Annotated in this window: 48 protein-coding genes, 1 tRNA gene and 2 pseudogenes (2 of these 51 cut by a window edge); 29 read left to right on the top strand and 22 right to left on the bottom strand. The window is 67.6% G+C overall.

The window, feature by feature from the left end:
- Positions 1-121, bottom strand: the 5' end (the start) of a protein-coding gene (locus OG804_RS21525; RefSeq protein WP_328389252.1) for a hypothetical protein. The gene continues 236 nt to the left of window position 1, outside the view; the window shows 121 of its 357 coding nt (coding positions 1-121); its start codon is at positions 119-121; its stop codon lies off the left edge, out of view.
- A gap of 741 nt (positions 122-862) precedes the next feature.
- Between OG804_RS21525 and OG804_RS21520 the strand changes: the two genes are divergently transcribed.
- Positions 863-1,057 (top strand): hypothetical protein, encoded by a 195-nt coding sequence (locus OG804_RS21520; RefSeq protein ID WP_328389250.1) that lies wholly within the window; start codon positions 863-865, stop codon positions 1,055-1,057.
- Between the two features lie 123 nt (positions 1,058-1,180).
- Complete coding sequence (bla, locus tag OG804_RS21515; protein ID WP_328389248.1) at positions 1,181-2,137, top strand: class A beta-lactamase; 957 nt, start codon at positions 1,181-1,183, stop codon at positions 2,135-2,137.
- A 48-nt stretch (positions 2,138-2,185) separates the two neighbouring features.
- On the opposite strand, the gene OG804_RS21510 is transcribed toward bla, so the two are convergent.
- The 3 genes from OG804_RS21510 to OG804_RS21500 form a co-directional block, all read right to left on the bottom strand.
- The gene (locus OG804_RS21510) at positions 2,186-2,455 is read right to left on the bottom strand and encodes a hypothetical protein (RefSeq protein ID WP_328389246.1); all 270 of its coding nucleotides are present in this window, start codon (positions 2,453-2,455) and stop codon (positions 2,186-2,188) included.
- A gap of 119 nt (positions 2,456-2,574) precedes the next feature.
- Positions 2,575-2,648, bottom strand: a tRNA-Gly gene (locus OG804_RS21505).
- 101 nt (positions 2,649-2,749) lie between these two features.
- Positions 2,750-3,121, bottom strand: coding sequence for a VOC family protein (locus tag OG804_RS21500; RefSeq protein ID WP_328389244.1), 372 nt, complete (start codon positions 3,119-3,121; stop codon positions 2,750-2,752).
- Positions 3,122-3,210: 89 nt separating this feature from the next.
- On the opposite strand from OG804_RS21500, the gene dcd reads away from it, so the two are divergent.
- Positions 3,211-3,783 carry a dCTP deaminase gene (gene dcd / locus OG804_RS21495; RefSeq protein WP_328389242.1) on the top strand — a complete coding sequence of 191 codons (573 nt, stop codon included), beginning with the start codon at positions 3,211-3,213 and terminating at the stop codon, positions 3,781-3,783.
- 121 nt (positions 3,784-3,904) lie between these two features.
- Here dcd and OG804_RS21490 read toward each other — a convergent pair whose 3' ends face one another.
- The gene (locus OG804_RS21490; protein ID WP_328389240.1) at positions 3,905-4,351 is read right to left on the bottom strand and encodes a hypothetical protein; all 447 of its coding nucleotides are present in this window, start codon (positions 4,349-4,351) and stop codon (positions 3,905-3,907) included.
- 291 nt (positions 4,352-4,642) lie between these two features.
- Between OG804_RS21490 and OG804_RS21485 the strand changes: the two genes are divergently transcribed.
- The 3 genes and pseudogenes from OG804_RS21485 to OG804_RS21475 all read left to right on the top strand — a co-directional run.
- Entirely contained in the window at positions 4,643-5,965 is a 1,323-nt protein-coding gene (locus tag OG804_RS21485) for a helix-turn-helix domain-containing protein (RefSeq protein WP_442941593.1), read from the top strand.
- Positions 5,966-6,131: 166 nt separating this feature from the next.
- Positions 6,132-7,385: a pyridoxal phosphate-dependent aminotransferase gene (locus tag OG804_RS21480; RefSeq protein ID WP_442941592.1), complete on the top strand. Its 1,254-nt coding sequence runs from the start codon at positions 6,132-6,134 to the stop codon at positions 7,383-7,385.
- Between the two features lie 322 nt (positions 7,386-7,707).
- Positions 7,708-8,976 (top strand): annotated as a pseudogene (locus OG804_RS21475) (YibE/F family protein); the annotation flags it as partial.
- Between the two features lie 444 nt (positions 8,977-9,420).
- Here the strand turns inward: OG804_RS21475 and OG804_RS21470 are convergent.
- Positions 9,421-11,055 (bottom strand): Hsp70 family protein, encoded by a 1,635-nt coding sequence (locus OG804_RS21470; RefSeq protein ID WP_328389234.1) that lies wholly within the window; start codon positions 11,053-11,055, stop codon positions 9,421-9,423.
- Positions 11,056-11,217: 162 nt separating this feature from the next.
- Positions 11,218-12,540, bottom strand: coding sequence for a UDP-glucose dehydrogenase family protein (locus OG804_RS21465; RefSeq protein WP_328389232.1), 1,323 nt, complete (start codon positions 12,538-12,540; stop codon positions 11,218-11,220).
- Positions 12,541-12,907: 367 nt separating this feature from the next.
- Between OG804_RS21465 and OG804_RS21460 the strand changes: the two genes are divergently transcribed.
- The 3 genes from OG804_RS21460 to OG804_RS21450 all read left to right on the top strand — a co-directional run bounded on the left by OG804_RS21460 (position 12,908) and on the right by OG804_RS21450 (position 16,530).
- On the top strand, positions 12,908-13,438 hold the full coding sequence (locus tag OG804_RS21460; RefSeq protein WP_328389230.1) for a YdcF family protein: 531 nt from the start codon (positions 12,908-12,910) through the stop codon (positions 13,436-13,438).
- Positions 13,439-14,152: 714 nt separating this feature from the next.
- Positions 14,153-15,385 carry an acyl-CoA dehydrogenase family protein gene (locus OG804_RS21455; RefSeq protein ID WP_328389228.1) on the top strand — a complete coding sequence of 411 codons (1,233 nt, stop codon included), beginning with the start codon at positions 14,153-14,155 and terminating at the stop codon, positions 15,383-15,385.
- Positions 15,385-16,530 (top strand): acyl-CoA dehydrogenase family protein, encoded by a 1,146-nt coding sequence (locus tag OG804_RS21450; RefSeq protein ID WP_328389226.1) that lies wholly within the window; start codon positions 15,385-15,387, stop codon positions 16,528-16,530. Before OG804_RS21455 ends, OG804_RS21450 begins: the two co-directional genes overlap by 1 nt.
- A gap of 101 nt (positions 16,531-16,631) precedes the next feature.
- On the opposite strand, the gene OG804_RS21445 is transcribed toward OG804_RS21450, so the two are convergent.
- Both OG804_RS21445 and OG804_RS21440 read right to left on the bottom strand, forming a co-directional pair.
- Entirely contained in the window at positions 16,632-17,285 is a 654-nt protein-coding gene (locus tag OG804_RS21445) for a Uma2 family endonuclease (RefSeq protein WP_328389224.1), read from the bottom strand.
- A gap of 53 nt (positions 17,286-17,338) precedes the next feature.
- Positions 17,339-18,115 carry a phytanoyl-CoA dioxygenase family protein gene (locus OG804_RS21440; RefSeq protein WP_328389222.1) on the bottom strand — a complete coding sequence of 259 codons (777 nt, stop codon included), beginning with the start codon at positions 18,113-18,115 and terminating at the stop codon, positions 17,339-17,341.
- Between the two features lie 101 nt (positions 18,116-18,216).
- On the opposite strand from OG804_RS21440, the gene OG804_RS21435 reads away from it, so the two are divergent.
- A complete protein-coding gene (locus OG804_RS21435; RefSeq protein ID WP_328389220.1) occupies positions 18,217-18,648 on the top strand; it encodes a PPOX class F420-dependent oxidoreductase in 432 nt (143 codons plus the stop codon).
- A 16-nt stretch (positions 18,649-18,664) separates the two neighbouring features.
- Here the strand turns inward: OG804_RS21435 and OG804_RS21430 are convergent, their stop codons facing one another.
- The gene (locus OG804_RS21430; protein ID WP_328389218.1) at positions 18,665-20,269 is read right to left on the bottom strand and encodes an FAD-dependent monooxygenase; all 1,605 of its coding nucleotides are present in this window, start codon (positions 20,267-20,269) and stop codon (positions 18,665-18,667) included.
- A 121-nt stretch (positions 20,270-20,390) separates the two neighbouring features.
- Here OG804_RS21430 and OG804_RS21425 point away from each other — a divergent pair, with 121 nt between their 5' ends.
- Positions 20,391-21,005: a TetR/AcrR family transcriptional regulator gene (locus tag OG804_RS21425; RefSeq protein ID WP_328389216.1), complete on the top strand. Its 615-nt coding sequence runs from the start codon at positions 20,391-20,393 to the stop codon at positions 21,003-21,005.
- A 140-nt stretch (positions 21,006-21,145) separates the two neighbouring features.
- On the opposite strand, the gene OG804_RS21420 is transcribed toward OG804_RS21425, so the two are convergent.
- A complete protein-coding gene (locus tag OG804_RS21420) occupies positions 21,146-24,430 on the bottom strand; it encodes a heterodisulfide reductase-related iron-sulfur binding cluster (RefSeq protein ID WP_328389214.1) in 3,285 nt (1,094 codons plus the stop codon).
- Positions 24,431-24,900: 470 nt separating this feature from the next.
- Here OG804_RS21420 and OG804_RS21415 point away from each other — a divergent pair, with 470 nt between their 5' ends.
- Complete coding sequence (locus OG804_RS21415; protein ID WP_328389212.1) at positions 24,901-25,686, top strand: hypothetical protein; 786 nt, start codon at positions 24,901-24,903, stop codon at positions 25,684-25,686.
- A 424-nt stretch (positions 25,687-26,110) separates the two neighbouring features.
- On the opposite strand, the gene OG804_RS21410 is transcribed toward OG804_RS21415, so the two are convergent.
- The 3 genes from OG804_RS21410 to OG804_RS21400 form a co-directional block, all read right to left on the bottom strand.
- Positions 26,111-27,424, bottom strand: a complete 1,314-nt coding sequence (locus OG804_RS21410) for a S1 family peptidase (protein WP_442941591.1) — start codon at positions 27,422-27,424, stop codon at positions 26,111-26,113.
- Between the two features lie 18 nt (positions 27,425-27,442).
- The gene (locus OG804_RS21405) at positions 27,443-28,798 is read right to left on the bottom strand and encodes a S1 family peptidase (RefSeq protein ID WP_328389210.1); all 1,356 of its coding nucleotides are present in this window, start codon (positions 28,796-28,798) and stop codon (positions 27,443-27,445) included.
- 146 nt (positions 28,799-28,944) lie between these two features.
- The gene (locus OG804_RS21400) at positions 28,945-30,273 is read right to left on the bottom strand and encodes a hypothetical protein (protein ID WP_328389208.1); all 1,329 of its coding nucleotides are present in this window, start codon (positions 30,271-30,273) and stop codon (positions 28,945-28,947) included.
- 493 nt (positions 30,274-30,766) lie between these two features.
- On the opposite strand from OG804_RS21400, the gene dnaK reads away from it, so the two are divergent.
- From dnaK to OG804_RS21380, 4 genes are read left to right on the top strand one after another with little or no spacing between them, the layout of a single operon-like run.
- The gene (gene dnaK, locus OG804_RS21395; protein ID WP_328389206.1) at positions 30,767-32,617 is read left to right on the top strand and encodes a molecular chaperone DnaK; all 1,851 of its coding nucleotides are present in this window, start codon (positions 30,767-30,769) and stop codon (positions 32,615-32,617) included.
- Positions 32,614-33,336, top strand: a complete 723-nt coding sequence (grpE, locus tag OG804_RS21390; RefSeq protein ID WP_328389202.1) for a nucleotide exchange factor GrpE — start codon at positions 32,614-32,616, stop codon at positions 33,334-33,336. The genes dnaK and grpE overlap by 4 nt, the downstream gene beginning before the upstream one ends.
- A gap of 27 nt (positions 33,337-33,363) precedes the next feature.
- On the top strand, positions 33,364-34,536 hold the full coding sequence (dnaJ, locus tag OG804_RS21385; RefSeq protein WP_328389200.1) for a molecular chaperone DnaJ: 1,173 nt from the start codon (positions 33,364-33,366) through the stop codon (positions 34,534-34,536).
- Positions 34,536-34,961: a heat shock protein transcriptional repressor HspR gene (locus OG804_RS21380; protein ID WP_328389198.1), complete on the top strand. Its 426-nt coding sequence runs from the start codon at positions 34,536-34,538 to the stop codon at positions 34,959-34,961. The genes dnaJ and OG804_RS21380 overlap by 1 nt, the downstream gene beginning before the upstream one ends.
- 684 nt (positions 34,962-35,645) lie before the next feature.
- Here the strand turns inward: OG804_RS21380 and OG804_RS21375 are convergent.
- Complete coding sequence (locus OG804_RS21375; protein ID WP_328389196.1) at positions 35,646-36,428, bottom strand: FAD-binding oxidoreductase; 783 nt, start codon at positions 36,426-36,428, stop codon at positions 35,646-35,648.
- Between the two features lie 67 nt (positions 36,429-36,495).
- Positions 36,496-37,653: a globin domain-containing protein gene (locus OG804_RS21370; RefSeq protein WP_328389194.1), complete on the bottom strand. Its 1,158-nt coding sequence runs from the start codon at positions 37,651-37,653 to the stop codon at positions 36,496-36,498.
- A gap of 334 nt (positions 37,654-37,987) precedes the next feature.
- Between OG804_RS21370 and clpB the strand changes: the two genes are divergently transcribed.
- The 7 genes from clpB to OG804_RS21335 all read left to right on the top strand — a co-directional run bounded on the left by clpB (position 37,988) and on the right by OG804_RS21335 (position 45,516).
- Positions 37,988-40,585, top strand: a complete 2,598-nt coding sequence (clpB, locus tag OG804_RS21365; RefSeq protein ID WP_328389192.1) for an ATP-dependent chaperone ClpB — start codon at positions 37,988-37,990, stop codon at positions 40,583-40,585.
- Positions 40,586-40,758: 173 nt separating this feature from the next.
- On the top strand, positions 40,759-41,526 hold the full coding sequence (locus tag OG804_RS21360) for a DUF5666 domain-containing protein (protein WP_328389190.1): 768 nt from the start codon (positions 40,759-40,761) through the stop codon (positions 41,524-41,526).
- 64 nt (positions 41,527-41,590) lie between these two features.
- Positions 41,591-42,613 carry a hypothetical protein gene (locus tag OG804_RS21355; RefSeq protein ID WP_328389188.1) on the top strand — a complete coding sequence of 341 codons (1,023 nt, stop codon included), beginning with the start codon at positions 41,591-41,593 and terminating at the stop codon, positions 42,611-42,613.
- 131 nt (positions 42,614-42,744) lie between these two features.
- A complete protein-coding gene (gene pyrE, locus OG804_RS21350) occupies positions 42,745-43,293 on the top strand; it encodes an orotate phosphoribosyltransferase (protein ID WP_328389186.1) in 549 nt (182 codons plus the stop codon).
- Positions 43,294-43,377: 84 nt separating this feature from the next.
- Positions 43,378-44,436, top strand: coding sequence for a beta-ketoacyl-ACP synthase 3 (locus OG804_RS21345; protein ID WP_328398583.1), 1,059 nt, complete (start codon positions 43,378-43,380; stop codon positions 44,434-44,436).
- A gap of 1 nt (position 44,437) precedes the next feature.
- Positions 44,438-45,199, top strand: coding sequence for a lysoplasmalogenase (locus OG804_RS21340; RefSeq protein WP_328389184.1), 762 nt, complete (start codon positions 44,438-44,440; stop codon positions 45,197-45,199).
- A complete protein-coding gene (locus tag OG804_RS21335; protein WP_328389182.1) occupies positions 45,196-45,516 on the top strand; it encodes a DUF4190 domain-containing protein in 321 nt (106 codons plus the stop codon). Before OG804_RS21340 ends, OG804_RS21335 begins: the two co-directional genes overlap by 4 nt.
- Positions 45,517-45,569: 53 nt before the next feature.
- On the opposite strand, the gene OG804_RS21330 is transcribed toward OG804_RS21335, so the two are convergent.
- Positions 45,570-46,262, bottom strand: coding sequence for a TrmH family RNA methyltransferase (locus tag OG804_RS21330; protein ID WP_328398581.1), 693 nt, complete (start codon positions 46,260-46,262; stop codon positions 45,570-45,572).
- A gap of 397 nt (positions 46,263-46,659) precedes the next feature.
- Here OG804_RS21330 and OG804_RS21325 point away from each other — a divergent pair, with 397 nt between their 5' ends.
- Positions 46,660-47,850 carry a glycoside hydrolase family 76 protein gene (locus OG804_RS21325; protein WP_328389180.1) on the top strand — a complete coding sequence of 397 codons (1,191 nt, stop codon included), beginning with the start codon at positions 46,660-46,662 and terminating at the stop codon, positions 47,848-47,850.
- A gap of 99 nt (positions 47,851-47,949) precedes the next feature.
- Here OG804_RS21325 and OG804_RS21320 read toward each other — a convergent pair.
- Positions 47,950-48,588: pseudogene (locus OG804_RS21320) on the bottom strand (DedA family protein); the annotation flags it as partial.
- 30 nt (positions 48,589-48,618) lie between these two features.
- Positions 48,619-49,362, bottom strand: a complete 744-nt coding sequence (locus OG804_RS21315) for a DedA family protein (RefSeq protein WP_442941896.1) — start codon at positions 49,360-49,362, stop codon at positions 48,619-48,621.
- A gap of 210 nt (positions 49,363-49,572) precedes the next feature.
- Here OG804_RS21315 and fbaA point away from each other — a divergent pair, with 210 nt between their 5' ends.
- Together fbaA and OG804_RS21305 are read left to right on the top strand one after the other, a co-directional pair.
- Positions 49,573-50,607: a class II fructose-bisphosphate aldolase gene (gene fbaA, locus OG804_RS21310; RefSeq protein WP_328389178.1), complete on the top strand. Its 1,035-nt coding sequence runs from the start codon at positions 49,573-49,575 to the stop codon at positions 50,605-50,607.
- Between the two features lie 24 nt (positions 50,608-50,631).
- The gene (locus OG804_RS21305; protein ID WP_328389176.1) at positions 50,632-51,747 is read left to right on the top strand and encodes a BTAD domain-containing putative transcriptional regulator; all 1,116 of its coding nucleotides are present in this window, start codon (positions 50,632-50,634) and stop codon (positions 51,745-51,747) included.
- Positions 51,748-51,759: 12 nt separating this feature from the next.
- Here OG804_RS21305 and OG804_RS21300 read toward each other — a convergent pair whose 3' ends face one another.
- The gene (locus tag OG804_RS21300) at positions 51,760-53,049 is read right to left on the bottom strand and encodes an adenylosuccinate synthase (protein ID WP_328389174.1); all 1,290 of its coding nucleotides are present in this window, start codon (positions 53,047-53,049) and stop codon (positions 51,760-51,762) included.
- A 202-nt stretch (positions 53,050-53,251) separates the two neighbouring features.
- Here OG804_RS21300 and OG804_RS21295 point away from each other — a divergent pair, with 202 nt between their 5' ends.
- Both OG804_RS21295 and OG804_RS21290 read left to right on the top strand, forming a co-directional pair.
- Complete coding sequence (locus OG804_RS21295; protein WP_328389172.1) at positions 53,252-53,911, top strand: hypothetical protein; 660 nt, start codon at positions 53,252-53,254, stop codon at positions 53,909-53,911.
- Entirely contained in the window at positions 53,908-54,681 is a 774-nt protein-coding gene (locus OG804_RS21290; protein ID WP_328389170.1) for a site-2 protease family protein, read from the top strand. The genes OG804_RS21295 and OG804_RS21290 overlap by 4 nt, the downstream gene beginning before the upstream one ends.
- A gap of 344 nt (positions 54,682-55,025) precedes the next feature.
- Here the strand turns inward: OG804_RS21290 and OG804_RS21285 are convergent, their stop codons facing one another.
- Both OG804_RS21285 and OG804_RS21280 read right to left on the bottom strand, forming a co-directional pair.
- Positions 55,026-56,153 (bottom strand): FUSC family protein, encoded by a 1,128-nt coding sequence (locus tag OG804_RS21285; protein WP_328389168.1) that lies wholly within the window; start codon positions 56,151-56,153, stop codon positions 55,026-55,028.
- Positions 56,154-56,188: 35 nt separating this feature from the next.
- The gene (locus OG804_RS21280; protein WP_328389166.1) at positions 56,189-56,632 is read right to left on the bottom strand and encodes a DUF3151 domain-containing protein; all 444 of its coding nucleotides are present in this window, start codon (positions 56,630-56,632) and stop codon (positions 56,189-56,191) included.
- Between the two features lie 85 nt (positions 56,633-56,717).
- Here OG804_RS21280 and OG804_RS21275 point away from each other — a divergent pair, with 85 nt between their 5' ends.
- A protein-coding gene (locus OG804_RS21275) for an Rv0361 family membrane protein (protein WP_328389164.1) crosses the window boundary here: on the top strand, positions 56,718-57,671 show its beginning. 1,269 nt of this gene lie beyond the right edge of the window; only the first 954 of its 2,223 coding nucleotides appear in the window; it begins with the start codon at positions 56,718-56,720; the stop codon falls past the right edge of the window.

Raw genomic sequence — 57,671 nt, 5'->3', positions numbered from 1 at the left:
CGTCGGCCGGCACGCCGGGCAATGCGGCTGCCTCGGCGTCGGCCGACCACGCACCACCGGCGACAGTGAGCGCGAGCCCGGAAACAGCGGCGACGGCGGCGGCGGACAGGTATTTGAGCATGGGGTATCTCCTCGATCGTTGCGACGGAATCGCTGACTGTGATCCGCTCTGTGCCGGTCGGTCAGATCGGTGTTGTCGAGCGCGCCGGGCGGCGGACAGGGCCTACCGGTTTCCGGTCGGCCGGATCCGATATCCAGTCGACTGACGCCGGGATATTCGCGTTCCCGCAATCTGTGCGCATACTGCCCGATCTTCGTTCGAATCCGTCAAGCGGTCACGTTATCCCGAATAACCGGATTTCAGGTCCGCTAATCGCAGAATATGACGGCCGGGCGTAGTCCGTGAATCGAGAGCACGGCGTCGGTGAGTGAAAATCACCGCCCGGGTGAAGGATGTAGCGGCTGATAAACGGGCAGCTCAGTGCCGTCGGACAGGCGAGTTCCGGCAACCGGACCCCAACATCGATCGGTGATCTCGGATGCGATTTCCACACCCGCACTGCGCAATTGAGCCAGTGTCTGTTCTATGTCGTCACACATCGGATAGCGGCCGTGGCCCGGCTGCTCCGCCGGTGCACGGCCAATTCGGCCGGCGGCATCGCAAAGACCGCCATCCGCCCCCGGCATCGATCCATTCCAGCTCGAGCATGTCCCGGAAGAATGCCCGTACCTTTTCCGCTTCGGGGGTGAAAACGATCGCGTGCAGACCGCTCGACATGAGCGAACGGTAACCTGGGAAACCCCCGTGGACCGGCTGCGGCGCCGGCGCGGCGGGGACACGGCTTCGGGAGGAGGGGCGCAGTTGAGTGTGCAACCGTCGGTGGTGATCAACTGGGTCGTGGTCGTCTGTCTCACCATCTGCGCGGCGGAGGTGCTACGGACCAGCCAGAATGTATTCGTGCTGACCCTCTTGGCGGTCGCCCTGGTCGTCAACGGCGGGGGGTTGATCTCACGCGTTCAGCAGGCGCGGAAACCATCGACGCGACGTCGCGAGTGAACCCGCCCCGTATCGTCGTTCGCAGCGCCTATCGGCGGTGAACTGCGGCGATATCGAACCCGACTCGTCAGCGGCGGGATTTCCTATTGGCCTCGCCCGCAGCGGCGGTGATGTGCTGCGGCAGTGATCCTCTCCAGACTCGCTCAACTCGTCCCATTCGATCGTCGCCGGCTCGCTGCCGCCGCGCTGGCGATGTCCGCACTCTCGGTTGCCACGGCATGTGATTCCGATTCGGGCACCACGGTCGCGACTTCTCCGGCGGGCGCCACCACCCAGGTCGGCACGGCCCAGCCGTTCGCCGATCTGGAGACAGAACACGGCGCGCGCCTGGGTGTCTTCGCGTTCGACACCGCCAGCGGTCGAAGCGTCGCCTACCGCGACGGCGAGCGCTTCCCGATGGCTTCCACCTTCAAGGGCCTGGCCTGCGGTGCCCTACTGCGCGACCATCCCCTGTCGTCCGGGTTCTTCGACCAGGTGATCCACTACCCGCGCACCGACGTCGTCGAGAACTCGCCGGTGACCGAGAAGAATGTCGATGCCGGTATGACGGTCGCGGCCCTGTGCGATGCCGCCATCACCGTGTCCGACAACACCGCCGGCAACCAAATCCTGAAACTCCTCGACGGCCCCGCGGGCTTCACCGCGTTCCTGCGCACCCTCGGTGACGACACCTCGCGACTGGACCGCTGGGAAACCGAGCTGAACACCGCGATCCCCGGTGACGAGCGCGACACCACCACGCCCGCGGCGCTGGTCGCCGACTATCGCAAGCTCGTCGTCGAGGGCACTCTCGCCGAACCCGAACGCGCGCAATTGACCTCATGGCTCGTGGCCAGCAAGACCGGCGGCAACCGCATTCGGGCCGGCCTGCCCGCCGACTGGACCGTCGGCAACAAGACCGGAAGCCCTGCCTACGGTTCTGCCCTCGACGTCGCCGTCGCCTGGCCGCAGGGACGGGCTCCGCTCGTCATCGCCGTACTCACCACCAAATCCGAGCAGGACGCCGAACCGGATAACGCGCTCGTGGCGGCCGCCGCCCACCTCGCCGTCGAAGCGCTCGAAATCCCCGCGGCCGGCTGATACGCGACACATCGCCGGAGACGGCGGATCGAATGACAGCGGTCGCTGTTATTCGACGTCGAAGTACGCTTCGCAGGGGCGGGCCAACTCCGGGTGCGTCTTCCAGTAGTAACCGGGTAGCGCCCAGTGCCATGCGTGGTCGTGGAAAACGAGATCGCGGTACGGAGTGCCCGGTGGCTCGTATTTGTAGAAGTCCAGCGCGGCGGCCGCTGCCTCTGCCGGTGTTTTCCCGAGGTATCGCTCCTGCACCCAGGCGAAGCGCCGCCGCTCCAGCTGCAGCGTTTCGACGTATTCGTCCTCGGACCGAACGCCTTCCATCGGATCACGGTAGACGACGACGTAACCGTGCCGGGGGCGAACACGATACCGATGGGACCTGGTGTCCGAGGAATGCGGAGCGAGGCGGGCGAACATGGCAGGGACTGCCGGTGTGATGGTGGAGCCGGTGACGGGAATCGAACCCGCGCCATCTGCTTGGGAAGCAGAAGTTCTGCCATTGAACTACACCGGCGACGCGCCCGTAGACGCGAAGGGCAGCTTAGCAGAGGCCGGGCTCGAGCCCGAAATCTTTTCGTCCGTTCCGGCCGGCCCCTGCACTCGCTGATCGCCGGGTCAGCGCTCGGACCAGACGCCCAGCCGGTTGCCGCTCGGGTCGGTGAAATGGAAGCGGCGGCCGCCGGGGAAGTCGAAGGGGCCTTCTGTCACGGTGCCGCCGGCCGCGCCGACGCCGCGGAGGGTGGTGTCGAGGTCCGCGGAGTACAGCAGGACCAGGGGGCCGCCGACGCGGACTTCGGCCGTCGCCGCCAATCCGCCCGCTTCACCCTCGGAACCGTCGAAGCGGCGGATTCCGGCGTAGGCGGGGCCGTAGTCGTTGAACTTCCAGCCGAAGGCCGACCGGTAGAAGCGTTTGGCGGCGTCCAGGTCGGTGACGCCGAGCTCGATGTAATCGATGCCGTGATGGATGTGCGCGCTCGTCTCGGACATGGGGGGAGTATGCCCGGGTGGGGCGACAGGAAACGGGAGCTGCCGGACCGGGGACTTCGGGTCGCGGCAGCGGTCGCTACGCTCGTGGCGTGCTGCTATCCGATCGTGATATCCGGGCGGAGTTCGCCGCCGGGCGGCTCGGGCTCGAACCGTTCGAGGACAACCTGGTCCAGCCGTCCAGTATCGACGTGCGGCTGGACGGGATGTTCCGCGTCTTCAACAACACCCGCTACACCCATATCGACCCCGCGCAGCGCCAGGACGAGCTGACGAGCCTGGTCGAACCGGCGCAGGGTGAACCTTTCGTGCTGCATCCGGGTGAATTCGTGCTCGGGTCCACGCTGGAGGTGTGCAGCCTGCCCGACGATCTGGCGGGGCGCCTGGAGGGCAAATCGAGTCTGGGCCGGCTGGGGTTGCTCACGCATTCGACGGCCGGTTTCATCGATCCGGGGTTCAGCGGCCACATCACCCTGGAACTGTCGAATGTGGCGAATCTGCCCATCACCCTGTGGCCCGGGATGAAGATCGGGCAGCTGTGTCTGTTCCGGCTGACCAGTCCGGCGGAGAATCCGTACGGCAGCGCGGGCGCCGGGTCGAAGTATCAGGGGCAGCGCGGTCCGACGCCCTCGCGGGCATATCTGAATTTCCCCGCGCCGAGCTAGCGCGGCGGCACTGCACCGGTCAGGTCGGTGATCGCCGGTCGGCGGCCGGGAAGTGCATGCCGATGCGGGTGGGCTACGTCCGGCGTGCCCGGCGGGATACCGGACGTAGTCCCATCCCCGGTCATTCCCGGTCGTCGCCGACCAGGAGCGCGGCGTTGATCACGGAGGACAGCGGCGGCAGCAGCCCGTCGCGTTCCGGCGGTACGACCCAATTGCATCCCTCGCGGTTCCAGCGTCCCATGCCGGTGGGCAGCATCACGGCGCTGCCGATACCGGGTATATCGATATCGATCCGCTGCAGCATCTCGACCACCTCCGGGTCCGTGCGGCGGTCCGGGTAGGTGAGAAAGCTCCAGCGAATCTGCCTGGCCAGCATGGGAACCCGGATCTCGTGTGAGTCCAGGAGATCCCGCACCGCCCTGGCCCGCTGGGTGGGTAGATGGATGACACTGGCCCTGCTCGTGATCGGCAGCATCACGAATCCGCCGCGTTCGGTGGCCGGTAACCCGAATTCGTGGCGATAATAAGCGGCCCAGTCGTCGACCGTTCTGAGCTTTTCCACGTTCACGGTGAATCCCCTTGCCTCCTGCTGCCGAGCCTCCCTGGCGTACCGAGCCACGGCTGGTGCCGGCCTCGCCGGCCTGTCTTTCCAGGATCGCGCCCGGATCGGCGCGTCGGAAACGCCTACACGCCCACATTCCACTGCCCTTGCGCTGCCATTGGCCGTGGTGGCGGATTTACCTGTGGTTGCAGTCACATTCGGCTCGTACCCTGGAAAAGGAAATCGTTCGGAAAGGGTGACAACGTGGTCGGCCAGTGGTCTGGAAGGGAGGCCCGGGCGCTTCGCGAGGCCAAGCGGATGAGTATCCGGGAGTTCGCGGCACATCTGGGTGTGCACGAACGACTGGTATCCAAATGGGAGGCCGGGGGCGACCGGGTTCATCCGCGTCCTGTCAATCAGGCTGCCCTCGACACCTGTCTGGCCAGATCCGACGATGTCGAACGGTCCCGGTTCGCGGCATTGACCGCCCCCGAGCCCGTTTCCGGCCCGCTCGGGGACGCCGGCCGGTTCACGGCGCCCAGCGGCTATTCCAATGACGCCGAACTCCTGGCCCTCATCGATACCGGTGCGGCCCGTGGGACGGGGCTCGCGGCGATTTCGGAGAAGGATCTCATCATGGCGGCAGCGCACGAGGCGAGTGATCACGCCGGTCGGGCCGAAGGTACGAATATCGGTCCGAGCACATTGGATCAGCTCGACGCCGATGTCACCCGGATCGCCAACGACTACGTGCACACGCCGCCGATGCCGATGATGGTGGAGATGCTGCGGGTGCGGCGTCGGGTGTACCGGCTGCTCGAAGGTCATCAGCGGCCGTCGGACACCAGCCATCTATATCTGCTGGCGGGGTCGTTGTCGGGGCTGCTCGCCAACGCGAGCACCGATCTGGGGTATCTCGACGCCGCCGGGGAGCAGATCCGCGCCTCCTGGGCATATGCGGAAATAAGCGGGCACAACGGGTTACGGGCGTGGGCCCGGGGTATGCACGCCCTGATCGAATACTGGTCCGAACGTCCGCACCGCGCGCTGCAACTGGCACAGAACGGGCAGCATTACGCGGATACGCCCACGGCCGCGGTGCGCCTGCACAATATCGAGGCCAGGATCTGGTCGAAGATCGGTAGCGCCGCCGATACCGAGCGGTGTATCCGGGCCGCCGCCGAGGCGAGCGACGGCGCGGGCCTGGACAGTCTGCACGACGAGGTGGGCGGAGTGTTCGGGTTCTCCGATGCCAAGGCCAGCTATTACGCGGGCGCGACCTATATTCACCTCGGTCTGGCCGAACCGGCGCTGGCGGCCACCGAACGAACGATCGAGCTGTACCGCACCGGCCCGGCGCGCCAGCGCTCCTATGGGGCCGAGGCCCTGGCCCGCGTCGACTCGGCCGCCGCGCACCTGATCAACGGCAGCCTCGACGGGGCCGAGGCGGCCCTGCTGCCGGTGCTCGCGCTCGACGAGGACAAGCGCATCGCGCAGCTGGAGGAACGGCTCACCAATTTGCGCCGCCGGATCTGTGCCCCCGCCTTCCGCGGGGTCAGCGAGGCGCGGGCGCTGGACGAGCGGATCGAGGAGTTCTGCGGATCGACCGCGACCCGCGGCCTGCCGCCGGGTAGCGGGTAGCCCGTCCGTTACGGGGAGGGTAGGGACAGGTCGCCGGTGGCGCCACGCGATGGTTCCCGGGTATCACGGCGACCGCCCTACCTGGCTGTCCCGTGCCGCCGGTCAGCGGTAACGGTCCTGCACCGGGCCGGGGCGGGGCGGATATCCGCTTGCACCTGGTGGCACCATGGACCGGGTGAGTACTGGCCATTCGCACCCCGCGCCCCGGATTCTGGAGCAGTCCAAGAAGCTGCAGAATGTCGTCTACGAGATCCGTGGACCGGTACACGCACACGCGGCCCGGCTCGAGTCCGAGGGGCACCGGATCCTGAAACTCAATATCGGCAATCCCGCGCCGTTCGGGTTCGAGGCGCCCGATGTGATCATGCGGGACATGATCGCCGCCCTGCCGAACGCGCAGGGCTATTCCGAGTCCAAGGGCATACTGCCCGCGCGGCGGGCGATCGTCACCCGGTACGAGCTGGTGCCGGGGTTCCCGGAACTGGACGTCGAACACGTCTATCTCGGCAACGGCGTCTCCGAGTTGATCACCATCACCATGCAGGCGCTGCTGGACAACGGGGACGAGGTGCTGATCCCGGCCCCCGACTATCCGCTGTGGACGGCGATGACCAGCCTGGCCGGCGGAACCCCGGTGCACTATCTGTGCGACGAGACCGTCGGCTGGCAGCCCGATATCGCCGATATCGAATCGAAGATCACCGATCGCACCAAGGCGCTGCTGGTGATCAACCCCAACAATCCGACCGGTGCCGTGTACTCGGCGGAGGTCCTCCAGCAACTGGTGGACCTGGCGCGCAAGCATCAGTTGCTGCTGCTGGCGGACGAGATCTACGACAAGATCCTCTACGACGACGCCAAGCACATCTCCCTTGCGACGTTGGCGCCCGATCTGCTGTGCCTGACCTTCAACGGCCTGTCCAAGGCGTACCGGGTGGCCGGCTACCGGTCCGGGTGGCTGGCGATCACGGGGCCGAAGGAGCACGCGGCCGGGTTCCTGGAGGGAATCGATCTCCTCGCGTCGTCGCGGTTGTGCCCGAATGTGCCTGCGCAGCATGCCATTCAGGTGGCGCTCGGCGGCTATCAGAGCATCGAGGACCTGATCCTGCCCGGCGGACGTCTGCTGGAGCAGCGCGATATCGCCTGGGAGCGTTTGAACGCGATTCCCGGCGTGTCGTGTGTGAAACCCAAAGGCGCACTGTATGCGTTCCCTAGGCTGGACCCCGAAGTACACCAGATCCACGACGACGAGAAACTGGTTCAGGATCTGCTCCTCCAGGAGAAGATCCTGATGGTGCAGGGCACCGGTTTCAACTGGCCCGATCATGATCATCTGCGCATCGTGACCCTGCCCTGGGCCCGCGATCTGGCTGTTGCCATAGAGCGTTTCGGCAATTTCCTCGCGAGCTATCGCCAGTAGCGGGGCGGGTAACTATGGGCTGAAACAGACCCTCTATCCGGATTAATCCCAATTTTCTGAACCTACTGGCACAAAAGAGGATCGTGTGTGTACAGTGGTCCTCGGCACTTCAAGTGCCCGACCAGGTTGTCTACCCCCCCTGGGCAACCTGGTCCTCGGGTAAGGCCGCCTACCCCCCTGGGCGCCTGCCTGCGGGCGGCGGAGACATCCCCCTGCTCTCCGCCGCCCCTTCCCGATATTCTCGGAAAAACCAGCGAAATCGCAGCGTAGGGCCCATCTGTCGGTGAAGTGGCCAGTTGGTGAATCCTCTAGGCTCACCTGGGTGAGCGACCACCATCACCATCACGACCACTCCAGGCCGATCGCCATCAGTGCGCCCGCGGCACGCGTCGTAGTCGGGTTGCTGGTCGTCATCGGAATAGTCGTCGTCATCGCCACGATCGCCCTCTGGCCCGACCGGCAACAGGTCGAGATCCCGGTGCCCATGCAGAACGCGGACGGTTCCGCAGTGGTCACCGAAGCCGGAAAGGTGATCCGCCAGGACATCGGAGCCTGCGGAAGTGCCTCCATCGGCCGAGTCTTCGACGGCGACCCCCAACCGCCCACGATGCAGGCCTACGACTGCCAGCGCAGCCTCATCGCCATCGAATCCGGCCCGCACGAGGGCAAACACACCCTGCTCGAAATCGCGCCGGGCCCTGGGCAACCCGATCTCGCCGCGGGTGACGACCTGCGGATCGTGCGGCAGGAGGCGCCGGACGGCACCCCGCTGTACTCCTTCGACGACTACTCGCGCGGACTGCCGCTGAGTCTGATCGTGCTCGCCTTCGTAGTGGTGATCATCGTGGTCGCCCGGTGGCGCGGTGTGCGCGCGCTGCTCGGCCTGGTGTTCGCGTTCGCGGTACTGGTGATGTTCCTGCTGCCGGCGCTACTGGACGGAAAACCGGCGATACCGGTGGCATTGGTCGCCGGAGCACTGATTCTGTACTCGGTGCTCTATCTGGCGCACGGGGTGAACCTGCGCACCAGTTCCGCGCTGCTGGGCACGCTCACCTCGATGGTCATCGCGGCTGTCCTGTCCTGGATGACCATCGAGGCGACCACCCTCACCGGACTGTCCGAAGAACAGAACACCAATGTCGCGACCTATATCGAGCACGTGAGCATCACCGGCCTGCTGCTGGCCGGGTTCATCATCGGTTCGCTCGGCGTCCTCAACGATGTGACCATCACCCAGGCCTCGGCGGCGTTCGAACTGGCCGAACTCGACAAGAAGGCCACGCGGAGAGAGATCTTCGCCGCGGCCATGCGCGTCGGACGCGACCATATCGCCAGTACCGTGTACACCCTCGTGCTCGCCTACGCCGGCGGCGCGCTGCCGCTGTTGCTGCTGTTCAGCGTGGCCGGACGGCCCATCCACGATGTGCTGGTGGGGGACGCGGTCGCGATCGAGATCGCGCGGTCGGCGGTCGGCGGTATCTGCCTGGCGCTGTCGGTGCCGCTGACCACCGGGATCGCGGTCCTGCTGGCCCGGCCTTTCGGCAACACGAACTCAGGTGGCGCGCCCGCTCGTACCCGCCGCGCCGGAGCGGGGCGGCGCGCGGATACGGGTACGCATCGCAAGGTCGCGCGCTCGGAGACGGGCGGCGGTGAATCCACGCGACAGAAACGTTCCGGGCGCGACTATCAGCCGTGGCCGACGACCGGTGAACAGCCACGGATTCCGCGGTCGGGCCCCGGTGACCAGCGCGGGGGCCCGCGCACGGGTGAGTCGCCGGAGCCGCCCGGTGGCCGGGGCAGGCCGCCGCGGCCCGCCTCGCGCTATCCGGGGGCACCGGATCCCGGGGCACCGCAACCCGGCCCGCAGCGACCGGATACCCAGCGGCCGTGGTCCGGCGAGCAACGACAGGCCCGCCGGCCGCCGCCGCGTCCGGGCCCGGCCCGGCAGGGTTACGGCGAAGGCTGACAGCGGCCGCGGTCTCCATCGGCCCACCCGGTCTCCGGCGGCGGCCCGATCGGCACTTCCGACCTCCGATCAGCGCCGGGGCGGCGGGAAGGGGAGCGGCGGGATGGTCGGTACGACGATCGGCGGCAGGCCCGGTACCTGGAAAGTGTTCGGGCCGCTGGTGGTTGTCGGCGCCTCGGTCTCCTGGGGCGCCGCAACCGGCGGGGGTTCGGCCAATGACTCGTGCTCCGGCTGAGTGGTGATCGAGGCGCCCGCTATCCCGGGACGAGCAGTCGGGGCTGTCGCCGGACTGCTCTGCGGCTGCGTCGTGCCCTCGACTGTGGTCGACTCCTGGCGGAACATGTGCTGCCCGTAGCCGAGTCCGATCCCGATGGCGGCCACCACAACCAGTGCGCTCACCGCGACTGCCGCGGCACCGAGTTCCCGGTGCGGGCGGTGCGGTGGTTCACCGAAAGAGCGCCGGGGCAGCAGCTTCTGCGGAATCCGTAGCGCGATCGTCGGCGGATCCTCTTCTTCCGAGAGCTGCGGTACCGCCGAACCCGCCGGCCGCGGACCGGCGGAGCTCGCGGCCGGTGCCGCGCTACCCGCGTACGTGTCGGCACCGGGCCGTGCCGTGACGAGACCGGGCTGCGGCATCGGCGCGGGCGGAAGACCGGCGGCGGTACCGGCCGGCGGGCCGAAGATCCCCGTTTGCGGGACCGGTATGTCCGGACGCGAGACGGTCGGAGCCGCTGCCGCGACCACAGTGGGCGAAACCTCGGTGTCCGGTGTGCTGGTGGGAGTTCCGAACTGGGCCGGCGACTGCGGAGATTCGGTCACGATGGCCGGGGCCGGTGGCGCCGGAGATGTCACCGACGGCCGCCGCGCCAGCAGCGCGGCGCCGCGAGCTGTCGCCGCCTCGGGTTCCGGGGGAACCAGAACCGGCATCTCCAGAACTTCGCGCAGCGTCCGGCTGACCAGCGGGATGCGTACGCCGCCGCCCACCGCGAGCAGCGCCTGCACCTCCCGGCTCGAACGGCCGATGACCTGATGGGTCGCCCGCACCGAGGATTCGACGGCCCGGCCGATCAGCGCGGTGAAATTCTCCTGGGTGAGCAGCACCGGCCCGTAGTCGCTGGGCAGGGCGACAGCGGAGGTGGACGACAGCCGCTCCTTGGCCGAGCGGCACAGCGCGTCCAGCCGAGCCAGACCGGCCGGATCGGGCGGGTGGGCGATCCGGCCGGAGTTGATCTGCTGTTCCCGGATGAGCGAATCGAAGTATTCGCCGCTGATATCACCAGTGCGTTCGGTGTGCAGAATGTTCCCGGTGGCGACGTCCAGGATCGTGATCGACAGGCCGGACGCGCCCAGATCGTAGACGCCGAGTGTGGTGACCCCCTGCAGGGCGCCGGAGGCCACGGCGAATTCGAGCGTCGCGTCCAGATCGGGGACCACCTCGTAGGCGCGCAGTCCCTGTTCGGCCAGCGCGGTGTGCAGTGCCCCGGCCTGCTGTTCGTCCCGGCAGGCCAGGACCGTCCGGACGATATCGGGATCGGAGTTCAGGGCCGCGGCGACCGAGAGCGCGGCGCGCTCGGCGCTCGGCGTCTCCGGCGGGACCACAAAGGTCCGCAATTCGAACGAATCCGGACCGGGCGCCCCACCCGCCGGTGGGCGCGCCAAGCGGATCGCGCCGGCCCCCACCGACACTCCCAGTGCTGAACTCATCGGCAGCCCATCCGTACTTCCCGCTTCACGATATGCGAGCGTCGCCCGGTCGATGGTGACGGCTCTCATCCCCCGAACCAGCTGACTCTTTCGACAGTACCGCCCGGTCCCGTTGTTGTGGGCGGTGAACACCGCTGTTGTGGGCCGACCGGCCCCACGACTCTACGGGGTGCCCAGCCCCGCGTACACCCATCCCGCCGAGCGCCAGGCGGCCCGATCGAGACAGTTGCGGCCGTCGATGACGGATCGGGTCCGCACCACACCGTCCAGATCCTGCGGTCGCAGCCGCACGAACTCGTTCCATTCAGTGAGCACCAGCACCACATCGGCACGTTCGCAAGCCTCCACCACCGAGGTCGCGTAGTTCAAAGTGGGGAAAACCCGTCGCGAGTTCTCCAGCGCTTTCGGGTCGTAGACGGTGACCACCGCGCCGTGCAACTGGATCATGCCCGCCACGTTCAGCGCGGGTGAATCACGGACGTCGTCGGATTCGGGTTTGAAGGCCGCGCCGAGCACCGCGACATTCGCGCCCAACAGCGAACCGCCGCAGGCCCGGGCCGTCATATCCACCAATTTCGTGCGTCGGCGCATATTGATGTTGTCGACTTCCCGGAGAAACGCCAGCGCGTGGTCGGCTCCGAGCTCACCGGCCCGCGCCATGAAGGCCCGGATGTCCTTGGGCAGGCAGCCCCCGCCGAAACCCAGTCCGGCGTTGAGGAAGCGGCGGCCGATCCGGGCGTCATAGCCCAGCGCATCGGCCAATACGGTGACGTCCGCGCCCGTAGCCTCGCAGACCTCCGAAACCGCGTTGATGAACGAGATCTTGGTCGCCAGGAACGCGTTGGCCGACACCTTGACCAGTTCGGCGGTCGCGAGATCGGTGAGCAGGAACGGGACCTCGGCGGCGAGCAGCTCGGCGTAGAGCTCCTCGACGACCTCGCGCACCCACGACGACCGCTCCCGCTGTCCGTCCACGCCGAGTACCAGCCGGTCCGGTCGCAGGGTATCGGTGACCGCGAAGCCCTCCCGCAGGAATTCGGGGTTCCACGCCACCTCGATATCCACCGGGCTCAGCGCGCGGGCGCGGCGCCCGAGGTCGGCGGCGGTGCCCACCGGAACGGTGGATTTGCCGATGATCACCGACGGCCGGGCGACGAGCGGGGCCAGCGTGTCCACCACGGCGTGCACATATTTGAGATCCGCGGCGTACTCACCCTTCTTCTGGGGTGTGCCGACGCCGAGGAAGTGGACGTCGGCGTGGTCGGCGGCCTCCGCGTAGGAAGTGGTGAACCGGAGCCGGCCGGAGTCGAGATTGCGGCGCAGCACCGCCTCGAGGCCCGGTTCATAGAAAGGAGTGACACCGTCGGAGAGTTTCGCGACCTTGCCCGGGTCGATATCGACTCCGATCACATCGTGTCCGAGCTCGGCCATACACGCTGCGTGCGTGGCCCCCAGGTACCCGGTTCCGAAGACTGTGCATCGCATGATCGATAGGTAATCCTCGCCGGTGCACGCATCAGAAAACCGAGGCGAGGTACCGGGCAACAGCAGATGTATATCGGACGACACCGCTCGCCGACCTGCGCGGATCCGGTTCGCACCCGGGCGTACCTCCGCATTCGCTCCGGCCGTGCGCTGTGTGCGTACCTCCGCGTTCGCTCCGGCCGTGCGCTGTGTGCGTACCTCCGCGTTCGCTCCGGCCGTGCGCTGTGTGCGTACCTCCGCGTTCGCTGCGGCGGTGCGCTGTGTGTGTACCTTCGCGTTCGCTGCGGCGGTGCGCTCGCCGCGTACCTCCCCGACTCTTCGGCCGTGCGCGGTCTGTGGATGAACCGCGACCATTAGTATCGCGGCAGTGCGCCGCAGACTCGTCCTCGCCGCGGGGGTGGCCTCTGTCGTCGCGCTGATCCTCGCGCTGTGGCCCGTTTACGTACGTCCGCAACGGGAAGAACCCGCTCCGGCCGATGCGATCCTGGTGCTCGGCGGAGCCCATGACGGTCGCGAAGAGCTGGGGTTGCGGCTGGCCGGGGCGGGATACGCCCCCCGGGTGCTGATCTCGAATCCCTATGAGGACAGTCCGCTGGTCAACCGGATCTGTCACGGTGGGTACAGCTTCGAGGTGGTGTGCTTCGACCCGTCTCCCCGGACCACCCGAGGCGAAGGACGCTATCTGGCCGACCAGGCGCGAGCACACGGGTGGGAGCGGGTCATCGTCATCACCTTCACCCCGCACATCTCTCGCGCGCGGTTCGTCATCGGGAAGTGCTGGGACGGGGAGATGCTGTTCACCGACACCCGGCCGCGGCTGTCGGTGGCGCGCTGGGCCTACGACTACGTCTACCAATCCGTCGGGTACGCGAAAGCGATTTTCGAGGACTGTGTTTGATTGCCCCGCCTGCGGCGGGGCGGGTCGGGGCCCTCGTCAACCCCGGTTCTTCACTCCCGCCGGTCGGTCGCTGCGCTCCCTCCCTCTGGTCGCTCCAGAACCGGGGCGGGCCCCGACTGTGTTTGATTGCCCCGCCTGCGGCGGCGCGGGTCGGGGCCCTCGTCAACCCCGGTTCTTCACTCCTACGCTCACTCCTACGCTCACTCCTACGCTCACTCCTACGCTCACTCCTACGCTCACTCCTACGCTCAGTCGCTGCGCTCCTTCACTCCGTCGCTCCAGAACCGGGGCGGGCCCCGACCATGAATGCCGTCCATTCGGAGTAGACGGAAGGTATGCGCAGGATGTGCGCTTGGTTGGCCTGGGTGGACCCGCAACGCCTCGAGTGCTCGATGGTCGCTGTCCATGGGCCGCCGAGGGCACGCGACCGCGCCGCTGCGCTCCTTCGCGCTGTCGCTCCAGAACTGTCTTGGATTGCGTCGCCTGCGGCGCGGCGGGTCGGGGCCCGACTGTGTTGCTTTGCGCCGCCTGCGCCGGGCCCTCGTGACCCGGGCTGTGGTTGCTGACATTCCGGGGAGTGGAACAGGTGAGTGGGTCAGTTATGATGGCATGTGCCTTCAGTTTGACTGGACAGCGGTGACCTGGATACATTCGCATCAGCGCCGGTAATCGCCGGAGCTGCTGCGACGACGCATGAAGCCTTCGGGAGCGTGTATGGATTACGACTGGTCGGAGGCCGACAGGGCCTTCCGAGACGAGGTACGAGCGTTCCTGGCCGAGAAGCTGACGCCCGAGGTGAGCACCGCGGGCCGGCTGATGACCAGTGTCTACTCCGATCACGAAGCCAGCCTGGAATGGCAGCGCGTCCTGCACGAGCGGGGCTGGGCGGCGCCGCACTGGCCCGTCGAGTACGGCGGCTGCGACTGGTCGCTCACCCAGCACTACATCTTCAGCCGGGAACTCACCCTCGCCGGTGCCCCCGCGCTATCGCCGATGGGTATCCGGATGGTCGCACCGGCGCTGGTCGCCTTCGGCACCGACGAGCAGAAGAACTATTTCCTGCCCAGGATCCTGACCGGCGAGGTCTTCTTCTGCCAGGGGTATTCCGAGCCCGAAGCGGGTTCCGATCTGGCCGCGCTCACTATGTCCGCGGTCTCCGACGGCGATGATTTCGTCTGCTCCGGCAGCAAGATCTGGACCACCCACGCCACCGAGGCCAACTGGATCTTCATGCTGGTCCGCACTTCCCGGGAGGGCCGGAAGCAGCAGGGGATCACCTTCCTGCTGATGGATATGACCGCGCCCGGTATCGAGATCCGGCCGCTGGTCATGAGCTCGGGCGAACAGATCCAGAACCAGATCTTCTTCGACAATGTGCGAGTCCCCAAGAGCAATGTGCTCGGGCAGATCGACGACGGCTGGACGGTCGCGAAATACCTGCTGGTCCACGAACGCGGCGGCGGTGCGATGGCCCCGGCGCTGCAGGCCATGGCGCAGAACATCGCCACCGCCGCGGCCGATCAGCCCGGCCGGGACGGCAACCCGCTCAGCGCGGACCCGCATTTCGCGGCGCAGCTGGCCGACGCGCGGATCCGTACCGAGGTGCTGGAAGTGCTGGAGTTCCGGACCCTGGCCGCCATGGCCCAGGGCAAGGATCTGGGCACCTCCTCGTCCATGCTGAAGATCCTGTCCACCGAGCTCAGCCAGCAGCTAACCGAGCTGGCGCTCACCGCGGCCGGGCCGCGCGGCCGGATCTATCAGCCGCACGCCACCGCGCCCGGCGGCCCGATCGCCGAATACACCCCGCCGGCCGACGGCTACCTCAGCGGCGCCGACTGGCAGGCCGTCGCGCCGCTGCGCTATTTCAACGACCGCGCCGGGTCGATCTACGCGGGCAGTAACGAAATCCAGCGAAATATCCTCGCCAAGGCAGCATTGGGGCTCTGATGGACTTCACCTTCACCGACGAACAGCAGATGCTGCGCGATGCGGTCTCCGGTTTTCTCGCCGCCCGATACGACCTGGCCAAGAGCCGGACCGCGGTCAAATCCGGGCCCGGCTGGCAGCCCGAGATCTGGCGCGGGCTGGCCGAACTGGATGTGCTGGGTGTGACCCTGCCGGAGGAGTTCGGTGGTTCGGGCGGCGGCCCGATCGAGGGCATGATCATCGCCGAGGAACTGGGCCGTGCCCTGGTCGTGGAACCCTATGTCGACACCGTGGTGATCGGCGGCGGCCTGCTGCGCCGTTCGGGCGGCGAGCGGGCCGCGGAATTGTTGAAGGGGATCGCGGCCGGTAGCGTCCGGCTGGCCTTCGCCGCGCTCGAACCGCAGTCCGGCGAAGTGCGCCACGATGTTTCCACGACCGCCCGCCGCGACGGCGACGACTGGGTGCTCGACGGCACCAAGATCGTGGTGACCGGCGTGCCCGTCGCGACCCATCTGATCGTCTCCGCCCGCACCTCCGGTGAGCGCCGCGATCAGGACGGGATCTCGCTGTTCCTGTTGGAATTCGATCCGGCCGCTCCGCCCGCCGGAGTCGAGGTGCACCAATACCGCACCATCGACGACCGCGTCGCCGCCGACCTCACTTTCGCCGATATCCGGATTCCGGCGAGCGCGCTGCTGGGCGCCGAGGGGCAGGCGTGGCCCGCCATCGACGCCACCATCGACGAGGCGATCGCCGCGGTCACCTCCGAAGCTGTCGGCCTCATGCGCAAAGTCCTCGACGACACCGTCGAATACACCGAGCAACGGCAGCAGTTCGGCGTTCCGATCAGCAGCTTCCAGGCGTTGCAACACCGGATGGTCGATATGTTGATCGAACTCGAGCAGAGCATCGCCGCCGCGTACCTGGCTGCCTACGCCGTCGAAGCCGAGCCCGCCGAGCGGGCCCGCGCGGTATCGGCCGCCAAGGTGACGATCGGCCGGGCCACCCGGTTCATCGGCCAGAATTCGGTCCAGCTGCACGGTGCGATGGGAATGACCGAGGAATTGGCCATCGGCCACTATTTCAAGCGCCTCACCGCCATAGAATACGAATTCGGTTCCAGCTCCGATCATCTCGCGCGCTATATCGCGTCGACGAAATCCTGATCGGATCCGTCTCCCACTCACACCGTGCCGAGTGGGTGTGGATCATTCCACCGAGCCGCGCGGTGACCCTCGAGAGGGGATCGCTGCGCGGTCCGGTTGGTTCAGTACTCCAGCTCCGTCCATGGAATATGGATCGGGAAGGGAAAACCGATTCCGATGCCGTCCTCGTCTGCCGAGGTCCACTCCCCGGCGAGAATATAATTCGCGGTGCGCAACGGATGCACGCCCTCCGGTAGCCGCCCGTGCCCTGTTTCCAGTGCATACGCCCGTATAGTTGCGATCGCGCTCTTCGCTTGCGCCAGGGTCACCTCCCAGTACCAAGGAATTCCAGCGCTGGCGTAGCGGCCCTTCTTCGCTTCCATATCCGTTTGCGTGTTCGACGGTGAGAGCACTTCACCGACGAGGAGGGCGCCGGTGGCGCGAATATCCTGGAACGGGGTTTCGAGGCAGCGGAAGACCAGGAAGTCCGGTGTCAGGAAATTCGATTTGCCGCTGGTCCCGAGGAAGACATTGGTCTCCGCTTCGACGCGCCAGCAATGTTCCGGCCGCTCCGACATAGTTTTGCGGGCACACCGTTCGAAGGCATTGGTCATACGACGGGTGAACGCTTGATGCTCGCTGGGACCCCGGCGTAGCCACACCACGCGACCGTCCCACAGCTCGATCTGCTCAGCGATCTCTTCGGGTAGCTGTTCGAGTTCCTCCCATGTCATGTACTCCGGGAGCTCGGGCCGTTCGGTGTGCGGCAGGGACATGCCACCATCGTATGTCTGGTCAGGCCTGTAACCACTCGGTCGGAAGCACGCGATCACTCGATCGCGGAACGGATCGCCGTCTCGATCGCCGAGAACGGACCAGGCCCGCTGATACGTAGTGGCTGTGCCGGGTGCAGCGGCGGCTGGGCGAGGAATCTGGGGTGGACGCCACGATTGGGCTGACCCGCGTGGACCAGGAACGGGTGGCAGAGGTAGACGTCGCCCGCCTTGCCGGTGGCGCAGGCAGTGGGGAAGTCGGCGGTGGCCGTTTCGACCCGTGCGGCGAGTTCGCGGGCGTCGAGACCGGCATCGCCTTCCGGTTCGAGCAACCGGGCCACCGCTTTGTGCGAACCCACGCGGAGCCGGGTCGGGGCGTCCGACTCGCCGGTGTCGGAGAAAAGGAAGAGCATGAGCAGAGCTCGACCCTGCGAGTGGACATTCACTCGCCAGCTCAGATAGTCGGTCGGCGCCGATTCCGGGCCCGGGAAACTCGCGTCGACGTGCCAGCCGTCGAGTGTGGCGGTCTCCCGGCCCGGGAAGCGGATCACGAAACTGCCGAGGCTGCGCCGCGGCGCCCAGCGCCCGGACCCCACGAGGGCGTCGTAGGCCGCGTGCAGGCGCGGGGTCGCCGCGGCGGATACGAAGGGTTCGTCCAGGTAATCGGGCCGGAAAGCGGCCGGCGTGGGCCAGCTGTCCGGGTCGTCGGGCGAGGCGTCCAGATCGCGCCAGACGAGCGCGCGGCACTCGTCGGCGAGTGCACGCGGGAACGCCTCCGCGATGTGGATGTATCCGTTATCGATGAACGAGGCCACTTCTACGTCGTCGAGCACGGGACCATTGCACCGGTGCCCGGGTTCTCACGCCAGCGAATTTTCCGGGACCGGACGCGTGCGCCCGGAATACCCTCCCGCCCTGCCGACTTGGACCGGTTATGACGAGTACGCAGTTCGATCCGCGCACCCTGCTCAGTGAGAGCCGCCTCGGCGTCCTGGCCACCATCAAATCGGACGGCCTACCGCAGCTGTCACCGGTGACCCCCTACTACGACCGGGCCGCCGAGATCATCTATGTCTCGATGACCGAAGGTCGCGCCAAGACCGTGAACCTGCGGCGTGACCCGCGGGCGGCGCTGGAGGTCACCCGGCCCGACGGTTGGGCCTGGGCGACCGCGGAGGGCTCGGTCACCCTCACCGGTCCGGGCGCCGATCCGCACGGCCCCGAAGTGGAGGCGCTGGTGGACTATTACCGCGCGGCCGCCGGAGAACATCCGGACTGGGACGAATACCGGGCCGTGATGGTGTCCGACCGCCGGGTGCTGATGAAGCTGGCGGTCGAACGCGTATACGGCGCGGCATTGCGCTGATCGGTCACCGCCCGGTTCAGCCGACGGGCGCGGCCGCTGCCGTGGCGGCCCCGGTCGGTACCGCGAGGGTGGCGAGCGCGGTGGTCAGGGCGCCGGCGGGGTCCGCCGGGGTGGTGACGGTCCGCCATGCGATGTATCCATCCGGCCGTATCAGGGTGGCCCCACCGGCCTCCACGCCGTAGGCGGTCCGGAAGGTCCCGGCTTCCACTGGTTTCATCTCGGTTCCGACATGAACGAAGGTGACGGAGGCGCCGAGCTGTTCGACGGTGTGCGCCGCGGCGGCGGACCAGAGCTCATCCTCCGAGAGCAGCACCCAGTCGCGCCCGAACAGATCCAACGTCGAGAATTGTTCGTCGCCGGCCACGACCCATAGATGTGGGGCCCGGGTGCCGGGCTGGCCGGCCCATTCGCGGGGTCGCCGGGCAGGTGGTAGCTGATCGTCCGCGCCCAGCACCGCGGCCGACCGATAGAGCTGGCCGAGTTCGACGGCGGTGTCGTCGAGGATCGGTGCCGCCGACTCGGGGGTCCGCAGGTACGCCTTGTAGTCGGCGCGGGCGAAGAGCTGGTCGTGTCGCAGGTCGGCGATCGGCCGACGTTCGGCATCGTAGGTGTCCAGCAGGCGTGGCTCCGCTTTCCCGGCGAGTACCGCCGCCAGTTTCCAGGCCAGGTTGTGCGCGTCGTCTATACCGGTATTGGCGCCGAAACCGCCCCGATTGGGAGGTAATTGGTGGGCGGCGTCGCCGGCCAGGAACACTCGCCCGTCCGAAAAACGGTCGGCGATCAGGGCCGCCAGCTCCCAGCGGCCGGTGGTGATCAACTCGATCGGGATATCGGTGCGGCCGATCGCCCGCCGCACCACCCGGATCTGCTCGTCGGCGTCGCGTTCGACATCGTCGCCGAGCATGAGCACCCACCGGCCGTCGGAGTAGGTGGTGAGAAATGCCCGGAGGTCGGGCTGTTCGATCTCGAACTGGACGACGCCGTCGCGCAGGTATTCGTCCAGCGGCGCCCGGAACAGGATGCTGCGCTGCACCGACAACGCTCCCGCCCCGTGGCGGCCGATGCCCATCGCCTCCCGCAGCGGGCTGGTCGCGCCGTCCGCCGCCACCACGTACTGGGCGCGCAGCCGGTATTCGTGGCCGTCCGCGCGGCGGCGCAGCGTGGCTGTCACGCCGTGGTCGTCACTGTCCAGGCCGAGCAGTTCGGTACCCGGTCGCAGTTGTGCGCCCAGGTCGCGAGCACGCTCACGCAGGATGGGTTCGAGTCGATCCTGGGTGATGGCGACCGCGTGCACCGGCGATTCCTCGGCGCCGTACGCGCCGTGGTTGCCGGGTGTCCACGGATACTCCTCGAGCCGTGCGCCGGTCAGGCTCTCCACCCGGGCCCGCCGCGGCGGCTTCATACCCTGCGACGATGCCGGTACCTCGATCCCGGTCTGCCGGAAGTGCTCGACCGTCCGGGTGGTGAAGCCGATGGCCCGCGGATGCAGTGAGCTGCCGTCGTGCTTGTCGACGACCACCACCGGCACCCCCTGCCAGGCCAGGAAAACCGCGGCGGACAGGCCGACCAGGCTGCCGCCGACGATCAGGACGGATGTTGTCTCGTTGCCGTTCGAATTCATATCGATCACCCCTTGGTGAAGCTCGGTCGATTCGCTGACCCGTCCAGGAAAACGCAATCCACTAAAAATAGCAACTGACTTAAGATATTTAGTGAGTTAAGTCATCTGGTATGGTCGAGGCATGACCGTTGAGCCACCCGGACGCAGGCAACGCAAGAACGCGCAGACTCGCCGGGCCCTGGCCGACGCCGCGCAGCGGCTGTTCCTGGACAAGGGCTACGACCGGGTCAGCGTCAAGGAGATCGCCGAGGAGGTCGATATCTCCGTGCCGACGGTGTTCAAACACGTCCCCGACGGCAAAGAGGCCCTCATGTTCGACGACGGCGTCGAGCGCCGGGAAAGCCTGCTGGCGGCGGTTCGGGAACGCCGTGCCGGGCAGTCGGTGCTGGCCGCGCTGCGTGAATTCATGTCCGGCCGCGGGCCTTTTCTCGCCGATCCCACCCCGGAGATGCGCAGGCGCACCGAACTGATCGTGAAAACCCCGGCGCTGCGCGACTACTCACGCAAACTGTGGATCCGCTGCGAAGCGCCGCTGGCCGAAGCCCTCGCCGCCGAACTCGGCCGCGAGCCCCACGACCTCACCGCCCGCGCGGTCGCGCGCTATGTCTTGGAGATCCCGCAGTTCGTCAGCGAGGAGCCCGACCCTCGCGCGGCCCTGGACGCCATCTTCGACCTGCTCGAATTCGGGCTGCACGGACAAACGGGCCAAGAGTCGAGAGCCGCGCTCCGAGACTGATCCGGCGCCTGGTCGTCTGGGAAACCGCGACGCCGATCTCGCCCGCGCAACCGGTGTGTCAGCGGCGACGGTTGCGATGACCGAACGCAGCAGGGCCCGGCGAATTTCCGCCGGGCCCTGCTGTTCCTTCGATGTGCTGGTCAGCCTTTGCGCCCGGGCGCCTTGGCGCCGGACTTGAAGCCCAGTGCTCCCGGTTTGGCCTGCGGGGGCGTCGCATCGGCTCCGTTCCCCGAGGTGCCGTTACCGTCGGCTTCGGGAGCCTCGGCGGTGGCTTGGGGAGCCGGTTCGGCCGTGACCTCGGAGGCCGGTTCGGCCGGGGCCGGCGTGGCTTCCGGTTCCGGTGCCGGAGCCGCGGACGTCGCGCCCGCAGCCTTGACTCCCGGACGTTTGAACCCGGACTTCATCGCCAGACCCTTGGCGGGTTTCGACGGCTTGCTCTCGGCCGGTGCGGCGGCGGTGCCTGTCTGCTCAGCTTCGGCCGGAGCCGATTCGGCCGGAGCCGATTCGGCCGGAGCCGTGGATTCGGCCGGAGTCGGGCCGGACGCCGGTGCGGGAGCCGCGGTCTTCGCGCCCGGAGCCTTGGCTCCCGGACGTTTGAACCCGGACTTCATCGCCAGACCCTTGGCCGCGACCGTGGGCTTGGTTTCGGTCGGGGCCGAGCTCGCGGTGGATTCCGCCACGGCTTCGCCGGCCGGTTCGGCCTGCGCGACAGGTTCGGCGGGTGCCTCGGCGTCGGGTGCTTTGGCGCCCGGTGCTTTCGCCGCGCCCTTCATAGCGAGACCCTTGCCGCCGGGTGCTTTCGCCGCGCCTTTCATGCCCAGACCCTTCACGGGCGGAGCGGCGGGAGCCTCGGTCTCTTCGGCGGCCGGGGCCGATTCGGCCTTTGCTCCGGGCGCCTTGGCCGCGCCTTTCATGGCCAGGCCTTTGCCGCCGGGCGCCTTGGCAGCGCCCTTCATCCCGAGGCCCTTCGCGGCCGGGGCCGCGGCTTCGTCCTCGGTATCGCCTGCAGCGGCCGGAGCTTTCGCGCCCGGTGCTTTGGCGGCGCCCTTCATCCCGAGACCCTTGCCGGGAGCCTTCGCCGGCCCCTTCATGGCCAGGCCGCCGCCCTTCGGCGCCGCCTTCTCGGCCGCGGGCGCCGCTTCGGCGACCGGTTCGGGTTCGGGCTCGGGTTCGGGCTCCGGCTCGGCCTTGGGTTCCTGGATGACCGTGAGGTTCGCGGTCAGCGTCGCCGGTTCCACCCGCTCGATCGAGTCCAGCATCAGCTGCGCGACATCCACGACCTCGACGCCCTCGCCCTGCCCGGACTCCTGGCGCGCGGTGACGCCGTCGGTGAGCATGACCCGGCAGAACGGGCAGCCGGTGGCTATCTTGGCCGGAGAGGTGCTCAGCGCCTCGTCCACCCGGTCGATATTGATCCGCTTGCCCAGCTGCTCTTCCATCCACATCCGGGCGCCGCCGGCGCCACAGCACATGGACCGCTCACCGTGCCGGGGCATTTCCACCAGAGTCGACCCGGAGGCCGCCATCAGTTCGCGCGGCGCGTTGTAGACCTTGTTGTGCCGGCCCAGGTAGCAGGGGTCGTGGTAGGTGACGTTCTGCGCGACCGGGGCGACCGGAACGAGCTGTTTGCCGCGCACCAGCCGGTTCAGCAGCTGAGTGTGGTGTACGACCTCGTATGTCCCGCCGACCTGCGGGTACTCGTTGTTGAGTGCGTTGAAGCAGTGCGCGCAGGTGACGACGATCTTCTTCTTGTTCTGCTCGACGCCCTCGAACACCGAGTTCAGCAGTTCGATGTTCTGCACGGCGAGCTGCTGGAAAAGGAACTCGTTGCCCGCGCGGCGGGCCGAATCGCCGGTGCAGGTCTCCTCCTGGCCCAGCACCATGAACTTCACGCCCGCGGTCGCCAGGAGTTCGGCGACAGCTTTGGTGGTCTTCTTGGCGCGATCCTCGTAGGCGCCGGCGCAACCCACCCAGAACAGGTATTCGTATCCGTCGAAGCTGTCGGCGTCCTGGCCGAAGACGGGGATATCGAAGTCGACCTCGTTGATCCAGTTGAGCCGGTCCTTGGCGTTCTGGCCCCAGGGGTTGCCCTTGTTCTCCAGATTCTTGAACAGACCCGCGAGCTCCGACGGGAAATCCGATTCGATCAGCACCTGGTAGCGGCGCATATCGATGATGTGGTCGACGTGTTCGATATCCACCGGGCACTGTTCGACGCATGCGCCGCAGGTGGTGCACGACCACAGCACTTCGGGATCGATGATGCCGCGGACCTCGGCCTCGCCGACCAGCGGCCGGGTGGCTTCGTCACGGGCGGCCGCGGGTATTGCGGCGAGCTTCTTCTCGTCCGCGTTGCCCTCGGCGTCCACGAGGCCGATCTCGTCGCCGCCCATATCGGTGCGACCACCGGCCAGCAGATACGGGGCTTTGGCATAACCGTGGTCGCGCAGCGACATGATCAGCAGTTTCGGCGACAGCGGCTTACCGGTGTTCCATGCCGGGCATTGCGACTGGCAGCGTCCGCATTCGGTGCAGGTGGTGAAGTCGAGCCAGCCCTTCCAGGAGAAGTCCTCGATCCGGCCGGCGCCCAGGGTGTCGGTATCGGGGTCGACGTTCTCCATATCCAGGGCGCGGCCCTTGGACATCATCGGCTTGGCGGCGCCGAGCGCGACCCCGCCGTCGTCCTCGCGTTTGAAGTAGATGTTGAAGAAGGCCGAGAACCGGTGCCAGGCCACGCCCCAGTTGAGGTTGCGGCCGACCAGGTACAGGAACAGGCTGCCCGACATCAATTTGACGAAGGCGAAGCCGGAGACCAGAACCGGGCTCGCGGGCAGCAGTTTCGCGACCTGCATGGTGAAGAAATCGGTCGTCATGTTCGCGTGCCCGTAGGTCGCGATCTTTCCGGCCTTGACGAAGACCATGCCGAGGCCTTCGACGAGCACGATGCTCTCGATGACGTAGGCGGGCGCGAACGCGGATCCGCTGAAGCGGGACAGGCGATCCGGTACCCGCGGGTGGTTGAGCTGCCGGATCACGATGAGCGTGACGATGCCGATCACGGTGCCGATGCCCAGGATCTCGTCCCACAGGTGGTACACCGCGAGATCGCCGATGATCGGCCAGTGGAACTCCGGATCGAAGGTCTGGCCGTATGCCTCGAAGAACAGGATGAAGCCGCCCAGGAAGCCGACCATCACCAGCCAGTGCGCCCAGCCGACGGTGCGGAATTTGTTCATCCGGGTGTGTGCGATGAACTCGACCAGCATCTGCTTGAGGCGTGGGAAGAACGGCTGCCAGCGCTCGGGTGCGGGCTGGCCGACCATGATGGCGCGCACGATATTGCGGACGCCGCCGAAGAACGACGCCCAACACAGCAGGCTGAGCGCCGCTCCCAAAGTGCCCAGCGTCACTGTCAGGGCATTCATGTCGCGACCTTTCTTTCGAGGCAACACGAGGTACGGGGAACTGAGCAGTACCCGTCCGGCTCGTATCGTAACCGCCAGTAAGTTACCCACCAGTAACTAGTGGTGTCCACTGTACGATCTGCGGCAGCCCGGTGGCGCATCTGCCTGGGCTTTTCCGTGTGGATCGCGGCGTGATCAACATCACGTTATTGAGTTGGCTGTCCATAACCCATAAGGGCTGATTAACACCGTAAAGGGCCCCCTGCGCGCGGTGGTGATAAGGCCATACTTACCCGGCCGGTTTCTTACGCCTGGGAAACGAATCTCGCCTTTTGCCAGTGCATTCGACTACGCTCAGCCCGATCTATCAGGTTGCGTGACATCTCATAACGCTCGGGGAGGATTTCCGGGTCAGCTCTACAACGACCCCTCGCATTGAGATGTGACGCCGGACATTCGATTGGAAATGGATGACACTCCCGAGATCCGCCGTGGTCGCAGCACTGGTCAGTGGCTCACTCGCCATGGGCTTCGGCACGGCTCATGCGGAACCGGTGGCGGCGCCGCAGGAAACCGTCAACTATGCCGTTCAGCTGTTGGAAAAGACAGTGGTCGCGACGATCAACGGCGGAACCTTCTCCATCGTCGAGAAGGAAATCTCCGAGCAGGAGCCGAACGCTCCGCACGAAGAGCCGGTCGCGGGGGAGGCGGCTGGAGACCCCATCGCGGACGACGGTAAGAAAGACGTCCAGAAGGTCGTCGAGATCAAGGACAAGGCCGGCAACCCGGTTATCACCTGGCCGCTCGCGTTCAGCATCGCCGGCACCGAGATTCCGGTGAAGTCCGAGGTCAAAAAGGACGGCGCTGTTCTGGAGATCACTCCGGAGAAGCCCGCCGGCCTGGACACGAGCCAGCCCGTTGCGGTGAAGGCGATTGCCTCACCGGCGGAGAACCAGCAGGCCCAGGGCGAGTTCGCGAGCAATTTCGGTATCGCCACTGCGATCGGTGGTTTTGTCGGCACCGCCATCGGTGCCGCCATCGGCTGTGTGGCGACGCTCGTCGCGGGTTGCATTCCCGGTTTGGTGACGGGCGCCGGCGTAGGCGGGATCCTCGGCACCATCGCTGTCGGTGGTCCGACACTGGTCGCCGCAGGTATCGAGCTGATCAATACGATCCAGGCGCCGGCCGGCAGCACCAAATGGGCGAACGGTGGGGAGGGCCCTGCGCCGGCTTCGGCCGAAGCCCCGGTGGAAGCTCCAGTCGAGGCGCCGAAGTAAGCCTCCATCGGCTCTCGTACAACAACAAAGGCCCCGCCTCCTCGGCGGGTTCACGCGATCGTCGCAACACTCTTGATTCGAGAGGTTGCGGCGATCGTGTCGTTTTCGGAGGATGCGGCTCGGTTCGGTGAGCAGCTGGCCCGGTTGGTCGATTCCGGGGTGTCGGTGCGGGAAGCGGCTGTGGCGTTGGGGATCGCACGAGGGCGGGAAGGAGCAGACGCCCCCGTATCGGCGATAGTGCCGACTATGCGCCGCCGGGGTCGGTCGGCCGACGTGGCAGCGGGAAGTTCGGGACAGGCGAAAGGGCCGGCAGCGTAATGCTGCCGGCCCTTTCGTTGCTCGATGCTCGGTGCGAGTCGCGCACGAGGCGCGGCGCCGATGTCACGCCCGCCGCGCCCGCTCGGAGCGGCGGCGGGACGGACCACTAGCTCGTGCGGATGCGGAGTCCCGGATTGTCGGAGAGCACCACGCTCACCGGCTGCGCGAACAGCTGCGGGGCATTACCCGTGAGCACGCCCAGCAAGTTGGGGATCTCGCAGATCGGGTAGTCGGCCACCGAGGAGGCGCTGGAAATGCCCAGGGCCTGGCGTCCGGTCACGATCGGCCCGCCGCTGTCGCCGGGGAGGGCGCAGATATTGGCGGAGAAGCTCTGGGTGAGCTGACGGTCACCGACCTGGACGGTCTGGTCCACGGCGTTGACCACGCCGCAGCTGAACCCGGTCCGGGAACCGGATTTGCAGACGGGGGCGCCGACAACCGGGGTGGCCACACCGTCGACGGCGACCGGTGCGGCGCCGGGCACAGTGACGATGTTGTTCTGGAAGCGGCTCGCGGCGCCGTCCTCGATACCGAGGATCGAGTAGTCCTGGGCGCCGAGCACCGACTTCTGGAAGGTGGCGAGCTTCGGGCCCACCTTGTTGCCGCCGAGCGATTCGTGCACGGTGGCGGCGCCGACGTTGTTCAGGTCGGGGTTGCAGTGTCCGGCGGTGATGTTCACGGTATTTCCGGCCGGGCCGATCCCGTTGAAGCCGAACGAGCAGCGCAGCGAGCTGTCACCGGCGATCGAGGCGAATCCGGCGCCGCCGCCGACCGGGGTGCCGCCGTCCTCGGCGATCGCGGTCGCCTGGGGGAGTGTCTCGGCGGCGATCGGCGGGGCCATGACGATGACCCGGGCCGGATCGATGAAGTTCGGCATCGGCAGTCCGGCTTTGTCGACCCGCACCGCGATGCTGTTGTTGACCGTATCGATCACGACACCGCGCACCAGCGCGGACACCGCGTCGGGCTGGCCGTCGAGCCAGCGTTCGAACGCGCTCTTCTCGCCCCGCAGCGTCGATTCGCTCTTGGCGACGTTGCGGACCACGAATCCGGTCGATTCGGCCGCGCTGCGGGCTTCGTCGGCACCGGGGCCGGGGGCCAGCGCCACCACACCGTGTCCCTGTTCGTCGAGCCAGGCGCCGCCGAACACCTGCGGGAACTGGCGCTGGGCGGTGGTGGCGAAGGCCGCCACCTGCTGCGCGGTATCGGCGCGCGCCAAGTACTGCTCGGGAGAGATGTGCAGATCCCGATTCAACGCCGCCACCAGGTCGGCCGGGAGGCCGATTCCTGGATCGGGGGCGGCCGAGGAGACCGCGGTCGGGCCGAGCAGCAGCACGGCCGCCGAGGCGGCGACCGCGGCGCGCTGCAGTCGAGTTCTGGTCGGCGCCGACCTTCGTTTACCTATGCGTGGCATGAGCATGCAGAGACTATATCGGGCTCAGCCTGCGATCGGCCTGGTTCGTACGCTGATACCGCTGCCCACGCCGCCACCGGCCGCCGCGTCGGCGTGCGACAGGATGCCGCGGATCGGAATACCCAGCGTAGCGGTGCCGCCGTACTGGGCGAGGGCGATATTGGCCTTTTCGCAATCCGGTGCGTCGGCGGCGTTGGAGCCGCTGGTGATACCGAGCGCCAGGGTGCCGGTGACGATCGCGCCGCCGCTGTCACCGCCCAGGGTGCAGGCGGAGCTGGCGAAGCCGCGGACGACCTTCGCGTCGCCCTCGGTGGTGAACAGCTGGGTCTCGACCCGGTCGGCGACCACGAAGCCACAGGTGAAGGTGGACGATTGTCCGGACTTGCAGACCGGTGCGCCGACCACCGGGTCCGCGGTGCCGGTGATGCTCAGGGTGGTGCCGTTGGCACCGCGCACCGAGGGCTGATCCATCCCCGCGCCGACCGCCCGCTCGTTCAGCTGGATGACCGAATAGTCCAGGGTGCTGGGTCCGCCGAGTTCGGAGTGCACGAAAGTGCCGAGCTGCGGGCTGGCCGGGATGTTGCGGATATTCGGGCCGTACACGGCCGCGCGTTCGTCACCCTTGTCGAGATTGGGATTGCAGTGTCCGGCACTGATATTCAGTGCGTTTCCCGCGGAATCGACGCTGTTGAAGCCGAACGAGCAGACGTCCACGCTGCGCAGTTCGGAATCGTCGAGTGGACCGGGCGCGCTGATATAGGTATCGCCGCCCATCGGCCGGTGCTCGACCGGGCCGCCGCCCTCCGGGGAAAGGATGACTTTGATATTGGCGATGAGGGTCGGCAGGTTGAGCACATGCGCCAGTGGCGTATTCGCGACGTTCACGACCAGCTGGCTGTTGAGGAAATCGATGGCGATCGAATTGATCAGCTGCGAGATATCGCGAGGCTGGGCGGCCACCCATTGATTCAGCTGCGTCAGCGAGGTTTCCAGCGCGGCCGCCGAGAAGGGCGAAAGGCGGGTCGTGTATCCGTCGGCGCTGGCGACCTTGGCCGCATCCGGCGAGGTCACGGCGACGGTGGGTTTACCCTCCGGGGTCATCCAGGCGCCGGCGAAGACATCGGGACGCTCGGTGCGGAATTCCGAGGCATAGTTCTGCAGCTGCTGGGCCCGGGCGGCGCGATCCAGATATTCGGTCGGGGTCATATTCAGATCGCGGGACAGTGCTTGGACCAGTTCCGCCGGAAGGTCCCCCGCTCCGAGCTGTTCCGGCGCGGGCGCGGCCGTCGCCGGTGTCGCGCCGAACAGTGGAGTCAGGAGAACGGTCGAGCCGATGATGGCAGCTTTGACCGCGGCGCGACGCGCCACCGACTTGCGCATGGAGTCCCTTCGTCGGCACTGTGTGCCAGATAATTCCGTGGGCCACGGGTTGAATCCGTTGGCGCACAAGTTTGCTCGAGCTTCGACCGGGCTGCCGGGGTGGCCGGGATAACACCGGTCAGCGCAACACTCTAGGGCACAAAACGCTATCTGGCTTCTTCTTGACCGCCTTCCTTGGATCCGGTGTCGGGAAGTTCTACATCCGGGTCTTCGGTGCGGAACGGCACCGGGAACGGAAAGAACCTGGGACGGGTGCGGGTGGTCGTGGTTTCGGTCTCGGTGGGCTCGGTCAGCGTCGGACCGGAGGGCCAGGTGGTGGGACTCGACGGGTCGGTGGTGGGCGCCGGGGCCGTTTCGGTGACGGTCGTCGGAGCCGGCGTGGTCACCGGTGGTTCCACGGGATACGACGGCTCCGGCTCGTAGGTCGGCGTGGAGGTATAGGCCGCCTCGGGCTCCGGCGCGATGGGCTGCGGCAGTATCGGTGGTGGCTCGGGGGCGGGCGGCGCGGGCGTTTCGGTCACCGAGGTCGCGGGCTGGGTGTTCGGTTCCGCGGCGCCGGGCCGCAGGATCGCGGTGACCCCCAGTGCGCCGATGACCACGCCGCCGAGGGCGGCGGCCGCGACCAGCGCGGCGGTGCGGCGGGCGCCGCCGGAGTCGGATGCGGATTCGGGCGGGGCGGCCTTTGCCTCGGGTTTCTCGGGTTTCTCGGGTTTCGACGGATCCACGGCCGCCATCGCCGCGACGGATCCGGTGGCGATGCGCGGACCCGGCGTGGGGCCCAGCCCGGCGGCGAGCACCGCGAGACTCGGTCCCCCGTAGGTGGTTTCGGGATCCATGGCGGGCACCACCGCGGAGTACGCCTTGGCCGGGGTGTCGCCGTCGCGCAATTTGGGCATGACAAGGGTGTCCAGCGCGGAGTTCTGCGCGGTGGAGGGGTCCGGCGGGGTGGCGCCGGCGGGAGTCTCCAGGACGGCGGCCAGCGCGGCCCGGCCCGCGTTTTCGGCGAAGTACCTGCCGGTTTCCACCGGGGTGAGGCCGCGGGGCCGCGCCGGGAGCTCGTCCTCGCCGATCAGGGCCACTGATTTCAGGCCCAGGTAGTCGAGCGCGCCGCGCAGCGCCAGTACTTGGGCGGCGGGCCATTCGGCCGGATGGGTGGCGAGGAATTCGGCGGGGCCGTTGAGGTATTCAGCGGTCAGGTTGATCAGGCAGAACATGGCGGTGGCGAGTAGATCCTCACCGCGATAGGCCTCGCCGTCGTCGACAGCGACGCCCGCCGGGTCGCCGACAGCCGCGACGAAACCGGTGATCGTATGGGTGTGCCCGGGCGGAGGCACGGCGCCGCCGAGTGCCGCGTCGCCGTCGTCGGACATGTGCAGCACCGGCTCACGGAGGATGAAGTGCGGATCCCCGTCGTCGTCGACGACCGCCGCGGTGCACGCGTGCTCGGCGATGTGCAGGCCCACCCCAGTGGCCATTCTCGGATCCTCGCTTCGACTTCCTCATCCAAAAACCACGGTACGGGTTCGGCCGCGCACCATCGTCGCGCAACGCGGGGCGCCGAGGTCACCGTGGGCGGAGAACTGACAATAGCGCCGATGAGCCGTCTTTGCGGATCCGGGACCAACCGCTTCGGAGGTGCCGGGAGCGGCACGGCTGGGTCACGATGTCGCACCGATCGGGTTTGCCGTGGTGGGTGCGGGGAAGAATGGTGCGGGCGCCGGCGTACGGGGCGGGAATAGATCGCCGGCGGCCCGGGTTGAGCCGATCGACAATGTTGAGTGATATCGGCTCAAGTTTGACTTGACGGCCTCTCTGAAGCCGGGCAGGATTGAGCCGACCACGCTCAGTATTGCTGGGACCGTGCTCTATGTTCTGCCCGGGGCTGGTCCATGCTGTGGGCTCGCGGGCCCGTGGCGCCATGGGCTGAAGCCCGGACAGACACAAGCAGTCGAAATGAGGAGGAAACTAATGGCTCGTGCGGTCGGAATCGACCTCGGGACCACGAACTCGGTCGTCGCCGTTCTCGAAGGTGGTGAGCCGGTCGTCGTCGCCAACTCGGAGGGTTCGCGCACTACGCCCTCGGTCGTCGCGTTCGCCAAGAACGGAGAGGTGCTGGTCGGGCAGCCGGCCAAGAACCAGGCCGTGACCAACGTAGACCGCACGATCCGCTCGGTGAAGCGTCATATCGGCACCGACTGGACCGTGGAGATCGACGGCAAGAAATACACCTCGCAGGAGATCAGCGCGCGCACGCTGATGAAGCTGAAGCGTGACGCCGAGGCCTACCTGGGCGAGGAGATCACCGACGCGGTGATCACCGTCCCCGCCTACTTCGAGGACGCTCAGCGCCAGGCCACCAAGGAGGCCGGGCAGATCGCCGGCCTGAACGTGCTGCGCATCGTCAACGAGCCCACCGCCGCGGCTCTGGCCTACGGCCTGGACAAGGGCGACAAGGAACAGACCATCCTGGTCTTCGACCTCGGTGGCGGTACCTTCGACGTCTCGCTGCTGGAAATCGGCGAGGGCGTCGTCGAGGTCCGCGCAACCTCCGGTGACAACCACCTCGGTGGTGACGACTGGGACGAGCGGGTCGTGAAATGGCTGGTCGACAAGTTCAAGGCCAGCTCGGGCATCGACCTGACCAAGGACAAGATGGCGATGCAGCGGCTGCGTGAGGCCGCCGAGAAGGCGAAGATCGAGCTGAGCTCCTCGCAGAGCACCTCGATCAACCTGCCCTACATCACCGTCGACTCGGAGAAGAACCCGCTGTTCCTCGACGAGCAGCTGACCCGCGCCGAGTTCCAGAAGATCACCTCGGACCTGCTCGACCGGACCCGCGCGCCGTTCCAGTCCGTGGTCAAGGACGCCGGCATCAAGGTCGCAGATATCGACCATGTCGTGCTGGTCGGTGGTTCCACCCGGATGCCCGCAGTGTCCGAACTGGTCAAGGAACTGACCGGTGGCCAGGAGCCCAACAAGGGCGTGAACCCGGACGAGGTCGTCGCCGTCGGCGCCGCGCTGCAGGCCGGTGTGCTCAAGGGTGAGGTCAAGGACGTCCTGCTGCTCGACGTGACCCCGCTGTCGCTGGGTATCGAGACCAAGGGCGGCGTGATGACCAACCTCATCGAGCGCAACACCACCATCCCGACCAAGCGTTCGGAAACCTTCACCACGGCTAACGACAACCAGCCGTCGGTGCAGATCCAGGTCTTCCAGGGTGAGCGCGAGATCGCCGCGCACAACAAACTGCTCGGCTCCTTCGAGCTGACCGGTATCCCGCCGGCTCCGCGCGGTGTGCCGCAGATCGAGGTCACCTTCGATATCGACGCCAACGGCATCGTGCACGTGACCGCGAAGGACAAGGGCACCGGTAAAGAGAACACGATCAAGATCCAGGACGGTTCCGGCCTGTCCAAGGAAGAGATCGACCGGATGGTCAAGGACGCCGAGGCGCACGCGTCCGAGGACAAGGCGCGCCGTGAGGAAGCCGAGACCCGCAACCAGGCCGAATCGCTGGTACACCAGACCGAGAAGTTCATCGCCGACAACGAGGACAAGGTTCCGGCGGATGTGAAGTCCAAGGTCGAGTCCGCGATCGCCGAGGCCAAGACTGCGCTCGAGGGCACCGACACCGCCGCGGTGAAGGCCGCGGTGGAAAAGCTGGCCACCGAATCGCAGGCGTTGGGTCAGGCGATCTACGAGGCCCAGGCGGCCGACGGCGCGGCCGCCGGCAACGGGTCCGCCAACGCTGATGCCGGTGACGACCAAGTGGTCGACGCCGAGGTCGTGGACGAGCCGGTCGACACGGAGAAGAAGTGACGAACGCGGGAAACGCAGGAAACACAGGAGATTCACCGGAGCCGGTCAGCTTCGTCGACAAACGCAAGATCGATCCGGAGACCGGTGAGGTCCGGGAACAGGCCGGGGCGGCCAATGGCGCCGCCCCGGCCGGGGCCGAGGAGGGCGTCGCCCCCCAGGCGCCGCAGTCCGGACTGGAAGGCGACGCCGCCGAAGCGGCGCCCGCCGCCCCGGCGGATCCGTCGAACGAACTGGCCGAGCGCACTGCCGATCTGCAACGGCTGACAGCGGAGTACACCAATTACCGGCGCCGGGTCGAACGTGATCGCAAGACCGCGACCGACTCCGCCAAGGCCGCGGTGGTCACCGAGCTCCTCGGCGTGCTCGACGACCTGGACCGCGCCAAGGCACACGGCGATCTGGAATCGGGACCGCTGCGCTCGGTGGCCGACAAGTTGATCGAGGCATTGCGCAAGCAGGGGCTCGAGGAGTTCGGGTCCGAGGGCGAACCGTTCGACCCGAACCTGCACGAGGCAGTTCAGCACGAAGGTTCCGGACACGATCCGGTGATCGGCGTGGTGATGCGCAAGGGGTACCGCTTCGGCGAGCGGGTGCTGCGGCACGCGCTGGTCGGAGTCACCGACGGCGTGGACGATCTCGGGGCGGCCCCGGGTTCCGCGGCCGCGGCGGGACCCGACCGAGCGGAGGCATCGGATGCTGATGCCGGCTCGGGCAAATAGCGACAGCGAGAGAGGAGGAGCCGCCCGGTGAGTCAGCGGGAGTGGATCGAGAAGGACTTCTACAAGGAGCTGGGCGTCTCCTCCAACGCCTCCACGGACGAGATCAAGAAGGCGTATCGCAAACTCGCCCGTGACCTGCATCCGGATGCCAACCCCGGGGACGCCGAGGCCGAAGAGCGGTTCAAGGCGGTCAGCGAGGCGCACACCGTGCTGTCGGACCAGGCCAAGCGCGCCGAGTACGACGAGACCCGCCGCCTGTTCTCGGGCGGCGGGTACGGCCGGGGCGGTGGCGGTTTCACTCCGGGCGCCGGCGGTGGCGGGTTCTCGCAGAGTTTCGATCTGGGCGATATCTTCGGCCAGGCCGGGACCACCGCCGACGGCGGGATCGGCGATATTCTGGGCGGCCTGTTCAACCGGGGCGGTGGCGGTACGCGCACCAGCCGGCCCCGGCGGGGCGCCGACGTGGAGGCCGAGACGACCCTCGGGTTCCGCGAGGCGGCCAAGGGCGTCACCGTGCCGCTGTATCTGACCAGCCCGTCACCGTGCACCACCTGCCACGGCAGCGGCGCCAAACCGGGTACCAGCCCGCGGGTGTGCCCGATCTGCAACGGCAGCGGGGTCGTGAGCCGGAACCAGGGCGCGTTCGGATTCAGCGAACCGTGCGACGACTGCCGCGGCACCGGGTCGATCATCGACGACCCGTGCGTGGACTGTCACGGCAGCGGAATCCAGAATCGCACCCGCACCATCAACGTCCGGATCCCACCGGGTATCGCCGACGGGCAACGCATCCGGCTCGCCGGTCAGGGTGAGGCGGGCCTGCGCGGGGCGCCCTCGGGAGATCTGTTCGTCACCGTGCACGTCAGCCAGGACAAGGTCTTCGGCCGGGCAGGCGATGACCTGACCCTGGCACTGCCGGTCAGTTACAGTGAACTGGTGCTCGGCACGACCGTATCGGTGCCCACACTCGAGGGCCGGGTCGGCGTGAAAGTGCCGCCGGGCACCGCGGACGGGCGCATCCTGCGGGTGCGCGGCCGCGGTGTTCCCAAACGTACTGGTGGAGCCGGTGATCTGCTGGTCACCGTGAAGGTCGCCGTGCCGCCGAAGCTGGACGACGATGCCATCGTGGCGCTGCGCGCGCTGCAGGAGGCGGAGAAGGCCAGCGGGTTCGATCCGAGAGCGGGATGGGCAGGTGCGTGATGTCCGCTGATCCGAAACGGGCACCCGAGGGTGGTTCGGCGCGTCGCCCATCGGGCACCGAATACTTCGTGATCTCGGTGGCCGCCCAGCTGGCCGGTATGCACGCGCAGACCCTGCGCACCTACGACCGGCTGGGTCTGGTTACGCCGCAGCGCACCTCGGGTGGCGGTCGGCGCTATTCGGAGCGGGATGTCGAGCTGCTGCGCGAGGTGCAGCGGCTGTCCCAGGACGAAGGCGTCAATCTGGCCGGGATCAAACGGATCATCGAACTCACCAATCAGGTGAACGAACTCCAGCAGCGGTTGGTGGAACTGACCGCGCAACTGGCGCAGGAGCGGTCCCGGCCGGATTACCGGCCGGAACTGCTTCCACCGCAGCACAACACCGCGCTGGTGGTGTGGCAACCGCGTAATCGGCGGCGTTGAGGCCGTGTGTTTTGGCGCCGCCTGCGGCGTCGCGGGTTGCGGCCCCTGAGGCCCGCTGTTCGGCGCCCGAACCGCATGCGCCGCAGGCGCGAGTCCCGAGCGCTGAACGACCGCCTCCGGGGCCGACATTCATGGTCGGGGCCCGCCCCGGTTCCGCAAGCGGCAGAGCGACTGAGCGCAGCCGCCGAGCGCAGAAGTGAAGGACCGGGGCTGACAGGGCCCGGCCAGCGGCACGGCAGGCGGCGCAATCCAACACAGTCGCAATTGACAGGCCCGGACACCGCGGCGCCGCGGGCGGCGCAATTCAACACAGTTGGGGCGCCCGGTCTTGGAGCGGTGGGGTGAAGAGGTGCCGTGGCTGAGTGCGGGGTGAGGGCTGGGGATCGCGAGGACTTCCCTCGTACCGTGATCTTTTCTGTCGGATGGTCACCCCTTGGTGGTCGGGGCCCGCCCGGTTTTGGAGCGACGAAGCGAGGGAGCGCAGTGGCTGAGTGTCGGGGTGATCGCGAGGACGTCCCTCGTGCTGTGATCTTTTCTGTCGGATGGTCACCCCTTGGTGGTCGGGGCCCGCCCCGGTTCTGGAGCGACAGAGCGAAGGAGCGCAGCGACTGAGCGGCGGAGTGAAGAACCGGGGTTGACAAGGGCTACGACCCGCCCCGCCGAAGGCGGGGCAATAAACACAGCTCAGGCGCCTTCGAACTGGATCCGCTCCGCCGGGGTGCCCGCGTCGAGGAGGCGCTCCACGGTGGAGCGTGTCATGGCGGGGGAACCGCAGACCAGGACCTGGTGCCGATCGAATGAGCCGTAGGAGCCGACGACTTCGGCGAGGGTGCCCTGGAGCAGGTCGTCCTCGTCGAAACCTATGTCCACCCGGTGGCTTTCGTACCATCGGTCCGGCCAGGACGGGTCGTCCACACGTTCTACCACCGGCACCACAGTGAGCCACGGCAGGTCGGCTGCGAGCAGGACCAGCATATCGGCGGCGTAGAGCTCGCGCGGCGAGGAGCCGCCGAAGAAGAGGTAGGTGGTGGGCGGATCTTGTTCCCTGGCCAGTTCCAGGATCTGGGCGCGCAGCGGGGCCAGGCCGGTGCCGCCCGCGATCATCACTACTTCGTCACCGTCGGGGTCGACGGTGAACATGCCCTCGGGCACCGATAGTTTCCATTGGTCGCCGATCACGGTATCGGCCACGATCCCGCCGCTGCACCAACCGCCCGGCACCGTTCTCACATGGAATTCCAGCTTTCCGTCCAGCGACGGCGGGAGGGCGGGGGAGAACCGGCGCCGCATCCCCGGGAACTGTGGGACCTCGACCTGGAGGGACTGTCCCGCGGTGAACGGCACGTATTCGCCGATCAGCCGGACGACTGCCATATCGTGGCGTAACCGGTGGTGCTCGGCGACGTTGGCCAGCCAGTGCGAACGCTGGGACGAATGGCCGGGAGACACGCTGGGGTCGTTGGTCATACCTTCTCTCACCTGACATGCCGGGCCGGGTCGTTGTCCCCGGTACTCGATACGGTGCCGATACCGATCAGACCGGGTCGGTACTGATGATCTCCTCGGGGGTGCCGACCGCGAGCAGCGCGCGCCGGGTGTCGGCGATCATCTTCGCCGAACCGGCGATCTGGATCTGCCGATCCTCCCACGCGCCGAAACTGGCGACGACCGCGCCGAGGTTGCCGACCAGGCGCCGGTGCATTCCGTAGGGCGCGTCTTCGGTGGGGTGCGGGTACCACCAGGGGTTCGTCTTGTGTTCGCAGACCGGGACGATGGTGAGCCACGGATTGCTCTGCGAGAGTTGCCACATGTTCTCGACGTCGTAGAGATCGCAGGGGTACACCCCGCCGATGAAGAAGTGCACCCGGGGATTGATACCGCGCCGGCCCATTTCGATCAATTGCGCGCGCAGTGGCGCGACGCCGGTGCCCGACCCGATCATGAGCACATCGCGGCCGGTGTCCTGATCCACCTGCAGGCCGCCGAGCGGTCCGCCGATGAGCCAGCGGTCGCCGACTTTGGTCTCGCCGACGACGGACGGGCTCACCCAGCCGCCGCGCACCTTGCGGACGTGGAATTCGATCTCGCCGTAGGGATTCGACGGGATCGCGGGGGAGAGGTAGCGCCACATGCGGGGCCGCTGCGGCACCGATACCGGGACGTACTGGCCGGCCAGATAGGGGATCGGGTCGTCGGACTGCAGCCGGACGATCGCGAGGTCGTCGAGGACGTGCCGGTGCCCGACGACGGTGGCTTCCCAGTAGGGCGGCGAATCATCGGAATTGGCGCCGATGGCCATGGCGGCGGAGATGAGCAGGCAGACATCGCGCCAGCCTTCGGCCAACTCGCGGGTCCAGTAGGGGCCGTTGTAGGTCTGGAAGGCGGCGTAGAGCGCCGGGCCGGCCTGGTCGTAGTGCTCGGCTTCGACCCCGTATTTGCGGTGATCACGCGCCAGTTGTTCGAGGAACTTCTGGGCGCGATCCCAGTCCTCGAGGTGATCGAGCATGTACTGGATCGCAGTGGCCACCCGTTTCGCCTGCATATCCATGGCGGGCGGGAAAAGTTCCCGCAGCCGCGGATTCTCCGCGAACAGGTGACCGTAAAACGCGCTGACCAACCGCTCGGGTCCACTCGGTGCGTCGATCACCGACTGGAAATTGGCGCGGACCAGCGCTGCCGAACGCGCATCCACGGCGTGGAGCTTCCTTTCCCTGATATCCGACCCGGAGGGACATAACCGTTACCGGCGGTCCTTCACCCGACCAGTATCCCCGAAAAAAGAGATGATGGTGGGTGTGAAATACGGTTACCGGGTTTGGTTGATCTTGTTCGCGGGTATCGACGCGTCGTTGTGAGCCGTGACCCAGCACTTTTCTGGCAACCGGGCGGCGGAAACTCGTCGGCGAAAATTTCAAAGTTGAGCGGAACAGACTCAACCTTTCGGACGTTGAATCGGACAGAACGGCACGAGCCACCGGGACAGGTGCGGCTGCCGGATGAGATATCGACTAGCAGGAAGGTGCTTCGTGGACTCGTTCAATCCCACCACCAAGACTCAGGCCGCGCTCACTGCCGCACTGCAGGCCGCGTCGGCCGCCGGTAACCCGGAGATCCGGCCGGCCCACTTGCTGGTTGCCCTGTTGGACCAGACCGACGGGATCGCCGCCCCCCTGCTCAAGGCAGTGGGCACCGATCCGGCGACGGTGCGACGGGAGGCCCAGGACATCGTCGACCGGCTCCCGCGGGCCACCGGCGCCACCACTACTCCGCAATTGGGCCGGGAAGCGCTCGCCGCGATCACCGCGGCCCAGCACCTGGCCACCGAACTCGGCGACGAATTCGTCTCCACCGAGCATGTGATGGTGGGCCTGGCCTCCGGGGACACCGATGTGACCATGCTGCTGGAGAAATACGGCGCCACCGCCGCGGCGCTGCGGGAGGCCTTCACCGCCGTGCGCGGCACCGCCCGGGTCAGCAGTCCGGACCCGGAGGGCAGCTACCAGGCGCTGGAGAAGTACTCCACCGACCTCACCGACGCCGCCCGCGCCGGGAAACTGGACCCGGTGATCGGGCGCGATACCGAGATCCGCCGGGTGGTGCAGGTGCTGTCGCGGCGCACCAAGAACAATCCGGTGCTGATCGGCGAGCCGGGCGTCGGCAAGACCGCGATCGTCGAGGGCCTGGCCCAGCGCATCATCGCCGGCGACGTACCCGAATCGCTGCGCGGGAAATCCGTCGTCTCGCTCGACCTGGGCGCCATGGTCGCGGGCGCGAAATACCGCGGCGAATTCGAGGAGCGGCTCAAGGCGGTGCTCGAGGAGATCAAGTCCAGCGCCGGGCAGATCATCACCTTCATCGACGAACTCCACACCATCGTCGGCGCGGGCGCTACCGGTGAATCCGCCATGGATGCCGGGAACATGATCAAACCGATGCTGGCGCGCGGTGAACTGCGGCTGGTGGGCGCGACCACGCTCGACGAGTACCGGAAGCACATCGAGAAGGACGCGGCGCTGGAACGCCGGTTCCAGCAGGTGATCGTGGGCGAACCCTCGGTGGAGGACACCGTGGGCATTCTGCGCGGGATCAAAGAGCGCTACGAGGTGCACCACGGAGTGCGGATCACCGACTCCGCGCTGGTGTCCGCGGCCGCGCTCTCGGACCGCTACATCACCTCCCGCTTCCTGCCGGACAAGGCGATCGATCTGGTCGACGAGGCGGCGTCGCGACTGCGGATGGAGATCGATTCGCGGCCGGTGGAGATCGACGAGGTCGAACGCGCGGTGCGCCGGCTCGAGATCGAAGAGGTCGCGCTCGAGAAGGAGACCGACGCGGCGTCCGCGCAGCGGCTGGAGAAGCTGCGCGCCGAACTGGCCGACGACCGCGAGAAACTCAATCAGCTCACCACCCGCTGGCAGAACGAGAAGACCGCGATCGACCAGGTCCGTGTGCTCAAAGAGCAGCTCGAGGCGTTGCGCGGCGAATCCGATCGCGCCGAACGCGACGGTGACCTGGGCAAGGCCGCCGAACTGCGATACGGCCGGATCCCGACCCTGGAGAAGGAGCTCGCCGAAGCCGAGCGGATCTCCGGTGCGGCGGCCGACGGGGAGGTCATGCTCAAGGAGGAGGTCGGCCCGGACGATATCGCCGAGGTCATCTCGGCCTGGACGGGTATCCCGGTGGGTCGGCTGCTCGAGGGCGAGACGGAGAAACTGCTGCGGATGGAGGCCGAACTCGGCCGCCGGGTGGTCGGGCAGACCGACGCGGTGCGGGCTGTATCCGATGCGGTGCGCCGGGCCCGGGCCGGTGTCGCCGACCCGAACCGGCCGACCGGATCGTTCCTGTTCGTCGGTCCCACCGGCGTCGGCAAGACCGAGCTGGCCAAGGCGCTGGCCGATTTCCTGTTCGACGACGAACGGGCGATGGTCCGCATCGATATGAGCGAGTACAGCGAGAAGCACGCGGTCGCCCGCCTGGTCGGCGCTCCGCCGGGGTACGTCGGCTACGACCAGGGTGGACAGCTCACCGAGGCGGTGCGGCGGCGACCCTACACCGTGGTGTTGTTCGACGAGATCGAGAAGGCGCATCCCGATGTGTTCGACATCCTGCTCGCCGTACTGGACGAGGGCCGGCTCACCGACGGCCAGGGCCGGACGGTGGATTTCCGCAATACCATCCTGATCCTGACCTCCAATCTGGGCGCCGGGGCCGACGCGGAGTTCGTGATGAACGCCGTGCGCGCCGCGTTCAAACCGGAGTTCTTGAACCGGCTCGACGATGTGGTGATGTTCTCCGCGCTCGACGAGGATCAGCTCGCCCACGTCGTGGATATCCAGATCGATCAATTGCAGCGGCGGCTCGCGCAGCGCCGGCTGACCCTCGACGTCACCGATTCGGCCCGCTTCTGGCTGGCGGTGCGCGGTTACGACCCCGTCTACGGCGCCCGGCCGCTACGGCGGCTCATCCAGCAGTCGATCGGCGACACGCTCGCCAAGGAACTGCTGGCCGGGAAGGTCGTCGACGGCGACACGGTCGACGTCACGGTCACTCCCGACGGCGACGGGCTCGTCGTGGGGCCGCGCGATCGTGCCGCGGCGCCGGTGGTGGCCGGTCCGCAGGGGTAGGCGGCCGCCGAACCCTGTCCCCGTCGGAAGGCCGCGGCCCGGTCCCGGACGACTGTGTTCGTCCGGGACCCGCGTTCGGCCGCGGCGAGGGACGGCTGGTGTTGTGGGCGCGGAGTCGCCATAACGACGTGCACGGCCGCAGCGGAGGAGGAGGTGCGCTTAGTCTGGGTGGCATGACCAACCCGAACGATCCCTGGGCAAGGCGGCCGGACGACGATCCGACCCAGCACCTGGGTCAGCCGGGGGAATCGGCAACCGAGAAGCTGTCCACCGGCGGCGGCCCGGCGGGATACGGGGAGTCGACGACGGCTTATCCGGGCAACGATCCCTACGGCGGCTGGGGGCCGGGTCCGAACCCCACTCGCGAGATGCCGACCTATCAGAGTCAGCCCTACGACAACCAGTGGGGCGCGTACGGGCAGTATCCGCCGGGCGGCCCGCCGGAACCGCCGCGACCGCCCCGGAAGACCGGGATGTGGGTCGGTATCGCGGCCGCCGCCATCGTGTTGATCGGCCTCGCCGGTATCGCGGCCGGCCTGCTCTTCGGCGGCGACGATTCCCAGCCGACCGCCTCGGATACGAAAACGACCAGTCGCACCCTCGGTCGTGAGGTGCCGACCGCTCCCGGCGATTCCGGCCCAGCGCTCCCGAGCTTGCCCGGTCTCCCGGATATGCCCGACACCGGCGACCCCGAGGCCGGCGGCACCACCATGGGCACCATCAGCACGAATTCCGGCGGGACGCTGACCCTCAGCACCCTCGCGGGTAAAGAGGTCACCGTGCACACCACGCCGTCCACTCAGGTGATCTCGCTGGCCGGGACCACCGTCGAGGCCCTGCCCACCGGAGACCTGGTGATAGTGCAGGGGCAGAAGAGTTCGGACGGATCCATCCAGGCCGAGGTCATCATCAGCACCGCCCTCGAAGGAGGCGGGCGATGAAAAACCGCGGCGCGCAGTGTGGGTGCCCGGCAATACGCCGGGCGGGTCGATAGGCTAGGCGACGATGACGGCAATGTGGTTCGGGCTGGCGGCAATCACCCTCGTGGGTGCGATAGTGCTGCTCTATTTCGACCGGCGACAGCGGCAGCGGACCGGTCACGCGCGCCAGGTGTGGGCGAAAGCCCAGGGATACACCTATGTGTCGGTGGAGCCGGCGCTCGCTTCGACGTGGCGGCGCGGTGCGCTGGCCAAGCTCGGGTATCTGACCGCGGTCGACGTGGTGACCGGTATCCGCAAGGGCGAGAAGTTCGTACTGCTCGACCTCGAGGATTCCGCGACCCTGGTCGCCGTGCGCCGGCAGATCGGTTCGGATATCGATGTCGATATGCGGCTCAAGACGATGAATCCGCCCAAGGACGCCGATCTCGAACTGCTCGGCGCCATCGGCGACCGCGTGGTGTTCGCGACCAATCCCGAGATCGCGCGGCACGCGGTCGACCAGCGGATGGTCGCGTTCATCGAGACCCTGGCAGATACGGTGCAGATGCTGTGGAGTGAGGGCAATTGGACCCTCGGGATGCTCCCGGTCGGTACCGCGGCCAAGGATTGGGAGACCGGAATCGATGCCGTGCTACGACTCTCGGGTCTACTGCACGTGCTGCCGCCGGTCACCGAACCCCGGCCCGAGGACGCCGAACCCGGCGCCGCGCGTCCGCGGGCCCGGATCCGGTCGGCGGAATACGACGATGCGGACCGGGACCAGGACTTCGACGATTTCGCCGACGACGACCGCGGCGGCCGCTACGACCATCCGGCGCCCAATGTCCGCTATCGCCAGGACGATCCGGGCGACCTCGACGAACCGGCCCGCCGTGAACCCGAATCCGGCGACGCGCCGCGGCGGCCGAGCCTGGCCGTGGTTCCGGACGGCCGGTCGGTGAACCGTTCCGCGCGCTCCGAACCGGATCGCGACGGCGGCACCCCGCGGCGTCGTGAATCCGATCCGGAAGACGAGCAGGAACAGCATCAGCCCGGTGGTCCCTTCCATCCGGGGTTCCGTCCCTATCAGGGCCCGGTACCGCAGTAAGTTCCCGGTACGCACTCCGCGCGACCTGCGACAACTCCGCGCGGAGCACACCCGTATCCTGCTTCGCAGGCGCCGCAGCGTGCGCCGGGACAATACTGCCGTGGCTCGCCTCAGTGGGCGGAAGGACACCGATGATCGACCAGTCAACGACCGACCGGGACGTTTTGGCCGGGCTGGTGCGCGATTTAGCCGTCGTGCACGGCAAGGTGACGCTGTCCTCGGGTAACGAGGCCGACTACTACGTCGACCTACGCCGGGCCACCCTGCACCACCGGGCCGGTCCATTGATCGGCAAATTGCTGCGGGACCTGGCCGCCGATTGGGATTTCGACGCCGTCGGCGGACTGACCATGGGGGCCGATCCCGTCGCGCTGGCCGTGATGCACGCTCCAGGCCGCCCGATCGACGCGTTCGTTGTGCGCAAGGCGGCGAAAACCCACGGTATGCAACGGCAGATCGAGGGTCCCGATGTGGTGGGCAGACGGGTGCTCGTCGTCGAGGACACCACCACCACCGGCAATTCCCCGCTGACCGCGGTCCGCGCCCTGCGCGACGCGGGCGCCACGGTGGTCGGTGTGGCCACCGTCGTGGACCGCGAAACCGGCGCCGACCGGATCATCGCGAAAGAAGGGCTCGAGTACCGCTCGATCCTGAGTCTCGAGGATCTGGCGCTGAGCTGAATATCGACAGGCTGTGCACCCGCGAAATCGCGCTCGGTTAGCCTGAGAATCCGTCAGTACTGCAAGTGAAGGGTCGTGAATGTCGTGGTGAGCATTGCCGGCAAAAAGGGGCACGACAACGTCGCAATGCTCGGCATCGGCGCCTACCGGCCGCGGCGTGTGGTCAGCAATGACGAGGTGTGCCAGGTCCTGGATTCCTCCGATGAATGGATCTTCGAACGCAGCGGTATCCGCAACCGGCGCTGGATCAGCGGCGACGAAACGCTGCGGTCCATCTCGGTGGCGGCGGCTCGGCGCGCCCTGCGTAACAGCGGTGTGGATCCGGCGCGGATCGGCGCCCTCATCCTGGCGACCTCCAGCTGGCCCATGCTCACCCCCCACGGCGCCCCGATCGTCGCCAGTGATCTGGGTATGAACGGTATCCCGGCGTTCGACCTGACCTCCGGATGCGGCGGTTTCGGCTACGGACTCGGCGTCGCCACCGATATGATCCGCGCCGGTTCCGCCGACTACGTGCTGCTCATCGGCGCCGAGACCATGACCATCGGTATCGACCCCACCGATCGCGGCACCGCGTTCATCTTCGGTGACGGCGCGGGTGCGGTGGTGATCGGACCGAGCGAGGAGAACGGTATCTCGCCGACGGTCTGGGGCAGTGACGGCGAGAACGCCGAGGCGATCAAACAGGACATCAATTTCATCGACTACATGCAGCGCGCCCAGGATCTACAGGGCACCGACCCGGCTGTGGAACCGGTGGGCCGGATGGCCCTGCGCATGGAAGGCCCCCGGGTCTTCCGCTGGGCCGCGGTCACCCTGCCCCGCGCGCTGTCCACCGCCCTGGATGTGGCGGGAGTGTCCAAGGACGATATCGAGGTCTTCATCCCTCATCAGGCCAATGCCCGGATCAATGAGCTGATGAAGAAGAACCTGGGTCTGGCCGACGAGATCCCGATGGCAGGCGATATCGAGAACACCGGCAATACCTCCGCCGCGTCGATACCGCTGGCCATGGAGGAAATGCTGGCCACCGGCAAGGCCAAGGGCGGCCAGCTGGCGCTGCTGCTGGGCTTCGGCGCCGGGCTCAGCTATGCGGGTCAGGTGGTCATCCTGCCGCCCGCGCCCGACGAGTCGAGTCTCTGAGATGCGTCCGCTGCGCGCCGGTTACCTGGCCGCGACGGCGGTGACCGTGGTGGGTGCGCTCAGCGGCCGCGAGCGACTGCAGTGGGTGTCCAAACCGCTGATGATGCCGCTGCTCGCCGCGGATGTCGCGACCAGCGGCGCCGATATCGCACCGGCCGACCGGACGCTGTTGCTGAGTTCGCTGGGCGCCGCCACTGTCGGAGATGTGCTGCTCATCGCTCCGGACGACGACCGCCGGCTCATTGCCGGGGCCTCGTCGTTCGCCGTGATGCAGACCGGATACGCGCTGCTGTGGCGGCGGTACGGGGCACGTCCGTCGCTCGCCGTCGCGCTGCCGCGAGTGCTGGCCTGGATAGGCGCCGGCGCCCTGTTGCGTGCCAAGGCGCCGGAACTGGCCGCGCCGCTGAGCGCCTACGGCGCGACTCTGGGCGCCGCGGCGGTGCTGGCCTCCGATCCGGCGCTGGCCTCGGACGCGGACAACGTTGTGGGACTGAATATTCCGAATGCGGATCCACGCAGCCGGCTCGGCGTGGGCGCTCTGCTGTTCACCGTGTCGGACGGGCTCATCGTGTTGCGGCGGTTGTTCGCGCGCGGTGATCGGCCCCGCCGGGTGATCGAAGGGGTGATCCTGGCGACCTACGGCGCCGCCCAGTTCCTGCTGGCCGATCCGGCAGTTCATACGCGGGGACATTCCGGTGGGCCCGGGGCCGAACGTATTTCCGCTGGTGACTCTTCGGCGGCGGCGGATACCATCCACGGATGAGCTATCCGCCGCCCGCGTACGGCTATTACCCGTACGGTCCGCCGCCGCCGGACCACCCGCAGGCGACCACGGTGCTGATCCTGGGCATCCTCGGAATGATGTTCTGCCAGTTCTGCGCACCGTTCGCGTGGGTGATGGGCCGGAGAGCGCTCAACGACATCGATGCCTCCGGCGGCACCATCGGTGGTCGTAGCAATGTGATGGTGGGTTATGTGCTCGGGATCGTCGGTTCGGCGCTGCTGATCCTGGCGGTACTCGCGGTCGTCGTCTATATCGTCGTCGTGGTGGTGGCAGTCGGAGCCGGCGCCGGTTCCTGATCAGCCCGCACGATCGCGCTCCGGCGCGGTGCCCGCTGCGGGCGCGGCGGCGCTCACCAGGCCGTGGTCAGATCCGCGTGCTGCCGGACCCAGGCGTGCATGGCGATACCCGCCGCCACCCCCGCGTTGATACTGCGGGTGGATCCGAATTGAGCGATGGACACCGTGAGGACGGCGGCGTCGCGTGCGCTCTCGGTGACGCCCGGCCCCTCCTGGCCGAACAGCAGCAGGCAACGCCGGGGCAGCCGTACCGTTTCCAGCGGTACCGACCCCGGCACATTGTCGACCGCGACCACGCTCAGGTCCTCGGCGCGGGCGAATTCCAGCAGCGCGTCGATATCCGCGTGGTGCGCGATGTGCTGGTAGCGGTCGGTGACCATGGCGCCGCGGCGATTCCAGCGGCGGCGGCCGACGATATGGACCGCGTCGGCGGCGAAGGCGTTGGCGGTGCGCACCACCGTGCCGATATTCGCGTCGTGCCCGAAGTTCTCGATGGCGACGTGGAACGGATGCCGACGCCGATCGATATCGGCCACGATCGCTTCCCGGGTCCAGTAGCGGTACGCGTCCACCACATTCCGGCGGTCCCCCGCGGCGAGCAGCGCCGGGTCGAGCCGATCGTCCTCCGGCGGTGGACCGTCGTGTTCGACGTCCCATGGGCCGACGCCGTGCGGACTTTCACCCCATTCGGTGGGACCGGACCCGGTTTCCTCCCGGTCGTCCGTGGCCGAGTCGTACCGGGCGATAGGCGCGGAGCCCGGCGTATTCGTAGCGGCGCCCCCGGGGGTCTTTCCCGAGGGCTGGGCTGGGTTCGCGTCGGCCGGTGGTGCTGGGTTCGTCACGGCACGATCGTAGTGTGGGCGGGCGGGACCGCACCGGCTCGGTCTGGTCCGTTCGAAATGCGTTGCGCGAACGCAGGTTTACCGGCTGGCGCGGCACAGCGCCCCGCTCAGGGCCGCTCGGGGCTGATGCCGATAACCAGATGTTAACCCCACTTGACAGCCCGGGGGGCTCGCTTCGTAGGCCTGGCCGGGAGCAATTCTGCGAGGTCCGGAAGGAATCCGTGGAAAGTCGCACGGTTCCGCGTCGACTCGATAACAATTGAGCGGCGGAAAAGACGATTCGCCTGGCACTATGGGTTTTATGACCCCGCCCAGCGACGATCTCGACGTGCCCCGGCGCCCGGGCGGGCGACAGCGCAGGCCGCTGGGCGACCCCGCGTCGCTCTGGTCCGAACGCGCGGACCGGGCCGAAGCCGCGATCCTGTCGCGTCATCTGAGACCGGTCTGGCTATTGCCCGGTACCGCGCTCGGCGTGGTCGGCTGGCCCTCGATCCGGCGCGAGCGATTCTTCCTGACCTGGCACTACTGGTGGCAGGCCCATCTCATCGACTGCGCCGTCGACGCCGCGAACCGGGCGCCGACCATCGAACGCCGCAAACGGGTCGCCGGTCTGGTCCGTTCGCATCGGCTGCGCAATCTCAGCGGCTGGACCAACCGCTACTACGACGATATGGCCTGGCTGGCCATCGCCCTGGAGCGTGCCGCCCGCATCCACGACAACGGAAAAGCCGTCGGCGCCCTGGGGCCGCTGGAACAGAAGCTGTACACAGCATGGAACCCCGACGTCGGCGGCGGTATCCCCTGGCGGGTCGGGGCGGATTTCTACAATGCGCCGGCCAACGGTCCCGCCGGTATCGCACTGGCCCGGCTCGGCCGGTACGAGCGGGCGGCCGATATGGCCGACTGGATCGATGCCACCCTGCGTGATCCGGAGACCGGCCTGATCTTCGACGGTATCCATCTCCCCGCCGGTGACCTGGAACGTCCGATCTACAGCTACTGCCAGGGTGTCGTGCTGGGCTTGGAGACCGAACTCGCGGTGCACACCGGCGATCCCGGCCACCTGGATCGGGTGCACCGCCTGCTGGACGCTGTGGAAGACCAGCTGACCACCGAGGCGGTGGTGCGCGGCGGGTCCGGCGGTGACGGCGGACTGTTCAACGGAATCCTCATCCGCTATCTCGCGCAGGTCGCGCTCATGCTGCCCGGTGAAGAGCACGAGCAGGTCGCCGACCGGCGCACGGCCGCTCGGATCGTCAAGGAATCGGCGGCCGCGGCGTGGCGGAACCGGCTCGATGTCGAGGGCGAACCGCTGTTCGGCCACGACTGGTCGGTATCGGCTCAGCTGCCCAGCGGTAGCAGGGGCGCCGGCGGGCTCACCACGAACGGCGCGGTGAGCTCGTCGAAAGTGCCCGAACGTGACCTATCGGTACAACTGTCGGGTTGGATGCTCATGGAAGCCGCCCATATGGTCACCGCGGCCGGACTGTAGATCGCATCGTTCCCGGCCGTTGCCGAGATGCCGTCCCGGCTCATGGGCGGCTCGCCGGAGTCCGGGCAGCGGCATCGTATCGGCGTCGGCGGCGGGCGCCGAATCCAGATCGAAATCCTCTTCCGGCTGTGCCATCTCGTGCCGGTACTGCCGGATACCGATGATCGTGCCCACGATCAGGCAGAACACCAGCGACCCGATCACAATGGGCATCAGCCAGGAGATCCGCTGGATGAAGCCGCCCGCGTAGTACCCCATCAGCAGCAGTACCGGAGCCCAGATGATCGCCCCCAGGGTACTGGCGGCGGTGTAGCGGCGGTGATCCATCTCGGCGGCTCCGGCCACCATCGGGCAGAGGGTGCGCACCCACGGAATCCATCGGGCGATCAGTACCGCCGCGAACCCGTGCCGTTGCAGCAGATCGGCCACGCGCGTCAGATTTCGGGTGTTGATATAGCGCCCGTTCTGCCGGGCGACGATCTTGTGCCCGGTACGTCGCCCGACCATGTAACCGACTTGGTTGCCGGCGACGGCGGCGACCATGGCGCCCACCGCGAGCAGCCACACCTGGGTTTCGCCGGTGGCGTGCGAGGCCATCACGACTCCCGCTGTGAGCAGCATCGAATCGCCGGGCAGGAACAGTCCGAGAATGAAGGCGCATTCCAGGAAGACGAAGGTCAGCACCACTGTCCAGACGAGCGCCGGCCCGGCGGAGATCAGGGGTTCGAAGCTGCCCATCGCATGGGGCAGGGCCTGGACGGTCACCACTTACCGTACGGAAGTCTCGTTAGTGCCGACCCTGCCGTTGTTGGGCACCGCAGGGAGGGGCATGGTGCTGGTGACCTGCCCGTGCGTATCGACGGCCGGAAGCTCCGCGGTGGAGGCCAGAGCGCCGTTCCCGGCGGGCTCCGCGACCGCTTTGCGGCCGAGCAGCCGCTTCGCGATCGCGGAGATCCCCGGCAGGATCGAGATGAACACGATGAGCAGGAAGATCGCCTCGACGTGGTCGCGGATGAACGCCACATTGCCCAGGAAGTATCCGAGGATCGTCACACCGCCGCCCCAGGCGATCGCGCCGACGATATCGAAGGCGACGTAACGCTGGTAGCTCATCTTGGAAACCCCGGCGAGAACCGGCATGAAAGTACGGACGATCGGGACGAATCGGGCCAAGATGATCGTCTTGGGGCCGTGCTTCTCGAAGAATTCGTGTGTTTCGGTGATGTAGCTCTTCTTGAAGAAGCGGGTGTCCTCCTTGTGGAAGAGCGCCGGACCGAGGGCCCGGCCGATCCAGTATCCGCACTGGTCACCGGCGAAAGCGATGAACGCGACGGCCGGGAGGAGAACCCAGATCGATACCGGCGGGTTGGGCTGCGCCGCCAGCAGGCCGCCGGTGAACAGCAGCGAATCGCCGGGCAACAGGGGGAACAGCAGGCCGGTCTCGATGAAGACGATCACCAGGATGGCCGGTAGCACCGCGTTCTTCAGCCAGGTCTCGGTCAACAGGTGCATCGGGTCGAGCAGTTCGGTCAGAGCCAGATTGCTCGTCACCGCGTCGGTAGCTGCCAGCGCAATCACCCGGCCCACAGTACCGGTTACATCGGCGTCCGCAGGGTGCGGCGGCGCAAACAATCCCCTTATACCGGATGAAACCTGCCTGCCTTAGGGTATGTGCAGAAACAGACAATCCCACTTCTGCCGCACAACACGGAGGTCTTCACAGTGCCGATCGCGACTCCGGAGGTCTACGCCGAGATGCTCGGTCAGGCCAAGGCGAACTCTTTTGCCTTCCCGGCCATCAACTGCACATCGTCGGAGACGATCAACGCGGCGATCAAGGGGTTCGCCGAGGCCGGCAGTGACGGGATCATCCAGTTCTCCACCGGCGGCGCGGAGTTCGGTTCCGGCCAGGGTGTGAAGGATATGGTGACCGGGTCCGTCGCGCTGGCCGAGTTCGCGCACGTGGTGGCTGCGAAGTACGACGTCACCATCGCGCTGCACACCGACCACTGCCCCAAGGACAAACTCGACGGGTTCGTCCGCCCGCTGCTGGCCATCTCGCAGGAGCGGGTGAACGCGGGACAGAATCCGCTGTTCCAGTCGCATATGTGGGACGGTTCGGCTGTTCCGATCGACGAGAACCTGTCGATCGCGCAGGATCTGCTCGCCGCCGCCAGCTCCGCCAAGATCATCCTCGAGGTCGAGATCGGAGTCGTCGGCGGCGAAGAAGACGGTGTCGAGGCCGAGATCAACGACAAGCTCTACACCTCGCCCGCCGATTTCGAGAAGACCATCGACGCGCTCGGCGCCGGCGAGAAGGGCAAGTACCTGCTCGCCGCGACGTTCGGCAATGTGCACGGTGTGTACAAGCCGGGCAATGTGGTGCTCAAGCCCGAGGTGCTGGCCGAAGGGCAGCGGGTGGCCGCGGCCAAGTTGGCCCTGGCCAATGACGCGCAGCCGTTCGACTTCGTGTTCCACGGTGGTTCGGGCTCGCTGAAGTCGGAGATCGAGGATTCGCTGCGCTACGGCGTGGTGAAGATGAACGTCGACACCGACACCCAGTACGCGTTCACCCGCCCGATCGCCGCCCATATGTTCAGCAATTACGACGGTGTGCTCAAGATCGACGGCGAGGTCGGCAACAAGAAGGCCTACGATCCGCGCAGCTACCTGAAGAAGGCCGAGCTGTCGATGGCCCAGCGGGTGCTGCAGGCGTGTGCGGACCTGAAGTCCGCAGGGCGCTCCATCAGTGCCTGACCTGTTCCCGAGACCCGCAGCCAGATGACCCTCGATCTCCGTGTGCTGGGGCCCGTGCGATTACTGGTCGGTGATGAGCCGGTGCCGGTCGGCGGGCCCAAACCCCGGGCGCTGCTGGCCGCGCTCGCGGTGAACCGGCGCCGGGCGGTGGCCTCGTCCACCCTGGCCGATATGGTCTGGAACGAGGAGCCGCCCGACGCCTACGCGGCCAGCCTCCAGGTTTTCGTTTCCAATATCCGTAAGGCGCTGCGTAATTCGGGCGTCGACCCGGCCGGTGTGCTGCGCACCGAGTCGTCGGGCTATCGGCTCGAGATCGCCGACGACGCGTGTGATCTCGGCCGGTTCGAGGCCGCCCGGGACGCGGGTAGCCGGGCCACCGCCGCGGGCGATCACGCGTCCGCCTCCCGGCTGTTCTCCACCGCGCTGCGCGAATGGAACGGCCGGGCACTGTCGGACCTGGCGGGACTCGGATTCGCGGACGGTTTCGCCACCGCGATGGAAGAGGAACGCCTGCTGGCGGTCTCGGCGCGTTTCGACGCGGAGATCGCCTGCGGACGTTCCGTCGCGGTGATCGGGGAACTGGTCGCGCTGACCAACGAGCATCCGCTCCGGGAGCCGCTGTGGGGGCAGCTCATCACCGCGCTCTACCTCTGCGAACGGCACGCCGACGCGCTGGAGGCGTGCCGGCGGGTGCGCGCGGTGCTGGCCGAGGAACTCGGTATCGACCCCGGTCCCGCACTGGTCGAGCTGGAACGGCGGGTGCTGCGGCAGGAACCGCTCAGCACCGTCGAATTGAAGAGTGTGGAGCGGATGGCCGCGGCGATGACCGATACGGTCACCGAGGTACCGCGCACCGTGCGCAGCGGGCAGCTGCGGCTACCGGACGGGCGGACGGTGCTGGTCGCCCACGGCGGTTTCCGGATCGGCCGGATGACCGACAACGATCTGATCCTCGACGATCCGAAGGCCAGCCGCTATCACGCCCAGATCAAGCTGGGCCGGGCCGGGCTCCTGATCGAGGACCTGGATTCGGCGAACGGGGTCTTCGTCAACGAACAGCCCATCGATACCGCGCTGCTGGCCGACGGCGATTCGATCCGGATCGGCGGCACGGTGCTGGGGTTCCAAGCGGTCCGCTGAACTGCCCGGCGCTCAGCCGAGGACGTCGTGGCGGACGATGGTCTCGTCGCGACCCGGGCCCACCCCGATACAGGAGATCCGGGCGCCCGAGAGCTCTTCCAGCCGCCGCACATAGGCCTGGGCGTTGGCGGGCAACTCCGCGAAGGTGCGTGCGCCGGAGATGTCCTCCCACCAGCCGGGCATCTCCTCGTAGATCGGTTTGGCGTGATGGAACCCGGTCTGTGTGGTCGGCATCTGCTCGACTCGTTCGCCGTCGACCTCGTAGGCCACGCAGATCGGCACCCGGTCCAGGCTGGACAGCACATCGAGCTTGGTGAGGAAGTAGTCGGTGATCCCGTTGACCCGGGTGGCGTAGCGGGCGATCACCGCGTCGAACCAGCCGCAGCGCCGGGCCCGGCCGGTGGTGACCCCGACCTCCCCGCCGGTCTTGGCCAGATACGCGCCCGATTCGTCGAACAGCTCGGTCGGGAACGGGCCGGAGCCGACGCGGGTCGTGTAGCACTTGAGGATGCCGAGCACGGTGCCGATCTGGTTGGGTCCGATACCCGCGCCCACCGCGGCGCCTCCCGCGGTGGGGTTCGACGAGGTGACGTAGGGGTAGGTGCCGTGATCGACGTCGAGCAGGGTGCCCTGTGACCCTTCCAGCAAGACGGTTTCGCCGCGCTCGAGCGCCAGGTTCAGTTCCAGCCGGGTATCGCTGATGCGGTGCCTGAACCGCTCGGCCTTCGTCAGCACCTCTTCCACCACCTGCTGCGGCTCCAGCGCGCGCCGGTTGTAGATCTTCACCAGCACCTGATTCTTGAACTCGAGTGCGGCCTCCACCTTCTGGGTGAGGATCTTCTCGTCCAGTACGTCCGCGACGCGCACGCCCACCCGAGCGACCTTGTCCTGGTAGCAGGGGCCGATACCGCGACCGGTCGTGCCGATCTTGTTGTTGCCGAGGAACCGCTCGGTGACCTTATCGATGGCCACGTGGTACGGCATGATCAGATGCGCGTCCGCGGAGAGCAGCAGACCGGAGGTGTCCACAGCGCGATCCTCGAGCCCGGCGAGCTCGTCCAGCAGGACACCCGGGTCGACGACCACGCCGTTGCCGATGACGTTCTTGACGCCGGGGGTCAGGATGCCCGAAGGGATGAGGTGCAGCGCGAAGTTGTCGCCGTTGGGCAGCACCACGGTATGGCCGGCATTGTTACCGCCCTGGTACCGCACTACCCACTGCACGCGGCCGCCGAGTAGATCGGTGGCTTTGCCCTTGCCCTCGTCACCCCACTGGGCGCCGATGAGGACGATTGCCGGCATGGTCGTGTCTCCTACGGTTCGACGCGCAGCACGCACCTCGTGCTGCAGCTACCTGCCGTAATGAGGAGGAAGCCGGGAGCACAGTCTAGCCGAGCCCGCGTGGCGGCCCGGGAACGGTCGCCGTGCCCGGGCCGTTGCGCGGGTCGTCACGGGCCACCCTTTACACTCGTGGGTGACCGGTCCGAGGGAGGGTGTTGGGCGTTTGAGTACCCAGGTTCTCCGCTGTGCCGACACACCGGTACCCATCGCGCTCGCCGCGCTGTCCACCACGCAGACCGAGACGATTCCGGACTCCGCCCTGATCGACGAGATCCTGCCGGTGCTGGCCGCCGACAGCCTGCCGCGCCTGATCGTGCTCGGCGGTGACGCGGCGTTGGCCGCGGTACTCACCCACTTGATGCGGACCGAACGGTTGCATGTGGAGGTGGGCTATGTGCCGTTGGACGACACCTATGCGGCGCGGGCCTATGAGCTCGGCACCGGCAATGCCGCGGCCAAACGCGCGATAGGGGGCGCCGCCGAACAGGTGCCGCTGGTGCGCGACGACACCGGGACCGTGCTGGTGGGCCGAGCCAAGATCACCGGTCCGGACGGCGCCCATCTCACCGGTGAGGCCTATGTGGACGACACCCGGTTGTTCTCGGGATCGGTCCGGGCGATGTTCGTGACCCCGACTCTGGAACTACCGGGGGTCCGGGCGAGTATTCCGCGCCGGTTCCGCCGCCGTCGCTGGACCGCCGGACGGGCCGCCCAGCTCGGCACCCCGGGAGCGGTCGTCAACCGCGACGGTGTGCAGAGCGATCGGACGGTGCCGCGGTCGACTTTCTACAGACATCACGAACCCTGGCTGCTGGTCCGTTGAGCATCTCCTCGTTACGCCGCGGCGCCGTGCGGCCCAGCCCGGTCTTCCTGCTCGTGGTGGCGCTCGCGGTGGTCGGCGGGGTGCTGGCCTGGAGCGCGGAGCTGGATTCGGTCCGGGCCAAGGCCGGGGTCTTCATCCTGGTGGTCTTCGGCTGGGTGGTCAGCCTCTGCCTGCACGAGTTCGCCCACGCCTATATCGCCTGGCGGGCCGGGGACCGCGAGGTCGAGTTGCGCGGGTACCTGACCCTGAATCCCCTCAAATACAGCCATCCGCTGCTGTCGATCGTGCTGCCCATGGTGTTCATCGCGCTCGGTGGAATCGGGCTGCCGGGTGGCGCCGTCTACGTGCACGCCCATCAGGTGCCCGCCCGGACACAGCGGTTGATCAGTGTCGCGGGCCCGGCCGTCAATGCGGTCTGCGCGGTGGTGCTGTTGCTGGTCGTGCGCTTGTTCGGCAGTTCGCAGGAGCATCCGGCCTTCTGGTTCGGTCTGAGTTTCCTGGCGTTCCTCCAGGTGACGGCGACGGTGCTGAATTTGCTGCCGATCCCCGGCCTGGACGGGTACGGGGTGGTGGAACCGTCGCTGAGTTACCAGACCCGGCGGGGTCTCGAGCAGTTCAAACCGTTCGGGATGCTGATCCTGTTCGCCTTGCTGTTCACGCCGACGATCAACCAGGTGTTCTTCGATGCCGTGTACGCCCTCTACGACCTGTCCGGGGTATCGGAGCAGTGGTCACGCTACGGCGGGTATCTGACCAGGTTCTGGGCGTAGCAGCTCGGGTTGTCCGAGAGGGCCCGCCCGGCGCGGCGCCGGCCGGACGGGCCCGGATTCCCCGCCCGGGCCGGCGTCCGGGTATCCGAAACTTTCGGCGCTGACGCGCCGTCCGTCGGCGACGCGGCGCACGGGAGGGGTCCCACCGAACCGGCGGTAGGCCGGTTCGGTCATGTTTCACATTAGTGGAGTCCGGGCGTGAGAGCACGAGTAGTCGGCTACTCGAATATCGGCGATCGCCGTGGGATGGATCCGTCCCGCCTCGCATCCGCGTATTCCGGGATGTCCGGCAACCCGGTAGCGAACAATTGCCGCACCAGAGTGGAGAAGTGACGGGGAAATGCTCACTTCTGCGGCATCACATAGGGATTGGGAACGGTCGGCGGCAGCAGGGCCAGCGCGGACACCCGCTGCACTCCGCATACCTGCATCAGATCTACCAGCGTGGATCGGATCTGCGCGAAAACCACCAGCGACGACAGACCGGCCCCCGCAACCAGGTCCGGTCGCGCCTGTTTCGCCACCGACCGCAACACCCGGGCGGCCTCGGCGCGGTCGGGTTGTTCGCCCGGATCGGTGAGCACCATGCGCCGGACCACATCGACCGCCGCGGCCAACTGCTCCACCTCGTCGATCAGGCCGGGATTGAGGATCTCGTCATCGCGCACCAGGGTCAGCGAACGGCGCAGCAGGACCCGTGTGTTGCGGACCGCATTGTCCAGCGGATCCGCCGCGGCGCGCAATCGCTCCAGGCGCCCCCGCGAATTCCAGTACATCGGCGATATCCGGCTCACCTCCCGGCCGCCCTCGAGGGTTTTGCGCAGCGAATCCAACTGCTGCTGGGTAGCGCGGACCGCGGTGAGCGCGGCATGAACCTTGCCCGGGTCCTGCTCCAGCAGGCCGTGCGCGCCTTCGGTGAGCGATTTCGCCATCACGCCCAGGATGGCGGCGGCCTGCTCCCGGGCCCGGCGTACCGGATGCAACGGAACCGCGGCGACCACCACGACCCCGACCAGGCCCCCGATCAGCGCGTCGACCATCCGGGACGGGCCGGCGCCGGTGTCCGGCGGCATCAGGGTGGCGACCAGCACGGCCGAGCCGGAGGCCTGGATCCCGATGACGGGTCCGCCGTCGAGGAAGACCGCCAGCGCCATCGCCACGGCCACCACCAGGGCGATCTGCCAGACCCCGGTACCCACCTGCGAGATGAACAGGTCGCCGACGCCGATGCCGACCGCGACCCCGACCACCAATTCCAGGGAACGTCGCAGCCGTGCCCCGAACGCCGTGCCGATCGAGACCACCGCGGCGGTCGGCGCGAAGAACGGCAGCGCGTGGCCGACGATGTCCTTGGCCAGGAACCAAGCCAGTGCCGCGGCGAGCGAACACTGCAGAATCGGGACTGCCGAGAGGCGCAGACGTTTCCAGGATCGCCGAATCCGTTCGGTGCTCCTGGTCCGGGCTCTGCCCACCCGTGAATTCGGGTCGATCAACGCAGCGGGGTCGTTCAGCCCAGACCGAGTTCGCCGGCCGCCCGCGGATCGCAGTCCTCGAGCAGATCCAGGCAGCGCGCGTATTCGTCGGATTCCCCGACTGCCTTGGCCGCCCTGGCCAGTGCCCCGACACTGCGCAGGAAGCCGCGGTTGGGTTCGTGCTCCCAGGGGACCGGGCCGAATCCCTTCCAGCCGTTCCGGCGCAGCAGATCCAATCCGCGGTGGTATCCGGTGCGGGCGAACGCGTACGCGGCGACGACATCGTGGTTGACCGGTTCCGCGGCTGCCTCGGCACGCTCCAGCGCGGCCTCGGCCAGGGCCGCCCAGGCGATCGAGGCGGCCGGGTTGTCGGCCGCCACCCGCACTGGATCGGTGCCGGCGTCGAGCGCGTCTTCCGCCGCGTGCAGTTCAGGAAGGAGTACGGGTTGCGGGCCGAGCAGATCACCGAACGAGGTCATGGGCTTCATTGTGCACGGCTCTGGGAATGCTCGATAGGCTGGCCATCTACGTCACAATTCTGTTCGCCAGCAACGAGGGGTATAGGTGTCGCACCCGACCGACGACAAGAAACCGATCGGCTCCGAATCCGACTCCGGCGCGCCCGCCGGGGAAGCGCCGGATACGACCGATACCGGATCGCGGCTGTCGCGGGCAGCGGACGCGGTGACCTCCGGGATCCGCCGGGCGACCGGGCGTGATGCCGCGCCGGAGCAGGAGCAGTCGGGCGAAGATACCGGTCCGGCGGAGGAGAGCAACGCACCGACCGAGGCGCTGCCCCGCGCGTCGGCCGGGAAGTCCTCGGGTGGCGAGGGAGCGGACGGTGCGGACGCAACCGAGGCTCTCGAGGTCGTGCCCGCCGACGGCGCCGCGGCGACCGAAGCCATCCGGGCCGGGTCGGTGTCCGACGCGGGCGAGTCCGTGACCCCGGCCGCCGGCGTGCTGGGCGGATCCGCGGCCGCCGCGACGACCGACAGCGGCGACGACGCGGCGCGCGAATCCACCGGGAAGCCGGGTGAACCGGCGGAGGCGGGCGAGGACCAGGCTTCCGAAATCGACGGCGATTCCGCCGCGAGCCAGGCCGGGGAGGCCGAGGCCGGTGAGAACAGGTCCGCGGATGAGAAGCCCGCGGATGACGCCGTGGTCGATGGGCGGGCCTCGACCGCGGACGACGATTCGAATACGGAGGCGGCCTCGGTGGCCGGCGCCGAATCCGCCGCCACCGCGCAGGCCACGCCGGTCGGGGCCGATTCTCCGGAACAGCCCGCCGGAGACGATACGGCGGACGACGGATCAGCGGCGGCGCGCAATATTTCCGGGGCTCCGGCCGCCGGGGATCAACCCGATGACACCGTCTCAGCAGCAGGATCCGCCGAGCAGCAGACAACAGACCCTGCTCAGGACTCCGCCGACAGCATCGACGATACCGAGGCCGCGACAGAACCGGGCGAGGGCGGAAAGGACGCGGCCGTCGCCATCGGGGCCGCCTCCGCAGCGGCC

The organism is Nocardia sp. NBC_00416 (assembly GCF_036032445.1).
Taxonomy (GTDB): domain Bacteria; phylum Actinomycetota; class Actinomycetes; order Mycobacteriales; family Mycobacteriaceae; genus Nocardia.
The sequence above is the reverse complement of the archived record's forward strand: the minus strand, read 5'-3'. Positions and strand labels throughout refer to the sequence as shown.

What these genes read in the sequence shown, in the direction of transcription:
- OG804_RS21430 (WP_328389218.1), bottom strand. Translation starts at nt 20,269, where the DNA reads ATGAATTCGAACGGCAACGAGACAACATCCGTCCTGATCGTCGGCGGC.
- OG804_RS21455 (WP_328389228.1), top strand. Translation starts at nt 14,153, where the DNA reads ATGGATTACGACTGGTCGGAGGCCGACAGGGCCTTCCGAGACGAGGTA.
- OG804_RS21510 (WP_328389246.1), bottom strand. Translation starts at nt 2,455, where the DNA reads ATGGAAGGCGTTCGGTCCGAGGACGAATACGTCGAAACGCTGCAGCTG.
- OG804_RS21325 (WP_328389180.1), top strand. Translation starts at nt 46,660, where the DNA reads ATGACCCCGCCCAGCGACGATCTCGACGTGCCCCGGCGCCCGGGCGGG.
- OG804_RS21300 (WP_328389174.1), bottom strand. Translation starts at nt 53,049, where the DNA reads ATGCCGGCAATCGTCCTCATCGGCGCCCAGTGGGGTGACGAGGGCAAG.
- OG804_RS21280 (WP_328389166.1), bottom strand. Translation starts at nt 56,632, where the DNA reads ATGACCTCGTTCGGTGATCTGCTCGGCCCGCAACCCGTACTCCTTCCT.
- OG804_RS21400 (WP_328389208.1), bottom strand. Translation starts at nt 30,273, where the DNA reads ATGGCCACTGGGGTGGGCCTGCACATCGCCGAGCACGCGTGCACCGCG.
- OG804_RS21335 (WP_328389182.1), top strand. Translation starts at nt 45,196, where the DNA reads ATGAGCTATCCGCCGCCCGCGTACGGCTATTACCCGTACGGTCCGCCG.
- OG804_RS21375 (WP_328389196.1), bottom strand. Translation starts at nt 36,428, where the DNA reads ATGACCAACGACCCCAGCGTGTCTCCCGGCCATTCGTCCCAGCGTTCG.
- OG804_RS21435 (WP_328389220.1), top strand. Translation starts at nt 18,217, where the DNA reads ATGACGAGTACGCAGTTCGATCCGCGCACCCTGCTCAGTGAGAGCCGC.
- OG804_RS21305 (WP_328389176.1), top strand. Translation starts at nt 50,632, where the DNA reads ATGACCCTCGATCTCCGTGTGCTGGGGCCCGTGCGATTACTGGTCGGT.
- OG804_RS21480 (WP_442941592.1), top strand. Translation starts at nt 6,132, where the DNA reads ATGGACCGGGTGAGTACTGGCCATTCGCACCCCGCGCCCCGGATTCTG.
- OG804_RS21470 (WP_328389234.1), bottom strand. Translation starts at nt 11,055, where the DNA reads ATGAGTTCAGCACTGGGAGTGTCGGTGGGGGCCGGCGCGATCCGCTTG.
- OG804_RS21315 (WP_442941896.1), bottom strand. Translation starts at nt 49,362, where the DNA reads ATGCACCTGTTGACCGAGACCTGGCTGAAGAACGCGGTGCTACCGGCC.
- OG804_RS21445 (WP_328389224.1), bottom strand. Translation starts at nt 17,285, where the DNA reads ATGTCCCTGCCGCACACCGAACGGCCCGAGCTCCCGGAGTACATGACA.
- OG804_RS21485 (WP_442941593.1), top strand. Translation starts at nt 4,643, where the DNA reads ATGAGTATCCGGGAGTTCGCGGCACATCTGGGTGTGCACGAACGACTG.
- OG804_RS21500 (WP_328389244.1), bottom strand. Translation starts at nt 3,121, where the DNA reads ATGTCCGAGACGAGCGCGCACATCCATCACGGCATCGATTACATCGAG.
- OG804_RS21405 (WP_328389210.1), bottom strand. Translation starts at nt 28,798, where the DNA reads ATGCGCAAGTCGGTGGCGCGTCGCGCCGCGGTCAAAGCTGCCATCATC.
- OG804_RS21380 (WP_328389198.1), top strand. Translation starts at nt 34,536, where the DNA reads ATGTCCGCTGATCCGAAACGGGCACCCGAGGGTGGTTCGGCGCGTCGC.
- OG804_RS21425 (WP_328389216.1), top strand. Translation starts at nt 20,391, where the DNA reads ATGACCGTTGAGCCACCCGGACGCAGGCAACGCAAGAACGCGCAGACT.
- OG804_RS21340 (WP_328389184.1), top strand. Translation starts at nt 44,438, where the DNA reads ATGCGTCCGCTGCGCGCCGGTTACCTGGCCGCGACGGCGGTGACCGTG.
- pyrE (WP_328389186.1), top strand. Translation starts at nt 42,745, where the DNA reads ATGATCGACCAGTCAACGACCGACCGGGACGTTTTGGCCGGGCTGGTG.
- OG804_RS21450 (WP_328389226.1), top strand. Translation starts at nt 15,385, where the DNA reads ATGGACTTCACCTTCACCGACGAACAGCAGATGCTGCGCGATGCGGTC.
- OG804_RS21360 (WP_328389190.1), top strand. Translation starts at nt 40,759, where the DNA reads ATGACCAACCCGAACGATCCCTGGGCAAGGCGGCCGGACGACGATCCG.
- OG804_RS21465 (WP_328389232.1), bottom strand. Translation starts at nt 12,540, where the DNA reads ATGCGATGCACAGTCTTCGGAACCGGGTACCTGGGGGCCACGCACGCA.
- OG804_RS21355 (WP_328389188.1), top strand. Translation starts at nt 41,591, where the DNA reads ATGACGGCAATGTGGTTCGGGCTGGCGGCAATCACCCTCGTGGGTGCG.
- OG804_RS21410 (WP_442941591.1), bottom strand. Translation starts at nt 27,424, where the DNA reads ATGCTCATGCCACGCATAGGTAAACGAAGGTCGGCGCCGACCAGAACT.
- OG804_RS21420 (WP_328389214.1), bottom strand. Translation starts at nt 24,430, where the DNA reads ATGAATGCCCTGACAGTGACGCTGGGCACTTTGGGAGCGGCGCTCAGC.
- dnaK (WP_328389206.1), top strand. Translation starts at nt 30,767, where the DNA reads ATGGCTCGTGCGGTCGGAATCGACCTCGGGACCACGAACTCGGTCGTC.